At 71.7% G+C, this 55,456-nt stretch carries 51 protein-coding genes, 1 pseudogene and 1 riboswitch (2 of these 53 only partly in view); of the genes and pseudogenes, 25 read left to right on the top strand and 27 right to left on the bottom strand.

Features of this window, described 5'->3' with window-relative positions:
* Window positions 1-743 carry the 5' portion of a TauD/TfdA dioxygenase family protein gene (locus ACYVD5_RS14905; protein ID WP_461001631.1) on the bottom strand. Its footprint begins 226 nt before the window's first position, so only the first 743 of its 969 coding nucleotides appear in the window; the start codon lies at window positions 741-743; the stop codon falls past the left edge of the window.
* Between the two features lie 913 nt (window positions 744-1,656).
* Between ACYVD5_RS14905 and ACYVD5_RS14900 the strand changes: the two genes are divergently transcribed.
* Complete coding sequence (locus tag ACYVD5_RS14900; protein WP_461001630.1) at window positions 1,657-2,535, top strand: Bax inhibitor-1/YccA family protein; 879 nt, start codon at window positions 1,657-1,659, stop codon at window positions 2,533-2,535.
* Between the two features lie 126 nt (window positions 2,536-2,661).
* Here the strand turns inward: ACYVD5_RS14900 and ACYVD5_RS14895 are convergent, their stop codons facing one another.
* The 3 genes from ACYVD5_RS14895 to ACYVD5_RS14885 all read right to left on the bottom strand — a co-directional run bounded on the left by ACYVD5_RS14895 (window position 2,662) and on the right by ACYVD5_RS14885 (window position 5,627).
* Complete coding sequence (locus ACYVD5_RS14895) at window positions 2,662-2,907, bottom strand: DUF4287 domain-containing protein (protein ID WP_461001629.1); 246 nt, start codon at window positions 2,905-2,907, stop codon at window positions 2,662-2,664.
* A 280-nt stretch (window positions 2,908-3,187) separates the two neighbouring features.
* The gene (locus ACYVD5_RS14890; RefSeq protein WP_461001628.1) at window positions 3,188-4,411 is read right to left on the bottom strand and encodes an acetyl-CoA C-acetyltransferase; all 1,224 of its coding nucleotides are present in this window, start codon (window positions 4,409-4,411) and stop codon (window positions 3,188-3,190) included.
* A 61-nt stretch (window positions 4,412-4,472) separates the two neighbouring features.
* Entirely contained in the window at window positions 4,473-5,627 is a 1,155-nt protein-coding gene (locus ACYVD5_RS14885; protein WP_461001663.1) for an SGNH/GDSL hydrolase family protein, read from the bottom strand.
* Between the two features lie 409 nt (window positions 5,628-6,036).
* Here ACYVD5_RS14885 and ACYVD5_RS14880 point away from each other — a divergent pair, with 409 nt between their 5' ends.
* Both ACYVD5_RS14880 and ACYVD5_RS14875 read left to right on the top strand, forming a co-directional pair.
* Complete coding sequence (locus ACYVD5_RS14880; protein ID WP_461001627.1) at window positions 6,037-7,404, top strand: cystathionine beta-synthase; 1,368 nt, start codon at window positions 6,037-6,039, stop codon at window positions 7,402-7,404.
* A gap of 86 nt (window positions 7,405-7,490) precedes the next feature.
* Window positions 7,491-8,241, top strand: a pseudogene (locus ACYVD5_RS14875) (acyltransferase); the annotation flags it as partial.
* A 20-nt stretch (window positions 8,242-8,261) separates the two neighbouring features.
* Here the strand turns inward: ACYVD5_RS14875 and ACYVD5_RS14870 are convergent.
* A complete protein-coding gene (locus tag ACYVD5_RS14870; RefSeq protein ID WP_461001626.1) occupies window positions 8,262-9,296 on the bottom strand; it encodes a lysylphosphatidylglycerol synthase domain-containing protein in 1,035 nt (344 codons plus the stop codon).
* Window positions 9,297-9,357: 61 nt separating this feature from the next.
* Window positions 9,358-10,305, bottom strand: coding sequence for an alpha/beta fold hydrolase (locus ACYVD5_RS14865; RefSeq protein WP_461001625.1), 948 nt, complete (start codon window positions 10,303-10,305; stop codon window positions 9,358-9,360).
* A gap of 186 nt (window positions 10,306-10,491) precedes the next feature.
* Here ACYVD5_RS14865 and ACYVD5_RS14860 point away from each other — a divergent pair, with 186 nt between their 5' ends.
* The 4 genes from ACYVD5_RS14860 (at window position 10,492) to ACYVD5_RS14845 (ending at window position 15,913) form a co-directional block, all read left to right on the top strand.
* Window positions 10,492-11,217 carry a class I SAM-dependent methyltransferase gene (locus ACYVD5_RS14860; protein ID WP_461001662.1) on the top strand — a complete coding sequence of 242 codons (726 nt, stop codon included), beginning with the start codon at window positions 10,492-10,494 and terminating at the stop codon, window positions 11,215-11,217.
* Between the two features lie 104 nt (window positions 11,218-11,321).
* On the top strand, window positions 11,322-13,949 hold the full coding sequence (locus ACYVD5_RS14855; protein WP_461001624.1) for a bifunctional FO biosynthesis protein CofGH: 2,628 nt from the start codon (window positions 11,322-11,324) through the stop codon (window positions 13,947-13,949).
* 449 nt (window positions 13,950-14,398) lie between these two features.
* Window positions 14,399-15,028: an RNA polymerase sigma factor gene (locus ACYVD5_RS14850; RefSeq protein WP_461001623.1), complete on the top strand. Its 630-nt coding sequence runs from the start codon at window positions 14,399-14,401 to the stop codon at window positions 15,026-15,028.
* A gap of 18 nt (window positions 15,029-15,046) precedes the next feature.
* The gene (locus tag ACYVD5_RS14845) at window positions 15,047-15,913 is read left to right on the top strand and encodes a hypothetical protein (RefSeq protein WP_461001622.1); all 867 of its coding nucleotides are present in this window, start codon (window positions 15,047-15,049) and stop codon (window positions 15,911-15,913) included.
* A 317-nt stretch (window positions 15,914-16,230) separates the two neighbouring features.
* On the opposite strand, the gene ACYVD5_RS14840 is transcribed toward ACYVD5_RS14845, so the two are convergent.
* Window positions 16,231-17,196 (bottom strand): chitinase, encoded by a 966-nt coding sequence (locus ACYVD5_RS14840; protein WP_461001661.1) that lies wholly within the window; start codon window positions 17,194-17,196, stop codon window positions 16,231-16,233.
* Between the two features lie 697 nt (window positions 17,197-17,893).
* Between ACYVD5_RS14840 and ACYVD5_RS14835 the strand changes: the two genes are divergently transcribed.
* Entirely contained in the window at window positions 17,894-19,102 is a 1,209-nt protein-coding gene (locus tag ACYVD5_RS14835; protein ID WP_461001621.1) for an erythromycin esterase family protein, read from the top strand.
* A gap of 33 nt (window positions 19,103-19,135) precedes the next feature.
* Here ACYVD5_RS14835 and ACYVD5_RS14830 read toward each other — a convergent pair whose 3' ends face one another.
* Window positions 19,136-19,894 carry a DUF1266 domain-containing protein gene (locus ACYVD5_RS14830; protein WP_461001620.1) on the bottom strand — a complete coding sequence of 253 codons (759 nt, stop codon included), beginning with the start codon at window positions 19,892-19,894 and terminating at the stop codon, window positions 19,136-19,138.
* A 287-nt stretch (window positions 19,895-20,181) separates the two neighbouring features.
* Here ACYVD5_RS14830 and ACYVD5_RS14825 point away from each other — a divergent pair, with 287 nt between their 5' ends.
* Window positions 20,182-20,433 (top strand): type II toxin-antitoxin system Phd/YefM family antitoxin, encoded by a 252-nt coding sequence (locus tag ACYVD5_RS14825; RefSeq protein WP_461001619.1) that lies wholly within the window; start codon window positions 20,182-20,184, stop codon window positions 20,431-20,433.
* Window positions 20,426-20,686, top strand: coding sequence for a type II toxin-antitoxin system RelE family toxin (locus tag ACYVD5_RS14820; RefSeq protein ID WP_461001618.1), 261 nt, complete (start codon window positions 20,426-20,428; stop codon window positions 20,684-20,686). The genes ACYVD5_RS14825 and ACYVD5_RS14820 overlap by 8 nt, the downstream gene beginning before the upstream one ends.
* An 89-nt stretch (window positions 20,687-20,775) precedes the next feature.
* Here the strand turns inward: ACYVD5_RS14820 and ACYVD5_RS14815 are convergent, their stop codons facing one another.
* The 5 genes from ACYVD5_RS14815 to ACYVD5_RS14795 all read right to left on the bottom strand — a co-directional run bounded on the left by ACYVD5_RS14815 (window position 20,776) and on the right by ACYVD5_RS14795 (window position 27,035).
* Complete coding sequence (locus ACYVD5_RS14815; protein WP_461001617.1) at window positions 20,776-22,185, bottom strand: L-serine ammonia-lyase; 1,410 nt, start codon at window positions 22,183-22,185, stop codon at window positions 20,776-20,778.
* 104 nt (window positions 22,186-22,289) lie between these two features.
* Window positions 22,290-23,561, bottom strand: coding sequence for a serine hydroxymethyltransferase (locus ACYVD5_RS14810; RefSeq protein ID WP_461001616.1), 1,272 nt, complete (start codon window positions 23,559-23,561; stop codon window positions 22,290-22,292).
* Between the two features lie 4 nt (window positions 23,562-23,565).
* Window positions 23,566-23,946, bottom strand: a complete 381-nt coding sequence (gene gcvH, locus ACYVD5_RS14805; RefSeq protein ID WP_461001615.1) for a glycine cleavage system protein GcvH — start codon at window positions 23,944-23,946, stop codon at window positions 23,566-23,568.
* Window positions 23,947-24,110: 164 nt separating this feature from the next.
* Entirely contained in the window at window positions 24,111-25,232 is a 1,122-nt protein-coding gene (gcvT, locus tag ACYVD5_RS14800) for a glycine cleavage system aminomethyltransferase GcvT (protein WP_461001614.1), read from the bottom strand.
* A 144-nt stretch (window positions 25,233-25,376) separates the two neighbouring features.
* A riboswitch (glycine riboswitch) is annotated at window positions 25,377-25,476 on the bottom strand.
* Window positions 25,477-25,979: 503 nt separating this feature from the next.
* A complete protein-coding gene (locus tag ACYVD5_RS14795; protein ID WP_461001613.1) occupies window positions 25,980-27,035 on the bottom strand; it encodes a 3-deoxy-7-phosphoheptulonate synthase in 1,056 nt (351 codons plus the stop codon).
* Window positions 27,036-27,522: 487 nt separating this feature from the next.
* Here ACYVD5_RS14795 and pip point away from each other — a divergent pair, with 487 nt between their 5' ends.
* On the top strand, window positions 27,523-28,482 hold the full coding sequence (pip, locus tag ACYVD5_RS14790) for a prolyl aminopeptidase (RefSeq protein WP_461001612.1): 960 nt from the start codon (window positions 27,523-27,525) through the stop codon (window positions 28,480-28,482).
* 223 nt (window positions 28,483-28,705) lie between these two features.
* On the top strand, window positions 28,706-28,897 hold the full coding sequence (locus ACYVD5_RS14785) for a ferredoxin (RefSeq protein WP_461001611.1): 192 nt from the start codon (window positions 28,706-28,708) through the stop codon (window positions 28,895-28,897).
* Here ACYVD5_RS14785 and ACYVD5_RS14780 read toward each other — a convergent pair.
* Together ACYVD5_RS14780 and ACYVD5_RS14775 are read right to left on the bottom strand one after the other, a co-directional pair.
* The gene (locus tag ACYVD5_RS14780) at window positions 28,881-30,098 is read right to left on the bottom strand and encodes an NAD(P)/FAD-dependent oxidoreductase (protein WP_461001610.1); all 1,218 of its coding nucleotides are present in this window, start codon (window positions 30,096-30,098) and stop codon (window positions 28,881-28,883) included. The two genes, ACYVD5_RS14785 and ACYVD5_RS14780, sit on opposite strands and share 17 nt — an antisense overlap.
* 199 nt (window positions 30,099-30,297) lie before the next feature.
* Window positions 30,298-31,272 (bottom strand): asparaginase, encoded by a 975-nt coding sequence (locus ACYVD5_RS14775; protein ID WP_461001609.1) that lies wholly within the window; start codon window positions 31,270-31,272, stop codon window positions 30,298-30,300.
* A 142-nt stretch (window positions 31,273-31,414) separates the two neighbouring features.
* Between ACYVD5_RS14775 and ACYVD5_RS14770 the strand changes: the two genes are divergently transcribed.
* A complete protein-coding gene (locus ACYVD5_RS14770) occupies window positions 31,415-32,392 on the top strand; it encodes a 3'-5' exonuclease (protein ID WP_461001608.1) in 978 nt (325 codons plus the stop codon).
* A gap of 25 nt (window positions 32,393-32,417) precedes the next feature.
* On the opposite strand, the gene ACYVD5_RS14765 is transcribed toward ACYVD5_RS14770, so the two are convergent.
* From ACYVD5_RS14765 to ACYVD5_RS14755, 3 genes are all read right to left on the bottom strand, one after another.
* Complete coding sequence (locus tag ACYVD5_RS14765; RefSeq protein WP_461001607.1) at window positions 32,418-32,600, bottom strand: hypothetical protein; 183 nt, start codon at window positions 32,598-32,600, stop codon at window positions 32,418-32,420.
* A 131-nt stretch (window positions 32,601-32,731) separates the two neighbouring features.
* Window positions 32,732-33,400, bottom strand: a complete 669-nt coding sequence (locus ACYVD5_RS14760; protein WP_461001606.1) for a TetR/AcrR family transcriptional regulator — start codon at window positions 33,398-33,400, stop codon at window positions 32,732-32,734.
* Window positions 33,401-33,545: 145 nt separating this feature from the next.
* Window positions 33,546-34,172 (bottom strand): biliverdin-producing heme oxygenase, encoded by a 627-nt coding sequence (locus tag ACYVD5_RS14755; RefSeq protein WP_461001660.1) that lies wholly within the window; start codon window positions 34,170-34,172, stop codon window positions 33,546-33,548.
* Between the two features lie 527 nt (window positions 34,173-34,699).
* Between ACYVD5_RS14755 and ACYVD5_RS14750 the strand changes: the two genes are divergently transcribed.
* From ACYVD5_RS14750 to ACYVD5_RS14735, 4 genes are all read left to right on the top strand, one after another.
* Entirely contained in the window at window positions 34,700-35,932 is a 1,233-nt protein-coding gene (locus ACYVD5_RS14750) for a PP2C family protein-serine/threonine phosphatase (RefSeq protein ID WP_461001605.1), read from the top strand.
* Window positions 35,929-37,635: a sensor histidine kinase gene (locus tag ACYVD5_RS14745; protein WP_461001604.1), complete on the top strand. Its 1,707-nt coding sequence runs from the start codon at window positions 35,929-35,931 to the stop codon at window positions 37,633-37,635. Before ACYVD5_RS14750 ends, ACYVD5_RS14745 begins: the two co-directional genes overlap by 4 nt.
* Window positions 37,636-37,637: 2 nt before the next feature.
* Window positions 37,638-38,084 (top strand): response regulator, encoded by a 447-nt coding sequence (locus tag ACYVD5_RS14740; protein WP_461001603.1) that lies wholly within the window; start codon window positions 37,638-37,640, stop codon window positions 38,082-38,084.
* An 81-nt stretch (window positions 38,085-38,165) separates the two neighbouring features.
* Window positions 38,166-38,699, top strand: a complete 534-nt coding sequence (locus tag ACYVD5_RS14735; protein WP_461001602.1) for a low molecular weight protein-tyrosine-phosphatase — start codon at window positions 38,166-38,168, stop codon at window positions 38,697-38,699.
* 46 nt (window positions 38,700-38,745) lie between these two features.
* On the opposite strand, the gene ACYVD5_RS14730 is transcribed toward ACYVD5_RS14735, so the two are convergent.
* From ACYVD5_RS14730 to ACYVD5_RS14720, 3 genes are all read right to left on the bottom strand, one after another.
* On the bottom strand, window positions 38,746-39,435 hold the full coding sequence (locus tag ACYVD5_RS14730; RefSeq protein WP_461001601.1) for a methylated-DNA--[protein]-cysteine S-methyltransferase: 690 nt from the start codon (window positions 39,433-39,435) through the stop codon (window positions 38,746-38,748).
* Between the two features lie 277 nt (window positions 39,436-39,712).
* Window positions 39,713-40,264, bottom strand: a complete 552-nt coding sequence (locus ACYVD5_RS14725) for a hypothetical protein (RefSeq protein ID WP_461001600.1) — start codon at window positions 40,262-40,264, stop codon at window positions 39,713-39,715.
* Window positions 40,261-40,617 carry an SHOCT domain-containing protein gene (locus tag ACYVD5_RS14720; RefSeq protein ID WP_461001599.1) on the bottom strand — a complete coding sequence of 119 codons (357 nt, stop codon included), beginning with the start codon at window positions 40,615-40,617 and terminating at the stop codon, window positions 40,261-40,263. Before ACYVD5_RS14720 ends, ACYVD5_RS14725 begins: the two co-directional genes overlap by 4 nt.
* A gap of 132 nt (window positions 40,618-40,749) precedes the next feature.
* On the opposite strand from ACYVD5_RS14720, the gene ACYVD5_RS14715 reads away from it, so the two are divergent.
* The 3 genes from ACYVD5_RS14715 (at window position 40,750) to lon (ending at window position 45,286) form a co-directional block, all read left to right on the top strand.
* Entirely contained in the window at window positions 40,750-42,099 is a 1,350-nt protein-coding gene (locus ACYVD5_RS14715; protein ID WP_461001598.1) for a sensor histidine kinase, read from the top strand.
* Complete coding sequence (locus ACYVD5_RS14710; protein WP_461001597.1) at window positions 42,096-42,752, top strand: response regulator; 657 nt, start codon at window positions 42,096-42,098, stop codon at window positions 42,750-42,752. The genes ACYVD5_RS14715 and ACYVD5_RS14710 overlap by 4 nt, the downstream gene beginning before the upstream one ends.
* A 122-nt stretch (window positions 42,753-42,874) precedes the next feature.
* On the top strand, window positions 42,875-45,286 hold the full coding sequence (lon, locus tag ACYVD5_RS14705; protein WP_461001596.1) for an endopeptidase La: 2,412 nt from the start codon (window positions 42,875-42,877) through the stop codon (window positions 45,284-45,286).
* A 61-nt stretch (window positions 45,287-45,347) separates the two neighbouring features.
* On the opposite strand, the gene ACYVD5_RS14700 is transcribed toward lon, so the two are convergent.
* Together ACYVD5_RS14700 and ACYVD5_RS14695 are read right to left on the bottom strand one after the other, a co-directional pair.
* The gene (locus ACYVD5_RS14700; RefSeq protein WP_461001595.1) at window positions 45,348-45,650 is read right to left on the bottom strand and encodes a hypothetical protein; all 303 of its coding nucleotides are present in this window, start codon (window positions 45,648-45,650) and stop codon (window positions 45,348-45,350) included.
* A complete protein-coding gene (locus tag ACYVD5_RS14695; RefSeq protein WP_461001594.1) occupies window positions 45,647-45,892 on the bottom strand; it encodes a hypothetical protein in 246 nt (81 codons plus the stop codon). The genes ACYVD5_RS14700 and ACYVD5_RS14695 overlap by 4 nt, the downstream gene beginning before the upstream one ends.
* A 240-nt stretch (window positions 45,893-46,132) precedes the next feature.
* Between ACYVD5_RS14695 and ACYVD5_RS14690 the strand changes: the two genes are divergently transcribed.
* A complete protein-coding gene (locus ACYVD5_RS14690) occupies window positions 46,133-47,209 on the top strand; it encodes a Gfo/Idh/MocA family oxidoreductase (RefSeq protein ID WP_461001593.1) in 1,077 nt (358 codons plus the stop codon).
* Window positions 47,210-47,277: 68 nt separating this feature from the next.
* On the opposite strand, the gene ACYVD5_RS14685 is transcribed toward ACYVD5_RS14690, so the two are convergent.
* Window positions 47,278-47,907, bottom strand: coding sequence for a TetR/AcrR family transcriptional regulator (locus tag ACYVD5_RS14685; protein WP_461001592.1), 630 nt, complete (start codon window positions 47,905-47,907; stop codon window positions 47,278-47,280).
* 53 nt (window positions 47,908-47,960) lie between these two features.
* Between ACYVD5_RS14685 and ACYVD5_RS14680 the strand changes: the two genes are divergently transcribed.
* From ACYVD5_RS14680 to ACYVD5_RS14665, 4 genes are all read left to right on the top strand, one after another.
* A complete protein-coding gene (locus tag ACYVD5_RS14680) occupies window positions 47,961-49,181 on the top strand; it encodes an MFS transporter (protein WP_461001591.1) in 1,221 nt (406 codons plus the stop codon).
* Window positions 49,182-49,250: 69 nt separating this feature from the next.
* A complete protein-coding gene (locus ACYVD5_RS14675) occupies window positions 49,251-50,468 on the top strand; it encodes an MFS transporter (RefSeq protein WP_461001590.1) in 1,218 nt (405 codons plus the stop codon).
* A 147-nt stretch (window positions 50,469-50,615) separates the two neighbouring features.
* Window positions 50,616-51,989 (top strand): four-carbon acid sugar kinase family protein, encoded by a 1,374-nt coding sequence (locus tag ACYVD5_RS14670; RefSeq protein WP_461001589.1) that lies wholly within the window; start codon window positions 50,616-50,618, stop codon window positions 51,987-51,989.
* Between the two features lie 222 nt (window positions 51,990-52,211).
* Window positions 52,212-53,333, top strand: a complete 1,122-nt coding sequence (locus tag ACYVD5_RS14665; protein WP_461001588.1) for an adenosine deaminase — start codon at window positions 52,212-52,214, stop codon at window positions 53,331-53,333.
* Between the two features lie 34 nt (window positions 53,334-53,367).
* On the opposite strand, the gene ACYVD5_RS14660 is transcribed toward ACYVD5_RS14665, so the two are convergent.
* From ACYVD5_RS14660 to ACYVD5_RS14650, 3 genes are all read right to left on the bottom strand, one after another.
* The gene (locus ACYVD5_RS14660) at window positions 53,368-53,682 is read right to left on the bottom strand and encodes a DUF4873 domain-containing protein (protein ID WP_461001587.1); all 315 of its coding nucleotides are present in this window, start codon (window positions 53,680-53,682) and stop codon (window positions 53,368-53,370) included.
* 5 nt (window positions 53,683-53,687) lie between these two features.
* Window positions 53,688-55,355, bottom strand: a complete 1,668-nt coding sequence (locus ACYVD5_RS14655) for a flavin-containing monooxygenase (RefSeq protein ID WP_461001586.1) — start codon at window positions 55,353-55,355, stop codon at window positions 53,688-53,690.
* 95 nt (window positions 55,356-55,450) lie between these two features.
* Window positions 55,451-55,456 carry the 3' end of an AurF N-oxygenase family protein gene (locus tag ACYVD5_RS14650; RefSeq protein WP_461001585.1) on the bottom strand. 969 nt of this gene lie beyond the right edge of the window, so only the last 6 of its 975 coding nucleotides appear in the window; its start codon lies off the right edge, out of view; it ends in the stop codon at window positions 55,451-55,453.

Raw genomic sequence — 55,456 nt, 5'->3', positions numbered from 1 at the left:
GAGACGTTGACGAACAGCGTCTTGCGGCCGGTCTCGGGGTGGGTGCGCACAACGGGGTGGTGCACCGGCGGGAACCGGTCCTGCCACTCGCGCAGCCGGTCCTCGCCCAGGAAACGGGAGAAGCCGGGGATCACGTCGTGCTCGGCAACGGCGCCGTCGATGCGCGACTTGATGTCGTCGGGCAGGTTGTCGTAGGCGGCGGCCATGTCGGCCCACATCGTGTCGCCGCCCTGCGGGGGAACCTCCACCAGCCGCAGGATGGCGCCCAGCGCCGGTTCCTTGCGCCAGGTCACGTCGGTGTGCCACACGTTCTCGTAGCTCGGCGGCATCTTGCCCTTGGCGAACCGCGCAACGTGCGCGTCCTCGCCCTGGTCGATGAACGGGTTGGTCTCCAGGTCGCCCCACATGCGGGCGATCTCGGCCTGGCGCTCGGCGGTGATGGGCTGGTCGCGGAAGAACACGACCTTGTACTCCAGTAGCGCGCGGTGGATCTCGCTGCGCACGTCCTCGCTGATGGGCTCGCGCAGGTCGACACCGTGGATCTCGGCGCCGATGACTCGGCCCAGCGGGCGGACCTCGAAGGCAGTGTAGGGCTGCTCGCCAACGCCCTCGGGCAGTCGGCGCAGTACGCGCGGGCCCTCGACGATGGCTTCGTCGACGGTGCGGACTTCGCGCAGCCCTTCGGCCGCGGCGGCCGTGTTGGCCGTAGCGGCCGCGTCGGTCGCATTGGTCATGACGGACATGGATGCACTCTCCTTTTCGGGTGTGCTCGTTCCTGCAGGTCACCGCCCGTCGCGCACGTTAGCGGGCACGCAGGGCGGGGTCGGTGCGCCCGGCCGCACACGGCGCGCCGCGGTCATGCGGCGGCCCTGTGTGCCAGGGCGGGAGCTGGGCGGGCCCGGGCGTGCCGGCGGCATGCCGACACGGCTCGGGGGTGGAACGGCGGATAACGGGGGTTGTTCGGCGGCGCTTGTCCGGACGGGTCGAATACCGCGGTGGTCGGTTGGTGCGGCGGGTCGGCCAGGGGGCTCGGTCGTGTCGAGAGCGGCGGACAGGGCGGCGTGCGGCGGTCAGCGGCCCGGTGTGCGGGCGGAGCGGAACGCGGACAGTGCCGGGGCGGGAACAGTGCGGGACCGGGGCCTACAGCGCGGATCGGAGCCGAACAGGGGCGGCCGGGCCCGGCGGTTACCGGTGGCGGCGGGGCTCGGGCCGAACAGGGGGCCGGCACAGGGGCGGGTTCGGGCGCAGACCGGGACCTGGTCACCAGGTTCGTGACACACGTGCGGTGAAATCCGGAAAGCGGCAAGAACGCGGATCGGCCGGTTCGGCGAGTCGGCGGGCGCACGCGCAGGGCGGCGCCGGCCACCGGTGGTCAGCGGCGCGGCGGGGAACCCAGCCGGCCGCGAAGGCAGAGGATACCGGCGGTGCCGCGGCGCACTCCGACAGTGGTCTGGGGCCGACGCGAGGTCGGACGGAACCGGGGCCGCAAGAACATGTTTTCGAGCATGGGCTTCGCGGTCGCGGATTGTCAACCCTGCCCGGCGGCCGGCGGTACCCCGGAGATTCCGACCTGTGATAGGGAGCGGGAACCGCTGAGCGCCGCGGTGCGTTACGTTAACGGCACACCCGTCACGCCCTGGAAAGGCTTGCGCAGACATGCGGATGAGGAGTTCGAACCCCGTTCTCAAACGGGCTATGCGGTCCGGCCAGGCCGGCTACGGCCAACAGCCGTACGGCCAGGGCGCGCCGTATCAGGGATACCAGCAGCCGTACCCGCAAACGGGCCACGGCTACCCCCAGCCCGGATACGGCCCCCAGCCCCCCTCCCCGGCGGAGCGGCTGACCATCGACGACGTCGTTGTGCGCACCGCGATGACCCTGGGCATGGTCGTACTGACCGCCGTACCCACCTACTTCCTGGCCGTCGCCGGCAACCCGCTGGCGATGGGCCTGGCACTGATCGGCGCCATCAGCGCGCTGGTCCTCGGACTGGTGATCGCCTTCCGCCAGTCCACCAACCCGGTGCTGATCCTGCTCTACGGCGCCCTTGAGGGCCTGCTTGTCGGCGGCATCAGCGGCATCTTCGAGATGTCGCTGATGGCGCAGAACGGCTCCGCGATGGGCTCGCTGGTCACCCAGGCGGTGTTCGGCACCCTGATCACCGCCGGCGCGGTGCTGGCGGTCTACCGCTTCCGGATCATCCGGGTCACCAACACCTTCGTGAAGGTGGTCACCGCCGCGGCGGTGGGCCTGCTGGTCCTGCTGATGGTGAACTTCCTGGCGTCGATGTTCATCCCGGGCGGTTTCGGGCTGCGCGAGCCCTCGCTACTGGGCCTGGGTATCTCGGCACTGGCGGTCACCCTGGCCGCGGCCATGCTGATGATCGAGTTCCGCCAGGTCGAGGACGCCATGAACATGGGCCTGCCGCGCAAGTTCGCCTGGCAGCTCGCGTTCGGTATGACCGTGACCCTGGTATGGCTCTACATCGAGATCCTGCGGATGCTGTGGATCCTGAAGTCGCTCTTCAGCGAGTAGCGCCCGACCCCCGCCCGTGCGGCCGCGCCGCACGGGCACTCAAGACAACAGCGCCCCGCCCGGTCGATCCGGGCGGGGCGCTGCCGTGCTGTGGCGCGCCGCGCGGGCGGTGGGTCGCGGCTGACATCAGCTACGCGGGTTCGGGACGGGCGTGCGGTTGCGGCGCCGCCGGTCGTACTCCTGGACGATCGCCTGGGCGTAGCCGTGGCTGAGGTTGTACTCGTCGGCCAGCCAGTTGGAGCGTTCCAGGCAGCGGGTGAGGCCGGGGCCCTGTTCCAGAGTGTCGAACCACTCGCTGAGTTCGCGGCCGGTGACGGTCGGGATCCGGGCGATAAGCTGCGCGTGCGTCTCCGGCGAGTGGGTTACCGACATTGGCACCTCCGTTGGGTGGGTGGCACTTACCTGCGAGACTGCATCAGGATCACGGTTTGGACAAGACCTGGAACTGGTCTTTTACGGCCCGTTTTGTCGGTCGTCCGTCCCGGTTTCGTCACGCGCAGTTCGCTTCGGTGCCACCCGCGGCGCGCAATTGCGTCCGTGCCGCGGTTGTATGCCGCGGGTGGCGTGTGCAGGAGGTACACCGGTGCGGTACGCCGCACGGACGCTCGCCCCGCCCCGCAGTCTCGCCGCCGCTTCCGCGCGGCGATGGGAATCAGCTCAGCCGCTCGAACACCGCGGCCATGCCCTGCCCGCCGCCCACGCACATGGCCTCCAGGCCGAAGGTCTTGTCGTGGAAGTCGAGGCCGTTGAGCAGGGTGGTGGTGATCCGGGCGCCGGTCATGCCGAAGGGGTGGCCGACCGCGATCGCGCCGCCGTTGACGTTGAGTTGGCCGTCGATGTCGATGCCCAGGTCGTCGGCCGACGGCAGCACCTGCGCCGCGAAGGCCTCGTTGATCTCGACCAGGTCGATATCGCTCATGCCCATGTTCGCCCGGGCCAGCGCCTGGCGCGACGCCGCGACCGGTCCCAGCCCCATGACCTCCGGCGACAGCGCACTGACCCCGGTCGAGACGATGCGCGCGATAGGGGTCAGCCCCAGCTGGGCGGCCTTGGTGTCGCTCATCACGACCACGGCGGCGGCGCCATCGTTGAGCGGGCAGCAGTTGCCCGCGGTGACCGTGCCGTCGGGGCGGAAGACCGGCTGCAGCTCGGAGACCTTCTCATAGGTGGTGCCGCGGCGCGGGCCGTCGTCGGTATCGGCGACGCCGCCGTCGGGCAGGGTCACCGGCGAGATCTCCCGGGCGAAGAACCCGTTGTCGATGGAGCGTTCGGCCCGGTTCTGCGAGCGCACGCTGAATTCGTCTTGGCGCCGGCGCGAGACGCCGCGGACCTGGGCGACGTTCTCGGCGGTCTGGCCCATGGCGATGTAGACGTCGGGCAGTTGGCCGTCCTCGCGCGGGTCGCGCCAGGTCGGGGCGCCGCCCTCGGCGCGTTTGGCGGTGCGTTCCTCGGCGTCGGCGAACGCGGGGTTCTGGGTTTCGGGCAGGGAGTCGCTGTTGCCCTTGGTGAACCGGCTGACCATTTCCACGCCGGCCGAGACGAACACGTCGCCCTCGCCGGCCTTGATGGCGTGGTAGGCCATGCGGGTGGTCTGCAGCGATGAGGAGCAGTAGCGGGTCACCGTTGTGCCGGGGACGGTGTCGAGGCCGAGCTGTACCGCGACGACGCGGGCCAGGTTGAAGCCCTGTTCGCCGCCGGGCAGCCCGCAGCCCAGCATGAGGTCGTCGATCGTCGCCGGGTCGAGCTGGGGGACCTTGGCCAGCGCGGCCGAGATGATCTGCGCGGTGATGTCGTCGGGGCGGATGTCCTTGAGGGAGCCTTTGAAGGCGCGTCCGATGGGGGATCGCGCGGTCGCGACGATGACGGCTTCGGGCATGTCCGCGGCCTTTCTGGTACGAGGCGGTTACCGACCAGTAGGTCGGCTGCGATACCCGACGTTAACCTGTCGCGGAGCTTCCGCTCACCTCCGGGGCCGTATCGGCGGGCGGTTCGCCGGGTTCACCCGGTTCGGCGGGTGTATTCCGGCTGCTACCCGCCGCCGCGGTGGTGCTACCGCCGCCCGCCGACTCAGCGGCCGGCTCGGCGGCCGGCTCAGCGGCCGGTTCTGCGGCGGTCTGCTCGCGCGAGTCGGCACCCCACGGCCGCCGGATGAGCGCGGCCCAGCGGCCCCGCGAACCGCGTTCGCGCCCGCCCACGCGGGCCCGGCTGACCTCGCTGCCTTCGGTCTCGGCCGCTTGGGCGGCGGCGCGGTGCACCGGCAGCACACCCTCGTCGGGATCGGGCTCGGGGTCTTCGGCGGCCGGCGGCAGCAGGCCCAGCGCCGAGCACGCCGAAGGCAGTACCGCGGCGGCGGCGTAGGCGTAGCCCTCGGCGGAGGGGTGGAAGCGGTCGGGGCCGAACAACTCGTCGGGCCGGGCCAGAAAGTCGGCGGCGAGCAGGTTGCCGAGCGATACCGTCCGGCCGCCCTCTTCGACGACCGCGATGGTCTGCGCAGCGGCGAGCTGGCGCGAGGCGCGGCGGGCGATGGCACGCAGCGGCTGGCCGATCGGCTGGATGGTGCCCAGGTCGGGGCAGGTGCCTACGACCACGGCGCTGCCTGCACCGACCAGTTCGCGAACGACCTCGCGCAGGTGGCGCACTGACTCGGCCGGGCGCAACCGGTGGATGACGTCGTTGGCGCCGATGAAGATGACCGCCAGGTCCGGCGGGCGCTTGCGCAGTTTCTCCAACTGCGTGTGCAGGCCGGCCGAGGTGGCGCCGACCCGGGCGACCCTGCGCAGCCGCACCGGCCGGTCGGCGACCGCGGCGATGCCCGAGGCGAGCATGCTGCCCGGTGTGTGGGCGGCATCGGCGACGGCGAAACCCACCGCGGTGGAATCGCCCAGCATTGCGACCGAGACCGGATCGCCCTCGCCGTGGCCGTATACGCCGTTGACCCGGGGCGCCTTCCACTCGGTGAATCCGACCGCTTTCACCGCCAATCGCGCTTGCAGGTACAGCAGGCCGACCGTGGTGGCTCCCACCAGGGTCAACCCGCCGCCACCGAACGCCGTGGCCGTGGCGATCCTTCTGGCGCTTGCCGCGCGCAGCACCATCTCCGCCTCCCTGAATCCAGCGGTGGTCATCGCGACCCGCCGGTCCGGCACTGGGCCGGCCCCGGCCGGTGCGGATCGGCCGGCGCCGCGGCAGTGCTGCCTCGCGACCGCAGCGGGCGTCTTGCGGGTACCCGCTGGAGGAACGGCGGCCCTGCCGATGAATGTTCCCGTTTGCGGAGCCGTTCACATGCTGTGCCTCACAGCGCTTCCGGTGTGTCATCGGGCCTTCAGCCGGTCGGCGGGGGCTACCCGGCGGGGTATGTACCGCATGGCGCACCGCCGGTTTGTCCCGATCGCCGCGGGCGCATTGCGGGTGCGGCCGGTTACAGTCGGGGCAGCGGCCGCCTGCCCCGGTAATGCGGGCGCGGCGGCCGGGCGACGGTGCTGCGGCGAGAGGGGCTCGGCAATGCGGGTGCACAACACGTTGATCGATCTGGTCGGAGACACCCCGCTGCTGCGGCTGAACAAGGTCACCAGCGGGCTCGCGCCCGCGGTCCTGGCCAAGGTCGAGTACTTCAACCCCGGCGGGTCGGTCAAGGACCGGATCGCCCTGCGGATGGTCGAAAACGCCGAGAAGAGCGGCGAGCTGCGCCCGGGCGGCACGATCGTCGAGCCCACTTCCGGCAACACCGGTGTGGGGCTGGCCATCGTGGCCGCCGAGAAAGGCTACCGCTGCGTGTTCGTCTGCCCCGACAAGGTCGGCAACGACAAGCTCGCGGTGCTGCGCGCCTACGGTGCCGAGGTCGTGGTCTGCCCCACCACGGTCGCCCCCGACCACCCCGACTCCTACTATTCGGTCTCCGACCGCATGGCCCAGAGCATTCCCGGCGCTTGGAAGCCCGACCAGTACGCCAACAGCGCCAACCCGGAGTCCCACTACCGCACCACAGGGCCGGAGATCTGGGAGCAGACCGAAGGGCGGGTCACCCATTTCGTCGCCGGTATCGGCACCGGCGGCACGATCACCGGCGCCGGGCGCTACCTCAAGGAGGCGTCGGAGGGCCGGGTCAAGATCATCGGCGCCGACCCCGAGGGCTCGGTGTACTCAGGGGGCAGCGGACGGCCCTATCTCGTCGAAGGCGTGGGCGAGGACATCTGGCCCGAGACCTACGACCCAGCGGTCTGCGACGAGGTCATCGCGGTCAGCGACAAGGAGTCGTTCCTGATGACCCGCCGCCTGGCCCGCGACGAGACCCTGCTGGTCGGCGGCTCCTGCGGGCTGGCGGTGGTCGCGGCGCTGCGCGTGGCGGAGCGGGCCGGGCCCGACGACGTCATCGTCGTGCTGCTGCCCGACGGCGGCCGCGGCTACCTGGGCAAGATCTTCAACGACGAGTGGATGGCCGACTTCGGGTTCCTCGCCGAGGAGACCGAGGAACCCACCGCCGGCGACGTGCTCGCCGCCAAGGGCCGCGCCCTGCCCGAGTTCGTGCACATCCACCCGCACGAGACCGTCGGCACGGCGGTGGCGATCATGCGCGAGTACGGCGTATCGCAGCTTCCGGTGATGAAGGAGGAACCGCCGGTCATGGCCGCCGAGGTGGTGGGCGCCATCGCCGAGCGCGACGTGCTCGACGCGCTGTTCCACCAGCGGGCGCGGATGGAGGAGCCGGTCGAGCAGCACATGGGCGCCGCGCTGCCGGTGGCCGGATCCGGTGAGCCCGTCAGCCGGTGCGTGGAGCTGCTGCAGCAGGCGGGTGCCGTGGTGGTGCTGATGGACGGCAAGCCCTCGGGCGTGCTGACCCGGCAGGACGTGCTGGCCCACCTCTCCGGCTGAGGGGTGCGGCGCGGGCGCGGCGCGCGCGGAAAAGTGGATATTCTGGGGCATCTCCCGATTACCGGCCAGTAGATTTGGGGATGCGGGTGTCACGACTGCTGTCCTGGGTGCTGCGCGGGCTGTGGTCATGGGCGCGGCGCCACGCCGATATCCGCTCCGGCACACGCGCCGCGCGCCGGTTCGCCGCCTACGGCCCGGGGACCTCGATCGCGTTCCCGCCCGCGACCATCTTCGGCGAAGGCTGGATCGCGCTGGGCGCGCACACGCTGCTGGGCGCCGACATCACGCTGACCGCCGGCATGGTGCCCGGCCAGGCCCTGGAATCGGCCGGCCCCCTGGTGCGCATCGGCGACGGCTGCACCATCGGGCGCGGTTCGCACGTGGTGGCCCACCGCTCCATCGAGTTGGGCGACGACGTGTTCACCGGGCCCTACGTCTACATCACCGACCAGAACCACGTCTACGCCGACGTCGAGGTCCCGGTCGGCCGCCAGTGGCCCGCCGACGCCCCGGTACGTATCGAAGACGGCACCTGGATCGGCGCCAACGCCATCGTGCTGCCCGGCGTGCACCTGGGCCGCAACTGCGTGGTCGCCGCCGGCACGGTGGTGCGGCCCGGCGACTACCCCGACCACAGCGTGGTGGCCGGAATCCCCGGCCGGGTGGTGCGCCGCTACGACCCCGAAACCGGCTGGGTGCCGCCGCTGCGCGCGGCCGAGCACGCGCCCGCGGGCGCCGACCAGCCGGCCGGGCTGGACGGCGGCTGGATGGCGGCGCCGCCCGAGGTGTGAGCACACGCCGGCGGCGCCAGGCTCACGCGGGCGGTTCGCGCACCAGCGCGCCGGGAACGGTCCCGCTCATCCTGCAGCGCGGCCGGTGCCGCCGCCGGTGCCCGGGCCGTCGGGTGCAGGCGGGCCGGGCCGCGGTGCCGCCGCCGAGCGTGTCGCCACCAGCGCACCGCCCGCCCACAGCAGGTCGGCGGCCGTCATGATCAGCCGCGAGAGAGCAGCGACGACCAGCGCCGAACCGGGGTCGAGCACCGGCGCCAGGCCCACCAGCAGCACCAACTCGCGCACACCCAGCCCCGCAGGGGCGAAGACCACCAGGATGCCCAGCGTCCAGGCCAGCGCGTAGGCCCCGGCGGCGGCCGGCAGCGCCCTGGGGTCCTGGCCGGCGCCCGCGGCGGCCGCGAGCAGCCACACGTGCAGCGACATCGGCACCCAGGCCAGCAAGGACCAGCCCAGTGCGGCGGCCATGCCGCGGCCCGAAACGTGCTCCAGTTCGGTATCCCGGACCGGCCGCCCGTCTGCACCGCCGCCCGCGGCGCCCCGTATGCGGCGTGCGCGGCGGGCCAGGCGCAGAGTCGCGTGGATGAGCGCGGTCACCACCCGCGGATGCAGCGCCGCCAGCAGCACCGGCGCGAGCACCAGCACCCACCACCACCGCCGCGCGGCATCGGCGCTGGCGAACGGCAGGGTGGCCGCGGCCACCGCCAGGTTCACGGTCAGGGTGACCGCCACCGCGAGCACGGTCGCGGCGATGCCCCGCTGCCGGGGCACCCGGTGGTCGCGGGCCAGCTCCACCTGCGCCACGAACGCCCACACCGAGCCCGGCAGATACTTGCCCAGCTGGCCGAGGAACATCACCCGCGCCGCTGTGCCCACCGGCAGCCGCGAACCGAGATCGGCCAGGACCGCGCGCCAGGCCATCAGCTGCGCACCCAGCCCGGCCAGCGCAGCCAGGGCGGATACGGCCAGGGCCCACGGCGACAGCGCCACCAGCGCGTCGCGCGCCTCGCCCCACCTGCTGTACAGCGCAGCCCCGGCGCAGGCCAGCACGACCGCGACGACGGCCAGGCGCACCCACCGGTTGGCACGAAGGCGGTTCAGCACCCCGCCAGCGTAGCCGCCGCACCGCCCGCCGGCTGCGCTCGCCGCCGCCAGTGGGCCTCACTCATCCGGGTGCGAGACCGCTGAGGAAGGCCTCGACCGCTTCGGCAACGGCCTCGGGGCGGGCGATGTGGGCGGGGCGCGCGGAGTCCAGGCCCCGGCAGGTGCGGTCCCCGGCTCCGGTGGACAGTTCGTGGGCCGCCTGCGCGGCCAGGAACTCGCTGAAGCGGGCGGGGGCGCCCGGGATCTGCGGCAGCGGGCGGCGTGCCACCAGGCTCAGCAGCGGCGCCCGGAGGCCGGCGGTGAGCGTTTCGGTGTCGTAGGCGATCAGGTCGGCGTAAAGCGCCCGCAGCACGCGCGGCTCCGGGCGCAGCGAGACCAGGCCCTGCGTACACACGGCCGAGCGCAGCGCTCCGGATTCCAGCACCCCGCCGGGCAGCCCGAAAGCGCCGAACCGGTAGCTCGCCAGCAACCGGTCGAATACCTCGGGCGGCATCGGCGAGGCCGCCGCCGCCATCTGGTCGACGATGAAGGTGTGGCAGGCCGCGGCACCGGCGGCCGCCGCAGCGGCACCGAGCCCGAGGCGCTCGGTGAGGACCGCGGCCCGCGGCGAGCCGTAGGCGTCGATGCCCACTGCCGCGGTCAGGCCGGTGCGCCGGGTCGCGAACAGCGCGGCCACGGCCCCGCCCAGGTCGTGGCCCACCACCACCGGGGCGCGCAGCTCGAAGTGCTCCACCACGCGCTCCAGGTCGGCCAGGTGGCCTTCGACCGTCGCAGGCCCGTCGCCGGAGCGGCCGTGACCGCGCTGGTCGAAGGCATAGACCGCGCGGTGCGGCGCGAGGAGCGCGGCCACCGGCTCCCACTCCTCCACGCTGCCGCCCAGTCCGTGCAGCAGCACCAGCGGTGCCCGGGGCTGCGCAGCACCGCCGCCGCGTCCGCGCACTGCGAGGGGCGGGGAGCCGCCGCCGCCCTCGATCACGGCGTCCCAGGGCGGCGCTGTCGCCGTTTCCATCGGCTTCCTCCTGCATCGCCCGCAGTACGGGGCGCCGCGCCGCCTGCTCGTCGGCGGCGATTAGCCGTGACGCTAACCAGCGCCGCTGGCGCGCCGCTGACAGATCGCTGATGCCGCGCCACGCGCTGCTGTCGCACCGCCCGGCGGCTGCTCGGGTGCACTCGGCGTAGGCTGTGGCGCGTGGGTATGCCCGATCTCGTCGCCTTCGCCGGTCACCAAGTCCATGTCTGCCGCTACCGCGAGGCCAATGCGCTACTGCGGTGGCTGGGTCCCGATCTGCGCGGGCAGACCGTGCTGGACGTCGCGGGAGGCGACGGCTACTGGGCGGCCCAGGCCCGGCGGCGCGGCGCCAACGCCGTCTCCGTCGACCTCGCGCGCACCAAGATGCTGCGCGGTGCCCAGCTGCGCCACGCCCCCGCGCTCGTCGAGGGCGACGCGCTGCGGCTGCCGCTGCGCGGAGCCTCGGTCGACCGGGTGCTGTCCATCTGCGCCATCGAGCACTTCGACGACGGCCCGGCCGCCTTGGGCGAGATGGCGCGGGTGCTCAAGCCCGGCGGCGAACTGGTGATGTCGGCCGACTGCCTGTCCCGGCGCGAGCGCTGGCCGCACCTGTTCGCCGAGCACAGCCGCCGCTACCACGTGAAACGCACCTACACCCACGAATCGCTGACCGGCCTGCTCGGCGCAGCAGGCCTGGAGGTGCTCGAACACAGCTACCAGTTCCGCGGTGCCCTGGCCGAACGCACCTACCTGTCGGTCTCGGCCCGCGGCGGCCGGGTCGGCTTCAACGCCGCCGCCCCGCTGGTGCCGCTCATCGCGCTGGGCGATTCTCGCAGCCCCAACACCCGCGGCAGCATCGTGCTCATCCGCGCCCGCAAAACGGCCGCCGATCCGGGCCGAGAACAGAGCTGAGGGCAGGCCGAGCATCCGGGCCGCAGCGGTTCCCGACACACCACCCGGCCTATCGGGCGGGGCGGGCTGGGACGGTGCGCGGGTACCGCCGTATCGTGCGGCACATGACTCGTGCTGGAGATGCCGGTAACCGGAGCACCGAACCCGCCCCCGCACCCTCGGCCATGCGCCGCGCGTTGGCCCGTGCCCGCGATGGCAAGACGCTGGACCCGGCCGAAGCCGAGGTCCTGCTGCACGCCCGCGGCGACGACCTGGAAAAGCTGTGCGGCCACGCCTCCCGGGTACGTGACGCCGGCCTGGAAGCCGCCGGGCGCCCCGGCGTCATCACCTACAGCCGGAAGGTGTTCATCCCGCTCACCCGGCTGTGCCGCGACCGCTGCCACTACTGCACCTTCGCCACCGCGCCCGGCCACCTCGACTCGCCCTACCTTTCGCCCGACGAGGTGCTGGAGATCGCCCGCCAAGGCGCCGCAATGGGCTGCAAGGAGGCGCTGTTCACCCTCGGGGACCGGCCCGAGGACCGCTGGCGCCAGGCCGGCCAGTGGTTGGACGAACGGGGCTACGAGGACACGCTCTCCTACGTCCGCGCCATGGCGATCATGGTCCTGGAGGAGACCGGGCTGCTGCCCCACCTCAACCCCGGCGTGCTGAGCTGGTCGGACTTCCAGCGGCTCAAGCCGGTCGCGCCCTCCATGGGCATGATGCTGGAGACCACCTCCGAACGGTTGTTCACCGAGCGCGGCCAACCGCACTACGGCAGTCCCGACAAGGACCCCGCGGTGCGGGTGCGCGTCCTTGAGGACGCCGGCCGCTGCACCGTGCCGTTCACCACCGGGATCCTCATCGGCATCGGCGAAACGATGGCCGAGCGCGCCGACTCCGTCTTCGCCATGCGCCGGGCCGCACGCGAGTACGGCGCGGTCCAAGAGGTCATCGTGCAGAACTTCCGGGCCAAGCCCGACACAGCGATGATGCACCGCCCCGATGCCGAACTGGCCGAGCTGGCCGCCACCGTCGCCGTCACCCGGCTGGTCATGGGTGCAAAAGCGCGCGTGCAGGCACCGCCCAACCTCATCGGCGACCAGTACGCGCTCATGCTGCGCGCCGGGATCGACGACTGGGGCGGGGTGTCCCCGCTAACCCCCGACCACGTCAACCCGGAGCGCCCCTGGCCGCAGATCGATGAGCTCGCTGAGCGCACCTCCGAATCCGGGTTCCGGCTGCGCGAACGGCTGACCGTCTACCCCGAGTACGTGCTCCAGGGCGAGCCGTGGCTGGACCCGCGGGTGGCGGGCCACGTCGCCGCGCTCGCAGAGCCCGGTACCGGCCTGGCCCGCGAGGACGCCGAGGTTGTCGGCCGCCCTTGGCAGGAGCCCGAACCCGGGCAGGTGGCCGGCGGGCGCACCGACCTGCACACCGCCATCGACACAGAAGGCCGCACCACCGAGCGCCGCGGCGACTTCGACGCCGTCTACGGCGACTGGGAGCAGCTGCGCGAGCGCCTGCCCCGCCCGGCGCTGGGCGCCGGTGCGCCGCGCCGTTTCGACCCCGAGATCCGCGCCGCTCTGTCCCACGCCGAGCGCGACCCTGCAGGGCTGACCGACGAGGAGTCGCTGGCGCTGCTGCACGCCCACGGCGAGGAGTTGGAGGAACTGGCGGGCCTGGCCGACGCCGTACGCCGCGACACGGTCGGCGACGCGGTGACCTTCGTCGTCACCCGCAACATCAACTTCACCAACGTCTGCTACACCGGTTGCCGGTTCTGCGCCTTTGCGCAGCGCCGCAGCGACGCCGACGCCTACACGCTCTCCCTGGACCAGGTGGCCGACCGCGCCGCCGAAGCCTGGGAGGCCGGTGCCAGCGAGGTGTGCATGCAGGGCGGCATCCACCCCGACCTGCCCGGCACCGCCTACTTCGACCTCGCCCGAGCGGTCAAGGAGCGCACGCCCGGCATGCACGTGCACGCCTTCAGCCCGATGGAGGTCGTCAACGGCGCCGCGCGCACCGACACTTCCGTGCGCGCGTGGCTGGAGCGGGCGCACGAGGCGGGGGTCGACTCGCTGCCGGGCACCGCCGCCGAGATCCTGGACGACGACGTCCGCTGGGTGCTGACCAAGGGCAAGCTGCCCGCCTCGGCCTGGGTGGACGTGGTCACCACTGCCCACGACCTGGGCATCCCCACAACCTCGACGATGATGTACGGCCACGTGGACACCCCCGAGCACTGGGTCGCCCACATCAAGCTGCTGCGTTCGCTCCAGCAGCGCTCGCTGGAGCGCAACGGGCGGCCTGGCTTCACCGAGTTCGTACCGCTGCCGTTCGTGCACACCAGCGCGCCGATCTACCTGGCGGGGCTGGCGCGCACCGGGCCGACCGTGCGCGAGAACCGGGCGGTGCATGCGCTGGCGCGGCTGCTGCTGCACGGCAGCATCGACAACATCCAGTGCTCCTGGGTGAAACTGGCCGAGGAAACCTGCAGGCAGCTGCTCACCGGCGGGGTCAACGACATGGGCGGGACACTGATGGAGGAGACCATCAGCCGCATGGCCGGCTCTGACAACGGATCGTTCAAGACGATCGGTGACATCCGCGCCCTGGTCGAGCCGACCGGCCGCCCGCTGCGCCAGCGCACCACGCTGTACGGGGAGGTCCCGCCCGAGCGCCGCGAGATCGCCGAGGCCAACGACGGTGTGGCCGCGAGCATCCGCGGGGTGCAGCTGCCCGTCGTCTGATCTGCCTGGTGCCTGGTGCCTGGTGCCTGGTGCCTGGTGCCTGGTGCCTGGTGCCTGGAGGCCGTCAGCCGTCGGCCGCCGCATGCCCGCGGCGGTCGGCGGCCTCCGCCGGGCCGGGTGCCGAGCAGCCGCCCGCTCGGCACCCGCTCCGCAGGGGTCGCGCCCCTGGCCGCCTGCATCCGCGGCCCCGGCCACGGCCCTGTCCCCGGGCGATCCCGCGCGCCCGGTTCGCCGGCTCACACCCGCGCCGCGTCGTGCTGCGCACTCCCGCGAACGCCCGCGCGCCCGCCTGCGCGGCGGTTGTGTACGTCCCGCTGTCCGCGCCGCCGCAACTGCCACACTCGCCTGACCAGGGCCGGTAACGCTTTTTCCCCTTGCCGCCAAGTACCAGAGAACGCAGGGACCGATAAGCAACCGGAAGGCGGCGAGCATGCTGAAAGAGGAGCCAAGTGGCAGGTGACAACACCAAGCGCGCAGGCCCTCGTGAGGCGGCGCGCGACCCCGAGAAATTCGAGGAGTTCTACCGGCGGCACATCGACGCGGTCACGCGGTTCGTTGCGCGGCGGGTCGACAACCCGCATACCGCAGCCGATCTCACCGCCGACGTGTTTCTAGCGGTCATCGACTCCGCGCACACCTTCCGTCCTGAACGGGGCAACGAGTCCGCATGGCTGTTCGGGATCGCGCGCAACGTGGTCTCGGCCGAATACAGGCGGGCCGCGCGCGAGGCCGATACCGGCAGCCGGATCGCAGGGCGCCGGCTGCTGGAGCCCGACGACATCGCCCGCTTGGAGGACCGCATCCTCGCCGAGGACCATGCGAGCCGGCTCCTGCGGTCGATGGCCGATCTACCCGAGGGCGAACGGCAGGTAATCGAGCTGGTCGCGGTCGATGGGCTCACCGTCACCGAGGCCGCCGCAGCGTTGGGCATCCGCAAGGTCACCGCGCGCGTGCGGCTGTACCGGGCGCGCAAGGTACTGAGCGAGCGCGCCCGCCAAACCGCGCAATCCCCGCAGCCCGCGGCACCCCAGCAGATGGCAGCAACCCGCGCGACCGGGGATACGCCGGTCCGGATTTAGGCAGTAGGGGAGAACACCATGCAGGACAAAAAGGCCCGGTTCGAGGACCGGCTGCTCAGCGAACTGAAGAGGGAGGTCGCACTCAACGCGGCCCAGGAGCACCACGCGGCGCGCAGCCAGGACCGATCAGCGCTGGGGCGCCTGGTGACCATGCCGCGCGTTGGCATGGCACTGGCGGGTTGCGCAGCCGTGGCGGCGGGTTTCGTGCTCGTGCCGGGCGGGGGCGCCTCGCCGGCCTACGCGGTCGAGGAGAAACCCGACGGCACGGTGCGGGTAGAGCTGCAGGAACTCTCGCTCGACAAGAGCGAACAGCAGAAACTCGCCGCTGACCTGCGGGACCATGGGGTTGTCGTTGAGATCCGCAACCCCGAAACCGGCACCCGCTGCAACCCTGCGCAGCAGGAGGGCGGCATCACGTTCCTGCGCGGCACCGGGCAGGAAGTCCCGCCGGAGGACACCGCCAATGCCGAGGCCATGAAGGTCGACAAGGCGGAACTTGCCGATAACCCCGAAAAGGGCAAGCCCTTCGGCGGCAAGGACGGCCCTTGGAACATCCTGCTGAAGGGCGATAACTCGCTGGTCATGGAGAACATCGTGCGGGCCGAGGGCGAGCCGCACATTTCCTCCTTCTATGTCGTCAACGGCGCTCCGGAACCCTGCGTCCCGCTGTCCGTCGACGAGGTCAACCCCCTCGGTGCCGAACCCGGCAAGCCGGCAGCGGACCAGCCCGAGTCCGGCGGGTCGCAGGCGGGAGAGACGGACCCGCAGGACACCGAGTCCCTCGACCCGTCGGACCCGGCTGATTTCAAGCCCGGCAGCCCGGCGGAGGAACTGCCGGAGTCCAGCAAGGCGACGGCCGGCGACCCGGATCAGTCCGACCGGTAGGAGCGGGCCGCTAGGAGAGCGCCGGCAGGCGAGAGGGTGCGGCGGCGGGGGATAACCGGATCCGCCGCACCCTCAACGGGGGCCCGGTCCAGGCAGGGCGCCGGGGTACCGGCGGGACCGGGCGGGGCGGTGCATGGTGGGAGGCGGGTGGATTGAGCGGGCAGCCGGTTGGGGCGGGCCGGTGGTGGCGGGCCCGACAGTGGCCGGTCCCGGCGCGGGGGATGCCGGGACCGGCCACCTACTCCGGCAGGGTCAGGGCCGGACACCTCGGCTGCAGTTTGCGCGGCGCGGCGGCTGCGGCCGACCCGCTAGCTGGTTCAGCCGGTCCCGAGCCGGCCGCTGATCGCGTTGGCGAATGCGTAGCCGTTCGTGGCGTCCCAGTTGATCGACCACGTCATCACACCGCCGATCGGCCCGTAGGGCTCGCTCGGGGCGAAGGAACCGCAGTTCTGCCCCTGTTCGAGGCAGTCCAGGGCACGGATCACATTGTCGGGCGACTGGTAGCCGCTGCCTGCCGCGGCAGGGGTGGCGGGCAGACCCAGGCCCACCTGGTCGGGGCGCAGCCCGAGCTCGACCTGGATACAGGCTTGGGCGGTCAGGAAGTCGACCGTGCCGCTGTTGTAGACCTGGTCGTCGCAGCCCAGCATCGAGCCGGAGTTGTAGTACTGCATGTTGACGATGGTCAGGATGTCGCCGATGTTCTGGGCGAGCTGGTAGTACGAGTGGCTCGGGCCCTGCATGTCGAGGGTCTGGGGCGCCATGGTGATGATCAGGTCCGATCCGGCCTTCTCATGCAGCGAGCGCAGCGCCTCTTCCATGTACTGGGCGTTCAGCCCGTGTTCGAGGTCGACATCGATGCCGTCGAACCCGAACTCCTGCATCAGCGCGTAGGCGGAGTCGGCGAAGTTGGCCGCCTGGGTGGAGTTGGTGATATCCACGTGGCCGTTCTGGCCGCCGATCGACAGCACCACCTTGCGGCCTTCGGCCTGGGCCGCTGCCACATCGTCCTTGAACTGCTGGTTGGTGTAGCCGCCCAGCTCGCCGCTTGCGACATCGAAGGTGATGCCGCCGGGGGTGTTCGCCTGGTTGCCGGCGAATGCCACCGCGATCATGTTGTACGAGGACGGCACCTCGCTGATCGGCATGGTGGTCGAGCCGTTGCTGAAATTGTGCCAGTAACCGGTGAGCCACTGGCCCTCTGCTGCGGTCTCGCTCTGGGCGACGGGTTCGACCGATTCGCCCCGCGATCCGGCGAGCATGCCAGGGGCGTACGCCGCCGCCATGCCGAGGGTGGACAGCACGGCTGCGCCGGCCAGCGCGGCCGAGAGCCGCGGGAATCGCGCGAAGGGGCCGGCAAGCCGGCCGCGGCGCGTGTGTCGGGTGTGTCGGGGAGCGTTCACGAAAGGGGGCTCCTTCCAGGTGTCCTGCGTCCGTGAGCGGGGGTAAGGGACGCAAACCCGGTGCATGCGGGCCGGGCTCGCTCTCAGTGTTCGGATCCGCACCTGAAGTGTTAAGAAACCTAAGAGTTCTGCCGTGGCCCGTCAACCCGATCTGGAAGCATTATTTCCAAAAGCGTTGGGTTTTATCCCGGCCGCCGAACGGCTCGCCGGAGCCCGCCCTGGACACGGCCGGGCCTACGGGCGCGACGGCTGTGGTCGGAGTGATGCGGGATAAGCGGCGGGGGCGGCCGCACCCATTGCAGACCGTGACCGGTGGCCGTGAGCCTGCCGGTGCGGGTTTCGCAGAACGGACCGGGAAGCGGGGGGCCGGAATCCGCCGGGGCGCGCGGCAAGCTGGGTGTCGGTTCGGGTGATAGTGCAGAAATGCCCAGATTCAATGCTGGATTTGGGCATTACTGCACTATCGCCGCCCACTGGTCGATCCGAGGCGAGGTCGATAATCGTTTTGAAGCTTCGCTCGCACATGCCTGCCGATACCACGACAAAGTCTCAACCGTTGTTTCAACGATAGCTTGAGGGTATGAAACTTGGTATCGCAGACGCCGCCCATGCCGTCGACCCAGCCACCGTGATGGGGCTGCTCCCGCTCCGGCCGCGGTTGCTCGCCCTCGGCGAGCCCACCCACGGCGCAGACGCTCTACTCGAACTGCGCAACGATCTCTTCCGGAAACTTGTCGAGCAGGAGGGCTACCGGACGATCGCCCTGGAAAGCGACTGCATGATGGGTCTGGCCGTGGACGACTACGTCACCTCCGGCACCGGCACCCTCGACGGCGCCATGGAGCACGGCATCAGCCACGAGTGGGGCGCCTTCGCGGGCAACCGCGAACTCGTGCGCTGGATGCGGGCGTACAACGACGGCCGGCCCGCGTCGCAGCAGGTCCGCTTCGCCGGGTTCGACGGCCCTCTGGAGATCACCGGCGCTGCAAGCCCTCGCCAGGCCCTCACCGCGCTCCGCGCCTACCTCGCAGCCCGGGTCGACTCCGGCCTGCTGCCCTGCACCGCCGAGACACTCGACCGCCTGCTCGGCGCCGACGACCAGTGGACCGACCCCGCCGCGATGCTGGACCCCGCCCAATCGGCCGGGCGGAGCCCCGAAGCCAACGGGCTGCGGTTGCTCGCCGACGACCTGGTGGCCCTGCTGGAAACGCAGGCGCCGCACCTGGCCGCAACATCCGCACCCGAGGACTTGGCCCGGGCGCGGCTGTACGGGCGCACCGCCACCGGGCTGCTGCGCTACCACTACTGGATGGCCGACACGTCGCCGAGCCGCATGGCGCAGCTGCTGGGCGTGCGGGATTCGATGATGGCCGCCAACCTGCTCGCCCTCGCCGACGAACGGGGCCCGACCCTGGTGAACGCCCACAACGCCCATCTGCAGCGAAACAAGAGCTCGATGCGGATGGGCGGCGAGACTCCGGTTGACTGGTGGAGCGCCGGCGCGATCGTGAGCGCCCGCCTGGGCGAGGATTACGCCTTCCTGGCCACCGCCCTGGGCACGTTCCACGACCAGGGGGTCGAGGCCCCGCCCCCGGACACCGTCGAGGGGCTGCTGTACGCGCTGGGGCAGGAGCACTGCCTGGTCGATGCGCGCAGCCTGTCCGCCGCACTCGCCGATGCGGCACCGGCCCCGCGTGTGTCCCCGTGGTTCGGTTATGCGCCCCTGGACCCGGCGTGCCTGGCCGGCAACGACGGGATCGTATTCGTCAAGGACGCCGGGCGGAGCTAGCGCCTTGGCGGGCAGCCCGCAGCGGAACCCGGGTCAGAAATGGAAGGGCACGTTCCGCCACGGGCTCTGCGGGTGGGACATCATCAGGTGGTGCACTTCCAGCGGTGTCGTGTACCAGTGGCCGAACTCGCCGTCGTCGAAGTGCAGGCACCGACCGAGGATGTAGCCCGCCGAGAAGTCCGACCACGTGGCGTAGTACCGGCGCGCCTGCTCACCGGCCCGGACCGCGTACCACTGCGACGTCTGCATGTCGGTGTAGCCGCACTGCACACCCCAACGCGCCATGTTGGCGCCGCGGCCGAAGTCCCAGGCCTTGATCGCGGGGACGAAACCGCCGGGCGCCAGCAGGCCGTCGGCGGTGAACCGTTTCTCGTAGTGCAGGATCATCCCGGCCAGCCCCACGAGCTTCTCGTAGACCGCGTGTTCGATCCCGCGCTGTTGGCACATCCGCGCAATGGCGCCGCGCCAGGTCCCGGGGTCGACCTGCCGCCCGATGGACTCGGAGGCGACCCTGCGCAGGTCCAGCAGCACCCCGGCAGGGCTGTTGCTGTCCTGGTCGTCGATCAGCGAGTCCTGCTGGCGGCGCCAGTCGGCGGGGGACCCGATCCCCCAGTCCTCTTTCATCCCGGCGCGCTTCTGCTCCGGCGTGCAGCAGGAGCACCCCGCCGGATTGTTCCAAGCCGCGTTGTTCGCGACCTGGATGTGCACCGCGCACGCATAGGCGTGGGCGAGGGGACCGTGGAAGGGGCCGTAGGGGTCCGCGTTCAGTCCCAGAGTGCTGCCTTGCCACACCGTTGATGGCCCCCTTTGCGGATGGGCCGTCGCGGGGCAGGGCGGCGGCGCCCGAGTCAGCTTGCGGGGACGAGGTATACCACTCCCGCCGACCGCCCCGCAGCCCGCGATCGGCTCACCGACCGGAGGCGCCATCGGCTCCGGCGGCGACCCGGCACCCGGTCGGCACCCGGCATGGCGAACATACGCTCCCAGCGGTTCCGCCGCCGGGAGCGGTTGATCATACAATCCAGCACATACTGTTAATGTACCTTGTGTACACAATCATTATTAGGTACGCTGTGTACATGACTCAGACGATCTCTGCTCGCGAGTTCCGCATGCACCTGGCCGATGTCATCGATCGTGCGAAAGCCGGCGACCCCACGGTCGTGACCCGCAATGGCAAGGCCGTTGGTGCCTTTGTTCCCATGGAAGTCCTTGAACAGGCCAGACAGAGCGACGAGGAGGAGCTGCGGCGGATCGTTGAGGAACGCCGGGACTCTGCGACAGTGCCCATGGCTGATGTGATGGCCGAGACACTGGCGCGCGATGAGTAAGTACCGCACGAGCTTCACAGTCGAGGCTCGGGCTGATCTGCGGAAAATCGCCCGTGACCAAGCCATCGCCATCCTGCGAAAGCTCACCGAGTTGGAATCGGATCCCTTCGCCTTTGGGACCACGGCCCTGGTGGGAATTCCAGGTCATAGGAGGCTCCGTGTCGGCGACTACCGTGTGATCTACCGAGTCGACCGCGGGCACCTGGTGGTTGTGGTCGTGCACGTCGACCATCGGTCAACCGTTTATGAGTGATAGGCGGCCCGCAGACGTCGGTGCGAGATCCTGTCACGCGCTTCACGCAGGTGGCGGCTGCCGTGGTCCGGAAAGCCGCCACCCCGCCCTCAGCACTCGATGACGTTGACCGCGAGCCCGCCCCGGCTGGTCTCCTTGTACTTGTCCATCATGTCGCGGCCGGTGTCGCGCATGGTGCGGATGACCTTGTCGAGTGAGACGAAGTGGCTGCCGTCGCCGCGGACCGCTATGCGGGCGGCGCTGATGGCCTTGACCGCGGCCAGGGCATTGCGTTCGATGCAGGGCACCTGCACCAGGCCGCCGATGGGGTCGCAGGTCAGGCCCAGGTTGTGTTCCATCGCGATCTCGGCGGCGTTCTCGACCTGGGCCGGGGTGGCTCCCCACGCCTCGGCAAGGCCCGCGGCGGCCATCGAGGACGCCGATCCGACCTCGCCCTGGCAGCCGACCTCGGCGCCCGAGATCGAGGCGTTCTCCTTGTAGAGGATGCCGACCGCCCCGGCGGTCAGCAGGAAACGCACCGCCCCTTCGTCGCCGGCGCCCTGGGTGAAGTGGGCGTAGTAGTGCAGCACAGCGGGGATGATCCCGGCCGCGCCGTTGGTGGGCGCGGTGACCACGCGGCCCCCGGCCGCGTTCTCCTCGTTGACCGCCAGCGCGTACAGCGTGATCCAGTCGGTGCCGCGCATCGGATCGTCGGGGTCGCCGCGGGCCGGGCCGACCAGGCCGTCGGAGTCGCAGTGGCCGCCGAGTTGGCGGTAGAGCCGGTGCGCCCGGCGGGGGACCTTCAGCCCGCCCGGCAGCGTGCCCTCGGTGTTCACGCCCCGGCGCACGCACGCGCGCATTGCCCGCCAGATCGCCAGCAGCCCGTCGCGGATCTCGGTGTCGGTGCGGCCGAACGCCCGTTCGTTGGCGAGCATGACCGCGCTGATGGACATGCCGGTTTCGCGGCAGATCTCCAGCAGTTCCGCGGCGGTGGCGAACGGATAGGGCTGGGCGGTTTCGTCGGAGGTGATCCGGTCGGCGCCCACCGCCTCCTCGTCGACGACGAAACCCCCGCCCACCGAGAAGTAGGTGCGCGAGCGCAGTTCGGTGCCGTCGGCGTCGAACGCGGTGAACCGCATCCCGTTGGGGTGACCGGGCAGGGACTCCTTGCGGCGGAAGTCGAGCTGCTCGGCGGGGTCGAACCCGATCTCGTGTTCGCCGCCGAGCAGCAGCCTGCCCTGCGCACGGACCTGCTCCAGCATGCCCGGTGCGGCGTCGATGTCGACGCCCTCAGGGGTTTCGCCGAGTAGGCCGAGGATGACCGCGCGGTCGCTGCCGTGCCCCTTGCCGGTCAGGGCGAGCGAGCCGTACAGGTCGGCGCGCACGGTGGCGGTCTTTTCCGCCAGCCCGGATTCGGCCAGCCCGGTTGCGAACGTTCGGGCGGCCCGCATCGGACCGACGGTGTGCGAGCTCGATGGGCCGATGCCGATCGTGAACAGGTCGAAGACGCTGATGGCCATGGTCCTGCCCTCCTTCGCGGGAACAGGAGTGCTGATGGTTGCGGTGCGGCCGGACCGGCAGGCGGCGCGCGGCCCGGCCGCACCAGGAGGGCAGGCAGCCCTCGCTACAGCTCCGGGTAGAGCGGGTGCTTGCGTACGAGCGCCTCGACGCGCGTACGCAGTTGTTCGGCCTTGTATTCGGGTTTGAGCGCTTCGGCGATGATGTCGGCGACCTCGGCGAAGTCCTCGTCGCCGAACCCGCGGGTGGCCAGCGCCGGGGTGCCGATACGCAGCCCTGATGTCACCATAGGCGGCCGCGGGTCGTTCGGTACGGCGTTTCGATTAACCGTGATGCCGATATCGTGCAGCCGGTCCTCGGCCTCGCGGCCGTTGAGTTGGCAGTTCACGAGGTCGACCAGCAGCAGGTGGACATCGGTGCCGCCGCTGAGCACGCTCACACCCGCCTGCACAGCGTCCTCGCGCATCAGCCGCTCGGCGACGATCTTGGCGCCGGAGACGGTGCGACGCTGGCGGTCGGCGAACTCGTCGCCCGCCGCGACCTTCAGCGAGACCGCCTTGCCCGCGATCACGTGCTCCAGCGGACCGCCCTGCATGCCCGGGAACACCGCGGAGTTGATCTTCTTGCCGAACTCTTCCTTGCTGAGGATGAGCCCGCCCCGGGGACCGCCCAGAGTCTTGTGCGTCGTGGTGGTCACCACGTCGGCGTAGGGCACCGGGCTGGGGTGCAGGCCCGCGGCCACCAGGCCGGCGAAGTGCGCCATGTCCACCATGAGCAGCGCGTCGACCTCGTCGGCGATCTTGCGGAAGCGCGCGAAGTCGAGCTGGCGCGGGTAGGCCGACCAGCCGGCGACGATCATCCGCGGCCGGTGCTCCTTGGCCAGCGCCTCGACCTCGTCGTAGTCGACCGTGCCGTCCTCGGGACGCACATGGTAGGCGACCGCGTTGAGGATCTTGCCGGAGTAGTTCAGCTTCATGCCGTGGGTCAGGTGCCCGCCGTGGGCCAGGTCCAGACCCAGGATGGTGTCGCCCGGCTTGAGCAGCGAGAAGTACACCGCGGTGTTGGCCTGGGCGCCGGAGTGCGGCTGCACGTTGGCGTGCTCGGCGCCGAACAGCTCCTTGGCCCGGTCGATCGCGAGCTGCTCGACCACGTCGACGTGCTCGCAGCCCCCGTAGTAGCGCTTGCCGGGGTAGCCCTCGGCGTACTTGTTGGTGAGGACGGTGCCCTGGGCCTCCAGCACCGCCTGCGGAGCGAAGTTCTCCGAGGCGATCATTTCCAGGGTGTCGCGCTGCCGGTTCAGCTCCGCGCCGACGGCGGCTGCGACCTCGGGGTCGAGTTGGTCGAGGGTCTGGTCGAGCAGATTGCGCTGAGACGCCATGTGATTAGCCTTCGCCTTCGGTCAACTGCGTGTACTGCTCCGGGGAGAGCAGTTCGGACGGTTCCTCGGTGACCTCCACCTTGAAGAGCCACCCTTGGCCGTAGGGGTCGGTTCCGATGACCTCGGGGTTGTCCACCGCGGTCTGGTTGATGTCGACGACCTCGCCGTTGACGGGCGCGTAGAGGTCGCTGACGGACTTGGTCGACTCCACCTCCCCGCAGGTGTCGCCCGAGGTCAAGCTCGCGCCGGTCTCGGGCGGTTCGACGTAGACGATGTCGCCGAGCGCTTCGGCGGCGAAGGCGGTGATGCCGACCGTGGCGACACCGTCGGCGATCGCAACCCACTCGTGCTCGCTCGTGTAGTTCAACTCCGCGGGAACGCTCAATTCAACTCTCCAGGAGGTCGTCGTTGTCCGGGTACCGCGCGGCCCTCCGCGCACGGCCGGGCGGCCCGTTCGGCGTGTGGACCGCTACCGGTTCCACCCCGCTCGATTCTGCCGGTAAGGCCGGTGCGCCCGCACGCGGTGTGCGCGGTTTCGTGCCGCGGAAGTCAGTGCTCCCGCCGGTAGAAGGGCAGGTCGACGACGTCGACGGCCTCGTGGCGGCCGCGGACGTCGACGGCGGTCTCGCCCGCGGCCGGGTCGGCCCCGCTATCGATATAAGCCATGGCGATGGGCTTGCCGAGGGTGGGGGAGGGCGCCCCGCTGGTGACCGCGCCGACCGGCCGGCCGTCGAGCAGGACGGGGTTGCCGTGGCGCAGCGGCCGGCGTCCGCGGCCCGCCAGCCCGACCAGGCGGTGGCGCGGCCCGGAGTCGGCGACGCGCTGCAGCGCCGCGCGGCCGACGAAATCGCCGGGCTTGTCCAGCTTGACGACGCGGCCCAGGTTGGCGTCGAAGGGCGTGGTGGCCGAGTCGAGTTCGTTGCCGTAGAGCGGCATGCCGGCTTCGAGGCGCAACGTGTCGCGGGCGGACAGCCCGGCGGGTACCAGCCCGTGCGGTTCGCCGGCCTTCAGCAGCGCGTCCCAGACCTCGGGCGCGGAGTCGCCCGGCGCGAGGAAGATCTCGAAGCCGTCCTCGCCGGTGTAGCCGGTGCGCGCCAGCAGCACGGGGTGCCCGGCAACGTGCTGGTGGTAGCCCGCGAAGTACCGGATGGAGCCGAGGTCGGCATCGGTGAGCGGGGCGAGGATCGCGGCGGCGGCCGGGCCCTGCACCGCGATCAGCGCGTAGTCGGGGGAGCGGTCCTCAACGAGGACGTCGAAGCCTGCAGCGCGTTCGCTCAGCGCCGCCATGACGGTGTCGGAGTTGGCGGCGTTGGCCACCACCAGGTAGTCGTCATCGGCCAGCCGGTAGACGATGAGGTCGTCGAGGACACCGCCGTCGGCGGCGGTGATCATGGTGTAGCGGGCGCGCCCCGGCGTGACCTTGGACAGGTGGCCGACCAGGGCGTAGTCGAGCATGTCGGCGGACTGCGGGCCGGTGATGTGGATCTCGCCCATGTGGGAGAGGTCGAACAGGCCCGCTGTCTCGCGTACCGCGGTGTGCTCGGCGCGTTCGCCGCCGTAGCGCAGCGGCATTTCCCAGCCGGCGAAGTCGACGAGGGTGGCCCCGGCGCGCTCATGGAGACCGTGCAGCGGTGTTGTGCGCGGTACAGATCCCTGATCCGGCGCAGTCATGACTCACTCCCGAGAGGATGGACGTCGTTTCGTCACTGGCGTTGCCATCCTCCCCCTCTGTCATCGGTGCCTGAGAGCTTCGCCGCGCGGACGCGGCTTGCACCTTCGGCGAGGGGCGCAAGCGCCCCTGCTTTCCAGAGTGGTCTCGACCGTACGGTCCGGCGCGCCTGAGAGGTTTTCTGGGGAGGAATTGCTCCTTCGGCGGCCCGTGCCGGCTGCACGGACTCTCTCCCGTACGGAATCAGCGACCGATTCCAGGTTAGCAGCGCAGCCCTTCCGCGAACAGAACAGGGCGGGCCAATCACCACCGAGAACGCGCTGACCAGGGGTGGGGCAGAGGCGGAGGCGGGACGGGCCCCGATCACCCCTGAAGAAGCCGACCCGCACGCAGGCACCGGTGGGTGGCCGACCAGCGCGTTCGGGAACCGCGTCGGACACGGGTCCGCTCGGCGGCCTTGCCCGCGGCCGACTACAGGTGGCCCGGGCTGAAAGCAGCGGCAACGGCCGCGGGCGGCGGGGGCGGGCGGTCACCGGTCCCACCGCAGGCGGCCGGGGCGGGCGGCGCACCGACCCTGCGGAAATGCCCGGATTTCAAAGCTGAGACAGGCACTTCAACATGATCATCGCCGGAAACCCGGCATAACGGGCGCACGACCACCCCTGGAATCCGACATAACGGACACACGCGCGCCCACCCGGGCCGACCGCCGCCCTCGGTGCCGCTAACACACGCTTCTTATACGGGGATCAGGCCGAACGGCGCTTGCGTACCGCCTCGGCAAGGCCGGCCAGCACACCCTCGGTCGTGGACCAGTCCATGCACTTGTCGGTGATGGAGCGCCCGTAGACCAGGCTCGCCGGGTCGTCGAGCTCTTGGGCGCCCGCCTCGATGAAGCTCTCCAGCATCACGCCGATCACGCCCTGCTGGCCGTCGGCGACCTGCGCGGCGATGGACTCGGCCACCGCGGGCTGGCGGGTGTGGTCCTTGCCGCTGTTGGCGTGGCTGGCGTCGATCATCAGCCGCCGCGGCAGCCCCGAGCCCTCGATCACATCCAGCGCCGAGCCGACGCTCTGCGCAGCGAAGTTGGGTCCGCCGCGGCCCCCGCGCAGGATGACATGGCAGTCCGGGTTGCCCGCGGTGACCACCACCGAACCCGAGCCCGCCGGGTCGATCCCGAAGAACGTGTGCGAGGCGGCCGAAGCGCCGCAGGCGTCGACGGCCACCTGGACGTCGCCGTCGGTACCGTTCTTGAAGCCGACCGGCATGCTCAGCCCGCTGCCGAGTTGGCGGTGCACCTGGCTTTCGGTGGTGCGGGCGCCGATAGCGCCCCAGGCGACGGCGTCGGCGATGTACTGCGGCGTGATGGGGTCGAGGAACTCCGTGCCGGCGGGCACGCCGATCGAGCCGATGTCCAACAGCAGCTTGCGGGCGGTGCGCAGCCCGCGGTGCACGTCGTAGCTCTCGTCCAGGCCGGGGTCGTTGATCAAGCCCTTCCAGCCCAGCGTTGTGCGCGGTTTCTCAAAGTAGACCCGCATCACCAGGCACAGGTCCTCGTTCACCGAGGGTGCCAGCGCCTTGAGCCGTTCGGCGTAGTCGAGTGCCGCCTCGGGATCGTGCACCGAGCAGGGACCCACAATGACCAGCAGGCGGTCGTCGGTGCCGTCGAGAACGCGCTTGACCTCGTTGCGGGCGTCCTCGACCAGCCCGGTACGCTCCGGTCCCATCGGGAGTTCGGCCAGCAGGTCGCGCGGCGCGATCAGCGGCTGGTAGCTGGCGACGCGTGTGTCGTTGGTGTTGGCCATGCCTTCTGTGCCCCTTTTCCGTCTCCCCTGCAGACCCACCTAGAACACTAACGCGCGCGTACTTCGGGCACTGCCGCCGGAGGCGCCGCGGCGTGCGGGAAGCCGGGCTGTGTGGGCCGGTACGGACGCGGATCGGGCCGCGGCAGGTGCCCGCGGCCGTACGCGGTGTGATCGGACTACAGCAGTTCGTGTGACCCTGGACACATTCGTGCCGCGAATGCGGGCCAGGGAGGCGCCGCGCGGGACCGGATGCGGCGCTCGCCACACCGCTGTGCTCCGGGGAAACATGGTCCGGCGCCATCGTGCGCTGGAATGATCTTGCGCACCGGGCTCGGCGCGGACCGGGCGGCGGTGGCGCCGGCACCGGCGCGGCCCGCCGCCGCAACTCCGGCCGTTGCCGCTCAGTGATCGCATCGCGTCACCGGCGCGCCCCATGCCAGTTCTAGGATTGGCCACGGCCACATCTGCGACGAAGGACGCCTTACCCATGCGCACGCTGTATCCGTCCATCGAACCCTACGACTCCGGCATGCTCGACGTGGGCGATGGACACCGGATCTACTGGGAGTTGTGCGGGAACCCGGCGGGCAAGCCGGCGGTGTTCCTGCACGGAGGCCCCGGGGGCGGCTGCACCCCTGACCACCGCCGCCTGTTCGACCCCCAGCGCTACCGGGTGCTGCTGTTCGACCAGCGCAACTGCGGCCGCAGCACCCCCCACGCCAGCGGCATGGACGTCGACCTGAAGACCAACACCACCTGGGGTCTGCTGGAGGACATCGAACGCCTGCGTGTGCTGGTCGGGGTGGACCGCTGGCAGGTCTTCGGCGGGTCGTGGGGCAGCGCGCTCGCGCTGGCCTACGCCCAGGAGTACCCCCGCCGGGTCAGCGAGCTGATCGTGCGCGGCATCTTCACCTTGCGCAATGAGGAGGTGCGCTGGTTCTACCAGAGCGGCGCGTCGTTCCTCTTCCCCGACCTGTGGGAGCAGTACCTGGCCCCCATCCCCGAGGACGAGCGCGACGACCTCATCGGTGCCTACGCGCGCCGGCTGGCCTCGCCCGACCCCGAAATCAGGCTGGAGGCCGCACGCGCGTGGAGCACCTGGGAGGGCTCCACCATCACCCTGCTGCCCAACGAGGACCTGCGCACCCAGCATGCCGAGGCCGACTACGCGCTGGCCTTCGCCCGCATCGAGAACCACTACTTCGAGCACGGCGGCTTTTTCACACCGGGCCAGCTCATCGCCAACGCCGACCGGCTGCACGACATCCCCGGCGTCATCGTGCAGGGGCGCTACGACGTGTGCACTCCGGCCAAGACGGCGTTCGACCTGCACCGTGCCTGGCCGCAGGCCGAGTTCCACCTGGTCGACGACGCCGGCCACGCATTCAGCGAGCCCGGCATCCTGGACCGCCTGATCGAGGCCACCGACTCATTCGCCCGCTCCTGAGCCCGGCCGGGGTGCGGGCCGCGGCCTGCCCCGGCCGGATCCCCGGGGCGGTGGGGCGCCCGGCTGATCTGATCCGCGGGCCCGAGCGAATCGGGGAGTTCGCGGGCATCCGGCGCGCCCGAAGGCTGGGCTCGGATCCTCCGGCGCACTAGGCTCGGACGCGGATTTCGCGGTGGAACAGCGGAACGGTGAACAGCGCCGAGCAAGCCGAGCGAGGAGTGCCATGCGGGTCAACGTCGATTTCGACCTGTGCGAGAGCAACGCGGTGTGCATGGGGGTTGTGCCGGAGGTCTTCGAGGTGCGCGAGGACGATTTCCTTTACGTACTGCAGGACGAACCGCCGGAGGACCTGCGGGCCGAGGTCGAGGAGGCCGCCCGCATGTGCCCCAAGCAGGCCATCAAGATCGAGGGCTGACCGCGGCCAGCGCATCGGCCCAGGTGGTGCGTTCGCTGAGCAGCCGCCGGTAGCGCATCACCTTGGGTGTCGAACGCAGGCCCAGGACACCCACCAGCATTCCGGCCCGGCCGAAGAACGCCACGAACTTGCGGTCTTCGGCCGAGCCGTGCACGATTTCGGCGGTGTCGGCAGGCGCGGCCTGCCCCAGCAGTTGGATCTTCATGCCGTACTGGTCGGACCAGAAGTAGGGAACCGGCGTGTAGGGAGTGCGGGCGCCGCCGCCGGCCAGCAGGTTGCGCACCGCTGCGGCGGCCTGTTCGCCGGAGTTGGTCCAGTGCTCCAGGCGCATGCGGCCGCCGTAGTGCGGATGCGGCCAGGCCGCGATGTCGCCGGCCGCGTACACCCCGGGCAGCGCGGTCCGGCAGTACTGGTCGCAGAGCACCCCGCCGGTGCCCTCGGCGAGTTCGACCCCCGAACCCTCCAGCCAGCCGGTGTTGGGCAGCGCGCCCAGCCCGGCCACCACGAGCGAGGTCTCGACCGCGCTGCCGTCGCTGAGCCGGACGCGTTCGACGTGGCCGGCGCCTTCGAAACCGGTGACTCCTGCACCCAGCCGGACGTCGACCCCGTGGTCGCGGTGCAGCCGTGTGAACACATCGCCGATACGGGGATCGATGACCCGGGTGAGCGGTGTGGAGGCGGCCTCGATGAGGGTGACATCGAGCCCGGCGGCGCGGGCGCTGGCGGCGACCTCGGCACCGACGAACCCGGCACCCACGACCACCATGTGCGCTTCGGTCTTGAAGGCGTCGCGCACGGCCTCGGCGTCCTCGATCGTGCGCAGCACGTGCACCCCGGCCAGATCGGTGCCGGGCCGGCGGGCGCGGGCGCCGGTGGCGATGACGACGTTGTCGGCCGTGACCGCCGTGCCGTCGTCGAGTTCGATCGCGCGCTCGCTCGCCCGCAGGCGTGCGGCTCGCCGGCCCAGGCGCAGGTCGAGCCCGAGGGCCTCGAACTCGGAATCGTCGCGGAGGTCGACGCTGACCGGCGCGCCCTTGCCGGTTAGGAACTCCTTGGACAGCGGCGGGCGGGAGTAGGGGCGGTGCGGTTCGTCGCCGATCATCGTGATGCGGTCCTCGAAACCGGCCTGGCGCAGCGATTCGGCCGCGTGCAGCCCGGCCATACCGGCACCGGCGATCGCGATGTGGCGGATGTCGGCCATGTGCCGCCCCTCCTCAGTGCGCAGTGTTCAGTGATCGCGCGCCGCGCGCCGCGCACCGCGGGTGCGATCCCCTCTTGCTCGGCAACATAGCCGAATCCGGCCTGATTCCGCCCGCGCCGTCCACAACCGCGCGGCCGCTGCCGGGCAGGCCGGCTGCGGACCTCGCGGCCTGTCTGCCCGGCTCACCCCTCAACCGGCCTCAGCCGGCCGCGCCGAGCGGCCGCAGCATGCCCACCGGGACCCCGCCGCCGCGAACCTCGGCCGCACCCACATCGCCCGCCGGAGCCACGTCGACACCAAGCGCCTCCAGCGCGGTGAGCGCGGCCATGGTGCGCGCCCGGAACAGCGGGTCGCCGTCGCTCATTTTCACCGCGGCGACCTCGCCGCCCGGCGCGGCCACGACCAGCACACCCTCGGCGCCCATCTTCGCCACCGCCCCGGGCAGCCGCCGCATCAGCAGCGTGTCGGTACGGCCTTCGCCGGCGACGTACTCGGGGAAGTCGCGCATGGCCTCCAGTACCGCCCACTCCGGCGAGGACTCCGCGGCGGCGGCCATCCGCCGCAGCCCGCGGGCCAGCCCCAGCAGGGAGACCGCCATCTGCGGCGCGCCGCATCCGTCGACGGTGGTGTGGGCGACCTCCTCGCCGCACATCTCCTCCAGTTCGCTGCGGACCAGGGCCTGCAGCGGGTGTCCGGGATCGAGGTAGCCGTCGGTGCTCCACCCCTGCGCGACGCAGGCGGCGAGCATGGCCGCGTGCTTGCCCGAGCAGTTCATCAGCAGCGGGGTGGGTGCACCGCCCGCTTTCAGCAGGCGTTCGCGCTCGCCGCGGTCCAGCGGCCAGTCGGCAGGGCAGCCCAGCGCCTCGGGCCCGAGCCCGGAGCGGGTGAGCATGTCGACCACCGCGTCGACGTGGCAGGGCTCACCGCTGTGGCTTCCGGCGGCGAGTGCGATATGCGCGGGGATCAGGTCGGCGCCGCCGCGCAGCGACGCCGCCGCCTGGAACGGCTTGGCGGACGAGCGCGGCAGCATCGGCACGGTGGCGTCGCCGCGCTGGTAGCCGATCGCGCCGTCCGGGGTGAGCCCGACGACCGTGCCGAAATGCATCCCTTCGCGGAATCCGGACCGGATCACTTCGACGAGCGGGACATACTGCGGTTGCGGGCTTTCGGGCATGGGATCTCCTAAATGAGGGGTTTCTTCGATTGGTTTCTCGTGCGGCCGGGGCGGCCTCGGGGTAGAGCCAGTGCGTCAACGCGGCTCGCGGCGCGGGTCTTCCCCGGCGTGGCATAGGGTCGGCCCCGCGGGAGGTACCGCGATGAGGATCGGACAGGGGATGGACGACGTGCTGGACGCCGAACCTGAGGTGGGGCGGGCGGTCCGTATGGGGACCCTTACCCGCCACCGCGGGTCGGTCCGCAGCGCGCGCGACCTCGAATACGCCGCCGTGGACGTCGCCACCACCCGGCCCGTGGCAACGGGCGAGCCCCGGGCCGAGGGCGCCCGGATCTGCGAGATCGCCGTGGTGCGGATGCGCGGCAACGGCACGTTGCTGCGGGAGTTCAGCACCCTGGTCGACCCGGGTGTGCCGGTCACCGGGTCGGAGTTCCACGGAATCGGCACCAGCGACGTCGTCGGCGCGCCCAAGGCCGCCGAGCTGGCCGGAGTGCTCAACGGGCTGTTCTCCGGTGCGGTGCTGGCCGGCCACCGGCTCGATTCCGCGAGCCGCTTCCTGGGTGCGGAGCTGGTGCCGGCGGGACTGGCCGGCGGGTTGCCGGGGCTGTGCACGCTGCGGGCGCTGCGCTCCCAACTGGACCTGCCCGGCTACTCGCTGCCGCGGGCGAGCCACACGCTTGCGGGCCACTGGCCCACCGGTCAGCACACGGCCCTGGGCGGCGCCCGCGCGTGCGCGCAGCTGCTGGCCGAACTGCTCGCCAACGCGCCGGGCACGCTGCGCTACAGCGGCCCCGACCCGGTCGAACCCGAATTCACCGAACGGGATTTCGCTCCGCTGAAATCCCGCACCGGTTACGCCGCCACGCCGACCGCGGCGGCCCTGCGCGGCCACCCCGCACGTCCGCTCGCCGAGTGGCCGCGGCGCTGGCGCCGGTTGGAGCTCGACCCGCGCGACTGCGGCGGCGGTTTCTCCGCTGAGCAGCGCGCGACCGCCGAACGCGACGCGGAGTACCGCAGCGCTGCCCGCGAAGCGGCGGCCGCCTCGTTGGCCCTGACCACGGCCTTGGCCGCCACCAGCGCGGCCCGCCTGCTGGTCCGCCGACTGCGCACCGGTGGCTAACCGGGCACCGGAGCGGGGTCCGGCTTCACAGGGCGAGGAAGAACGCGATGATCAGCGCGCTGCCGCCGATCGCGGTGAGGGTTGCCCTGCCGGCTTCGGTCAGCCGCGCCCGGGCGAACAGCGGGGCGCCCGCCTGGAACCGCGGGATGCGGTTGAACATCGCGACGGTGACCAGGACGGCACCGGCCAGGATCAGTAGCAGGGACACCGGGGGGCTCCTGTAGGGGCGGGCGGGGCTGGGCGGTGCCCGATTCTGCCCCACAGCGCCCAGGAATGCGCAGCCGCCGCAAGGCCGGCGCCCGGTTCCGGACGCGCCGGTATCACGTGCCGTGACCGTGGCTACGCAGTGTTGCCGGGTGTGCCGGGTGTGCCGGCGGCGCCGGTGCCGTGGTCGCCGCCCGCGGCCTGCGGTGCGTCGGCGCCCAGCGCGCGCAGGGTGAACGCGGCCACCAGCCGGCCGGCGTCCTCGGCCGTGGTCTCGCCGCGCAGCAAGGGCACCCGCTGTGCACCGAGCATCGCCATCACCAGGCGCGAAACCGGCTCGGGGGTAAGCGCGGCGAATTCCCCGGTGTCGACCCCCTGCTGCAGGAGCCCGGTGAGCAGCCCGTGCATCGGCGCGACGTGCTCGGCGAGGGCCTGGTAGGCGTCGGGGCCCAGGCTGGCGCCCAGTTCGGCGGCTGCCGGATGGGGGTGCTCGGCAAGCGCTTCGACCTGGAGGCGGATGAAGGTCTCCAGCCGCTCGGCCGCTGCGGCATCGGCGGGGAGTTCGCGGTGGTAGCGGTCGACGAAACCGGCGGTGGCCTGCTCGGTGAAGGCGAGCAGCAGCGCCGGTTTGTCGGGAAAGTAGTTGTACAGCGCCGTGCGCGTGATGCCGGCCTCGGCCGCCACTTCGGTCATGGAGATCTCGTCGATGCCCTGGACGCGCGTGAGCGCCGCGACCGCTTCGAGAATGCGTTCGCGGGTCTGGGCGCGGTGCGCCGCGATGGTCGGCGCCGAGATCTTGGGCATGGCTCCCATGGTGGCACGGGGGCACGCCGTGCCGCGGCCCGCCGCGGTCCCGGGTGCGGGCCGCGGGAAGGCGGACGGGCTGCGCGTACCGAGAGGGCGGGCCCGGTCGGCGGAGCGGGCCGCGGTGCGGCCGGGGCGTCCGGTGTCAGGCCGCCGGTTCGCAGGCGAAGGCGTGGCCGAGTTCGGCCAGTACCTCGACGTTGAGCTGGTATGCCAGCTTGGTTTCGCGCACGACGCGTTCGCGTCCGGCGGTGTCCAGTTCCAGGGCGTCGAGCTGCGCCCGGTAGCCGGCCTTGAACCGCGGCAGGCTGCCCAGCGCGGAGAAGTCGTAGAACGCGGTTCCGCCGGATTCGTCCAGGCCGTAGGCGCGGGCGGCGGCGGTGCGGATGAACTGCCCGCCGGAGACATCGCCGAGGTAGCGGGTGTAGTGGTGGGCCACGTAGCCGGCGGGGTCGGCCGCCATCTGCTCGATGCGGGCCGTGTAGGTGCGCGTGGGCAGGGAGGGGGAGATGCGCTCGTACCAGTTCTCGCCGTAGAGCGCGGCGAGGTCGTACTGCAGTGCGGGAATGCGGAACAGTGCGGGGTTGACGACGCTGCCGGCGACGGGGTGGTCGGCCAGGGAACGGCCCACCTGCTCCAGGGCGGCGTAGGCGAAGTAGTGCTGGGCGACCATGGCGGCATAGCCCTCGCGGGGCAGCCTGCCATCCAGCAAGGCGCGGGTGAAGCCGTGCTGCTCGGCGTTCTCGTGCGCCGACCAGGTGGCCTGCTTCAGCTGTTCGGAGAAGAGGCTCGGGGCAGTCTCGCCGTTGTGCGGAGCGCGGCCGCCGGTACTGCCGGTGTCAACACGGCTGTCCGAATTGCCGGGGTTACCGGAGCTGCTCGAGCTACCGGAGCCGGCGGTTCCTGTGGTGCCGGCGGAGGTGGGAGTACCGGGGGAGAAGTCGCGATCGGCTGCGGGCACAGTGGGCACACGCCCTCCTTCGTCACCTTTTGTCCCGATCAGGATACTGACATCATGTCAGCATGCCGGTGCGTGGTACAAGGTTAAGTGACGCAGTGTCGAGAAATCAGGTCTGCTGAGGGCGGGTAACCTTGAGGTGCACGCCGGTGCGCCGTGCGCACCGAAAGCGCGGGGTTCCCAGCCACCGTTTGAACGTCCCCTCGTGCAATCCCGCTAGCGACAAAACGTGCCGGGCGATTATCGTTTGACAGCCGCAACGGCTGACGACGTGCACCGCGCACCGGTCGACGTAGAGGCGATGTGTGGATATCAGAGAACCAGGACACGAGCCCGTAACCATGACCGATACCGAATCAACGCGGCCGGCCGACCCCGGCCGCGCCGCTGAGGCTGTCATGGACCGGCATGCCGCCTCGACCGCCGAGGCGGTCGACGTCCTCCTGATCGAGGACGACACCCAGGACGCGTTCCTGGTCGAAGAACTGCTCGCCGATACCGCGCTGGACACCCGCATCACCTGGGTCAGCAGCCTCGCCGAGGCCCGCGAGCACTTCCACACCTTCCGCGGTTGCGTGCTTCTCGACCTCAACCTCCCCGACGCCAGCGGCATGGGCCTGCTGCGCGAAGTACTGACCACCGCGCCTTCAGCGGCCGTCGTGGTCCTCACCGGATTCGACGACGAGCACGAAGGCGTCGCCGCCGTTGCCGCAGGCGCCCAGGACTACCTGGTCAAAGGCCAGGTCGACGGCTCGCTGCTGGCCCGCAGCCTGCGCTACTCCGTCGAGCGCCAGCGCGCCGACGAGAACGCCCGGCAACTGCGCGAGGCCGAACTCTACGCCCGCGAGAACATGCGCCTGGAGCGCGGCCTGCTCCCCCAGGTGCTGCTGGACAGCTCGCCGCTGAGCCACCGCTCCTTCTACCGGCCCGGCCGCAAACGCGCCCTGGTCGGTGGCGACTTCTTCGACGCGGTGCAGAAGGACGGCACCACCCACGTCATCGTCGGCGATGTCAGCGGCCACGGGCCCGACGAAGCCGCGCTGGGCGTGAGCCTGCGCATCGCCTGGCGCGCCCTGGTCATGGGCGGTGTGGCAGAGGCCGACGTGCTGCCGGCGCTGGAGGAGATCCTCATCAGCGAGCGCGCTCAGGAGGAGATGTACGCCACGCTGTGCCAGACCAGCCTGGACACCGGCAGCGAACAGGCCCGGATCCGGCTGTTCGGCCACCCGCCGCCCCTGGTGCTGCACAACGGTGCGGTCGAAGAGGTCGCCGTGGTGCCCCGGCCCCCGCTGGGGGTCTTCCCCGAAGGCGAGACCGAGGTCGAAGGGTTCCGGCTGCCCCGCGGCGCCACGCTCATGCTCTACACCGACGGCCTGGTCGACGCCTACGACAGCCAGCCGCCGGCCCGCCTTGAGGTCAGCGGGCTGCGCCGCATGGTCGGCGACGTGCTGGGCCGCGGCACCTCCATCGTCGACCTGCCCGAGCACCTCGTCGACGAGGCCGAGCACTACAACGGCGGCCCGCTGCAGGACGACGTCGCCATGCTGCTGATCACGCACGAGGACCGGCAGTGAGAAGGTGGCCGCTGCGCCGCCGGGTCACCGTTCTGCTCGCCTCGGTGGCTGTCGTGCTGGTCGCTTCCGTCTCGACGATCACCCTCTCCGCTTTCAACGCCCGCGAGGCCCTGGACCGGCAGGTGGACGAACTGACACCGGCCCAGAGCGCCGTGCGCCAGACCATGTCGGCCTACCTCAACATGGACAACGGCATCCGCGGGTTCGCGCTCACCGACGACCCCAACTTCCTGTCGCCGTACCAGCAGGGCAAGCAGGACCTCAACGAGAGCCTGCCCCAGCTCCGCAACATCGCCCACCAGAACGGCGATGTCGACCGCTACATCGACCGGCTCATCGAAGCGGGCCAGGACTGGCAGGAGGACTACGCCGAACCCACCCTGGAGAGGGCGCGGGCCGACGAGGAGATCACCTCCGGCGACTACCAGCTCGGCCGCGACCGGTTCGACGACCTGCGGGCAGCGGGCGCGCGCGCCGAACAGCACATCGACCAGGAGCTGACCCAGGCCCGCGACGGGCTGACCCTGGCCACCCAGCAGGTCGTGGCGCTGCTGGGGCTGGTCGGTCTGGTCGTGGTCGTGCTGTGCTGCTTCCTGTGGGTGATGCTGCAGAACTGGGTGCTGCGCCCGCTGGACGAGCTCGGCAGCCACCTGATGCAGGTCTCCGAGGGCTATTACACCCACCGCATCGAGCTGCACGGCCCGCCCGAGATAGAACAGGTCGGCCGCGACGTCGAGGCCATGCGCGAACGGATCGTGCGCGACCTGGACGAGGTCGGCACAGCGCGCCGTACCCTGCAGGAACAGTCGGAGCTGCTGGAACGCCAGACCGACGAGCTGCGCCGCTCCAACCTGGAGCTGGAGCAGTTCGCCTACGTCGCCTCACACGACCTGCAGGAACCGCTGCGCAAGGTCGCCAGCTTCTGCCAATTGCTGCAGCGCCGCTACCAGGGCCGGCTCGACGACCGCGCCGACTCCTACATCGACTACGCGGTCGAGGGCGCCAAGCGGATGCAGACCCTCATCAACGACCTGCTGGCGTTCTCCCGCGTGGGCCGCACCAAAGACAACGCGCCCGTCGACCTCGGCGCCGCCCTCTCCGACGCGCTGTCCAGCCTGGAGACCCGCCTGGACGAAGCCGGCGCGGTCGTCACCGCCGACCCCATGCCCACCGTCCAGGGCGACCGCACCCTGCTCACCCAGGTCTACTTCAACCTCATCGGCAACGCCGTCAAGTTCCGCGGCGACGACCCGCCCCGCGTGCACATCAGCGCCGAGCGCAGCGGTGACGAGTGGGTGTTCTGCTGCTCCGACAACGGGATCGGCATCGAACCCCAGTACGCCGAACGGGTGTTCGTGATCTTCCAGCGGCTGCACACCCGCGACCAGTACGGCGGCACCGGCATCGGCCTGGCCATGTGCAAGAAGATCGTGGACTTCCACGGCGGCCGCATCTGGCTGGACACATCGTCCGTCCAGCCCGCCGGAGCCGGCGGCGAACGGCAGGGGACCCGCATATGCTGGTCGCTGCCTGTCGGCGACGGCGGCGCGGCCGACTCGGACACGAGCACCGACCAGGACACCGCAGCCCAACAGGCCCCACCGGCGGGCGGCGGGCCTGCAGAGGGCGGCACCGGGTCCCGACCCGATGACCACGAGGATCCTCCCGGCACGGCCGGGGCCGATTCGGAACAGGTCGGATGAACATGAGCGAGGTCAACTTGGTGCAAGCCATAGAGGTGCTGCTGGTCGAGGACGACCCCGGCGATGTCCTGATGACCAAAGAGGCGTTCCAGGAGCACAAGGTGGGCAACCGCCTGCATGTGGTCTCCGACGGTGTGGAGGCCCTGCGCTTCCTGCGCCGCGAGGACGAGTACGCCGACGCGCCCGCGCCGCACCTGATCCTGCTCGACCTCAACCTGCCCCGCAAGGACGGGCGCGAGGTGCTGGAGGAGGTCAAGAAGGACGACTCGCTGTCACACATCCCCATTGTGGTGCTGACCACATCCGAGGCGGAGGAGGACATCCTGCGCAGCTACCGGCTGCACGCCAACGCCTACGTCGCCAAGCCCGTCGACTTCGAGCAGTTCATCCAGGTCGTCCGGCAGATCGACGACTTTTTCGTCACCGTGGTGCGGCTGCCCGCGAACTGATACCCGGCCGCACCGCGCCGGGTGCGGCAAGCTCGCGCGGCCCGCAGCTCCACGGGAGCGCCTCCCACTAGGCTTGTCCCCATGAGTCTGCCTGAACCCCTCGACCCCGCCGGGCCCTACCGCATTTCGCTGGTGTGCCTCGGCAATATCTGCCGGTCGCCGATGGCCGAGAAGGTCGTCACCGCCGGCCTCGGACGCGCCGGGCTGACCGGTGCGGTGGTCGTGGACAGCTCCGGCACCGGCAGTTGGCACATCGGCTCGGGCATGGACCCGCGGGCGGCCGCCGCGCTGCGGGTGCACGGCTACCCCACCGACCACAGCGCCCGCCGGTTCGACCCCGCCCGGTTCGCCGACCGCGACCTGATCCTGGCAATGGACCTGGACAACCTGGACGAGCTGGTGCAACTGGCCCCCGACCCGGCTGCTGCGGGCGACCGGCTGCGACTGTTCCGCAGCTTCGCGCCCGGAAGCGGCGGCGGGCCCAACCCCGAGGTTCCCGACCCCTACTACGGCGGCGACGACGGCTTCAGCACGGTGCTGAGCATGATCGAGACGGCCGGCAAGGGCCTCACCGCCGAGCTCGCCGACCTCCTCGGCGGCCCGGTGGTGCGGTAGCGCCCGGCAGCGCAGGGGTAGGACCCGCTCCCCGCCGGCGCCGGCCTCAGGCGGGCTTGTTGGCCGCTTCCAGCGCCAGCAGGCTGCGCTTGGCCGCCACCCCGCCCGAGTAGGGGCCCACATCGTCGGGATAGTCGTCGGCGACCACCCGGTGGCAGGGCAGGAACAGGCACAGCGGGTTTTCGGCGAGTGTGCTGGCGATCGCGCGGCGCGCATTGGGTCGGCCGATCCGCCGGGCCAAATCGCCCAGCGCGACCGTGCCGCCATAGGGCACGTCCAGCAGCGAACGCAGCACCACGCGGCCGAAGTCGCCGGTGAGCCGCAGGTCCAGCGGAACGCCGAAGCTGGTCAACCGCCCTCCGAAGTAGGCGTTGAGTTCGCGGCGCACCGGCTCCAGGTGGGCGTCGTGCGGGCCGATGTTCGGTGAAACCGCGCGTTCGAGCCGCTCGACCACCGCCTCCTCGGGCGCGAACGAACACGCCGCCAGCCCGGCCTCGGTCATCGCGCAGAACACGAAGCCGACCGGGGTTTCGGCGACGCCGGTGACCACGTCGTAGGGGACGGTGCGCGCCGCCGGTGCGCCGGGCGGATGGGGGCGCCCGGCGGTCCCGCCGCCGGCACCCGGGCCGCCGCCCGCCGGCGAGGTCGCGCGGATGAGGGCGTCGATGTCGTCCGCGCCGCCTTGGTCGGTGCCTTCGAAGTCGGCGTAAAGGTCGCCGTGCCACATGCCGGCCATGATCCTCCCGCGTCTCGCTTGCCCGGTTTGAGGATGCCACGCGATCGGTCGGCTGTCGCTGCGGCGGGCGGGCGAGCCCCGGGAATTCGGCGCGGCGCGTTCCGGCGGCGCGGTCGGGCGGTTCACCGGTTCGGCAGTTCAGCAGTTCGGGCAGTTCAGTCGGAAGGGTCAGTGCGGTCAGTGCGGTCAGTGCGGTCAGTGCGGTCAGGGTCACAGCGGTCGGTGCGGAGCGGCCCGGCCGGGCGGGCGGTGCGGTCGGGCCGGCACCGGAGCGGAGTCAGCGCGGCCCGGGCGGCGCACCGGCGGAGGCGCGCGCCGGGGTGCGCGTGTCCGCCGCCCGGCGGCGGCTGCGGATCCGGCCGAACGGCTTGACCGTGGACAGCAGGGTGGCCGCCAGCAGAAACGCGAGTGCCACCGAAAGCGCGACCACCATGCTCAGCCGGTCGGCGTAGGCGGGCAGAACCGTTCCGCCCTCGGTCGCCCGGGCCAGGTCGGCCACCCCGGGCACCAGCCGCAGGTTGCTGCCTGCCACCAGTACCGCGGTCAGCGCCAACTTGGCCGCCACCCAGTAGTGGCGGAACAGCCCCCACGGTGTGCCCAGCGCCGCGGCCAGGCCCGAGACCAGCGCCAGCAGGCTCAGCGGGAGCACCAGCAGCCCCGCCAGCTCGGCTGCGGCTCCGTAGAGCACACCGGCCCGGGCGGCGCCATCGGCGGCCAGGCCGGCGGCCAGCAGCGCCAGGACGCTGCCGTGCACGCCGACCCAGCCGACCGACGCGATGACATGCACGCTCAGCAGCGCCTTGCGCGGTCCGCCCGGCGGGATGCTCACCTGGTGCCGCCCTTGCGGCCGCCCCCGCTCGTTCCCGGCGTCCAGTTCAGCACGCTGGCGCGCTCGTGGAACTCGTCGGCGGTTATGTCGCCGCGCGCGAAACGTTCGGCGAGCAGCTTGCGTGCGTCGTACTCCGGCGGCTCCGAGACGCCACCCGCCCACGGCGGGCGGTGGCCCCTGGCACGCGAGAACAGCAGGTAGGCGAGTGCCCCCAGCAGCAGGAGCAGGAAAAGCAGCATTGCGGCTCCGATCAGCGGTGGGAACGGCGGTCCGTGGTGGAAGCGGTCAGGAGGGCCGGCGAACATCGCGAGTTCGGCGGCTTGGGCCCCTGCCGCGGTCAGTGCGGTATTCATGCCTCCAGAGTGGGCGGCACAGGCCCGCCGCGCGTCGCCCGTGGGGCGGCACTCGGGCTACGCACCCGGCACCAGTGCGAATACGCCCTGGAACCGATGCCCTGCAGCGCTGGGCGGACTAGTGTCGTTGGGGTGATCCGCGAGAAACGCACCGCCCGCGTCCTCGCCCTGGACATCCCCATCGCGCTCGGCATCGGCGCGGCGGCGATGGCCGGTGCCCACTTCGGCGGCGGCCCGCCCGCCGGCGGACCCGGCGACACCCCGCAGTGGGGCCCGGGCGGCACCCACGCCCGGGGCGGCCCGCCCTGGGCCGACGGCGGCGGCGACCCCGGCGCCATTGCCGCGCTGCCGCCCGCCGCCTATGCCTGCATCGCCGCGGTGGTGGTATGCCTCGCGGTGCGCCGCTTCCACCCGCTGGCCGCGTTCGCCTGCGCGATGGCCGCCGTCACCGTGTTCCTCGCCTTGGGCCAGGACAGTGCGCCGCTGCGGCTGGGGCTTGCCGTGCTGGCCTACACCGCGGCGTCGCTGCTGCCGCTGCGGCAGTGGACACCCTGGCTGGTGCTGGCGGTGCCGATGTTCCTCGCCGGCCGCGCGGAGCTGCCCTACTTCGGGTTGCTCGACCCCTCCACCGCCACCGCCGTGTTCCTCTTCGCACCGCTGCTGCTGCTCCCGGCGGCGCTGGGTGTGATCGTGCGCTCCCGCCGCGAGACCGCCCGCCGCGAACGCGACCAGGAGCTGCGCCGCTCGGCCTATGAGGAACGGCTGCGCATCGCCCGCGAAGTGCACGACGTCGTGGGGCACAGCCTCTCGGTCATCAACATGCAGGCCGGGGTCGCCCTGCACGTGCTGGGCAAGCGGCCGGAACAGGCCGAACCCGCGCTGCAGGCGATCCGCCAGACCAGCAAGGACGCGCTGGTGGAGCTGCGCGGCACTCTCGCGGTATTCCGCGCACCCGAGGACGGTGCGGACGGCGGTCCGGCCGGTGGCGCCGGCGCGGCTCCGGCGGCCACCGGAGCCGGTTCCGGCTCCGGCAGCGTGCCCGGCAGCGGCGCGGCGGCGGCCGGCCCCGGAACCGAACGCGAGCCCGTTCCCGGACTGGGCCGACTCGATGAGCTCACAGCGGGTATCGGATCCGCAGGGCACAGTGTCGACGTGCGTATCGAAGGCGAGCGCACCGCGCTGCCCGCGGCGCTCGACCACGCCGCCTACCGGATCGTCCAAGAGGCGCTGACCAACGCGGTCCGGCACAGCGGCGGCACCGGCTCGACCGTCGTCATCGGCTACCGTCCCCAGTCCCATCCCGAGGAGTTGACCGTGGAGATCACCGACAACGGACCCGCCCGCCGCGGCGGCCATCAGGAAGGCAGCGGCATCGCCGGGATGCGCGAGCGGGCCCGGGCTGTCGGCGGGCGGCTCGAAGCCGGACCGCGTGCCGAGGGCGGGTTCCGGGTGCGCGCCGAGCTGCCGCTGGGGGAGCGTTGAGCACGATCCGGGTGGCCCTCGCCGACGACCAGGAACTGGTGCGCATGGGCCTGCGGGTGCTCATCGACGCCGAGGACGACATGGCCGCCGCCGGCGAAGCCGCCGACGGGCGCCAAGCGGTCGAGGTCGTGCGCCGCGAGCGCCCCGACGTCATCCTGATGGACGTGCGGATGCCCGGCATGGACGGCATCGCCGCGCTGCGCGAGATCGCCGCCGACGACACCCTGTCCGGTACCCGGGTCGTGGTGCTGACCACCTTCGAGCTGGACGAGTACGTCTTCGACGCGCTGCGCGCCGGAGCGGCCGGATTCCTGATCAAGGACAGCGACCCCGGCGAGCTGCTGCGCGCGATCCGGTTGGCGGCGGCGGGCGAATCGCTGCTGTCGCCGTCGGTCACCCGCAGCGTCATCGCCTCCTTCACCGCCCGCGCGCCCTCCAGCGGGCCGCGGCCCCAGCTGGGCGAGCTGACCGAACGCGAACGCGAGGTGCTGGCCCTGGTCGGCGAGGGACTGTCCAACGCCGAGATCGCCGAGCGCCTCGTGGTCAGCCCGGCCACCGCGCGCACCCACGTCAGCCGGGCCATGGTCAAGCTGCACGCCCGCGACCGCGCCCAGCTCGTGGTGATCGCCTACCGCGCCGGTCTGGTGAACTGAACCGCAGGCCTGTATGCAGCAGCGTTCCCGCCCGACGGCCGATCGCTGACGGCGAACACAGCAGGGGGAACAAAACCCGACTCTCGTTTATTGAGTGATAGTGACTCAACAAGGAGGGTCTGATGACTGAAGCGCAGTCCAACGCGACATTCCCCGTGCTTCCCCTCGACGACGAGGTCGTGCTGCCCGGCATGGTCGTGCCGGTCGACATCTCCGACTCCGAGGTCCGCGCCGCGGTCGACGCCGCCCGCGCCGGGAGCGAGGGCGCAGCAAAGGTGCCCGGCATCCGCGCGGCCGGCAAGCCGCAAGTGCTGATCGTCCCCCGCATCGACGGCAACTACGCGGCGGTCGGCACCCTCGCCGTCATCGAACAGGTCGGCCGCACCCCCGAGGGCGAACCGGCCGCGGTCCTGCGCGGCGCCGCGCGGGCGCGTGTCGGCAGCGGCACCACCGGCCCCGGCGCCGCCCTGTGGGTCTCGGCCGAGGTCCACGACGAGGAACCGCCCGAGGCCGGCTACCCCGGCAAGGTCCAGGAGCAGGCCCGCGAGTTCAAGTCGCTGCTGACCACATACCTGCAGAAGCGCGGCGCCTGGCAGATCCTGGACGGCATCCAGCAGCTCGACGACCCCGGCCGCCTCGCCGACCGCGGCGGCTACTCGCCCTTCCTCAAGACCGGGCAGAAGCTGCAGCTGCTTGAGACCTACGACGTCGCCGAGCGGCTGCGGCTCCTCAACGAGTGGACCCGCGAGTACCTGGCCGAACTCGACGTCGCCGAGACCATCGACCAGGACGTCACCGAGGGCGTCGAAAAGCAGCAGCGCGAGTTCCTGCTGCGCCGCCAGATGGAAGCCATCCGCAAGGAGCTCAACGAGCTCGGCGGCAAGCCCGGCAGCGAAGAGGACGACTACCGCGAACGCGTCGAGTCCGCCGAGCTCCCCGACCACGTGCGCAAGGCCGCGCTGGCCGAGGTCGACAAGCTGGAGCGGGCCGGCGACTCCTCGCCGGAGTCCGGGTGGATCCGCACCTGGCTCGACACCATCCTCGACATGCCGTGGAACACCCGCACCGGCGACACCTACGACATTGCCGGGGCCCGCGAGATCCTCGACACCGACCACGCCGGCCTCGACGACGTCAAGGAGCGCATCGTCGAGTACCTCGCGGTGCGCAAGCGGCGCGAGGACCGCGGCCAAGGCGTGATCGGCGGGCGCCGCAGCGGGGCCGTGCTCGCCCTGGTCGGCCCGCCCGGTGTCGGCAAGACCTCGCTGGGCGAATCCGTGGCGCGCTCCATGGGCCGCGAGTTCACCCGCGTGGCCCTGGGCGGGGTGCGCGACGAAGCCGAGATCCGCGGACACCGGCGCACCTACGTCGGCGCGCTGCCCGGGCGCATCGTCCGCGCCATCAAGGAATCCGGCTCGATGAACCCGGTCGTGCTGCTCGACGAGATCGACAAGGTCGGCAGCGACTTCCGCGGCGACCCCACCTCGGCACTGCTCGAGGTGCTCGACCCCGCGCAGAACCACACGTTCCGCGACCACTACCTGGAGGTCGACCTCGACCTGTCCGACGTCGTCTTCCTCGCCACCGCCAACGCGCTGGAGACCATCCCGGGTCCGCTGCTGGACCGCATGGAACTGGTGCAGCTCGACGGTTACACCGAGGACGAGAAGGTGACCATCGGCCGCGACCACCTGCTCCCGCGCCAGCTGGAGCGGGCCGGCCTGGAATCCGGCGAGGCCGAGTTCGGCGACGACGCCCTGCGCAGGATCGCCGCCGAGTACACCCGCGAGGCCGGCGTCCGCGAATTGGAACGCACGATCGCGCGGGTGCTGCGCAAGGTGGCGGCCGGTGTGGCGCTGGGCGACCGCGAGCTTCCGGTGCGGGTCGGCGCCGACGACCTTACCGGCTTTGTCGGGCGGCCCAAGCACACCCCGGAAACCGCCGAACGCACCTCCGTGCCGGGGGTGGCCACCGGCCTGGCGGTCACCGGTACCGGCGGGGACGTCCTGTTCGTCGAGGCGTCCCTGGCCGACGCCGAGTCCGGCGCCAGCGGGCTGACCCTGACCGGCCAGCTCGGCGACGTGATGAAGGAGTCCGCCCAGATCGCGCTGTCGTACCTGCGCTCGCGGGGCGCCGAACTCGAGCTGCCGGTGGCCGACCTCAAGGAGCGCGGCGTCCACCTGCACGTCCCTGCGGGCGCGATCCCCAAGGACGGGCCCAGCGCCGGTGTCACCATGACCACCGCCCTGGCCTCGCTGCTATCGGGCCGCCCGGCCCGCTCGGACGTGGCCATGACCGGCGAGGTCTCGCTCACCGGCCGGGTGCTGCCGATCGGCGGAGTCAAGCAGAAACTCCTGGCTGCGCACCGGGCGGGCATCACCACCGTGCTGATCCCGGCACGCAACGAGCCCGACCTGGACGACGTGCCCGACGACATCCGCGAACAGCTCACGGTGCACGCCGTCAGCGACGTCCGCGAGGTCCTGGACCTGGCCCTGAGCCCCGCCGAACTGCGGGAGCCGGTGGCGGTCTAGCGGCCATCGGAGCCGGACAACACCACCGCGGGCCGCCCTGCCGGGGCGGCCCGCACGTGTGTCAGGGGTCCTTGTAGATGGATTGGTCGCCGATGCGGCGCCAGACGAGGACGGTGTCGCCTTCGTCGTCTTTCTCGAAATGGAAGGTGGCATGCGCGTACCGCGAATCGGGGGACCAGGTGATCGAGTAGACGTGCACGGATCGGAGCCGGAAGTTCAACGAGGCCGGCCACTGAGCGTCCGCCGAATGCGCTCCTGCGGTCGCCGGGATGCCCTGCCTAATCGCGGCGATCAAGCCGTGCCGCTGGTGCCGGGATAGTCGGGCGAAGTCGAAGTCGAACGCGTCAGTCGCAGTGAACTTCACAAACCTTCCTCCGGATTGCAGTGGCTAAGCCGTTCCAGACGGTCGAGGAACTCCTCCGCTGTCATGCCCGGCCCCACTCCGGACGCGGCGATCTCCGCATCAACTTCTCGTTCCGCCTGTTGCCGGCCCTCCTCCCAGAACCACGCGTCGTCGGGGTGCACGGCGACGCGCGGGAGCAGGATGATGCAGCCTTCCCGCGCAACCACCTCGACGATCGCATTCGGGGTGTGCAGGCCCAGCATTTCCCGCACCTCTTTCGGAAGGGTGCATCCTTCCCCCGACTGGACCGGCCAGCCGTATCCGAGGTGCTCAACCGACGTGGCGGGTTCGGTCCAAGGGCCCAGTGGTATTTCCATCCGCCACCTTCAGATCGCTGTGTGCATGTGCATGAGGACGGTAGCGAACCGTCACCCGGTGTGTCCGGGTTTTCGAGGGGCATCCCGTCAGTGCAGCAAGGGCTGGGGGATTACTACCGTGGACGTATGACCTCTGCGAACGACGCTGAACGAGAACTGCACGTCGCCGTCATCGGCTACGGCAAGGGTGGCGAGGTGTTCCATGCGCCGCTGATCGACACGACTCCGGGGCTGCGGCTTTCGGCGGTGGTGACCGGTAACCCCGAGCGGCAGGCGGCGGTGCGGGGGCGCTACCCCGGGGCCGAGGTGATCGCGACGGCCGAGGAGCTGTGGGAGCGTACCGGCGACATCGACATCGCGGTGGTCACCACCCCCAACGAGACCCACGTGCCGCTGGCGCGGGCCGCGCTGAAGTCCGGGTTCGGTGTGGTGGTCGACAAGCCGTTTGCGTTGGGCTCGGGCGAGGCGCGTGAGCTGGCCGAGGAGGCGCGGCGGCTGGAGCAGGTGCTGACCGTCTACCAGAACCGGCGCTGGGACTCCGATTTCCTCACGTTGTGGAAGCTGATCGACGAGGGCGCGCTCGGGCGGGTGCACCGCTTCGAGTCGCGTTTCGAGCGGTGGCGGCCCGCGGCCAAGGGCACCTGGCGCGACAGCGGCGCCCCCGAAGCCGGTGCCGGGATCCTCTACGACCTCGGTCCGCACCTGATCGACCAGGCCGTGAACCTGTTCGGGCCGGTGGAGTCGGTCTATGCCGAACTGGAGGCGCGGCGCGGCGCCGCCGCCGACGACGACTCCTTCCTTGCGCTGACCCACGCCGGCGGCGTGCGTTCGCACCTGTGGATGAGTGCCGTGGCCGCCCAGTTCGGGCCGCGGTTCCGGGCGCTGGGCGACCGCGCCGCCTTCACCATCAGCGGGCTGGACTCCCAGGAGGACCGCTTGGGCGAGGGCGAGCGGCCCGACGCCGCCGACTGGGGCGTGGAGCCGCAGTCGGCCTGGGGGCGGTTGGGCACCGACGAGGAGTCGCACGAGGTCCGCAGCGAGCGCGGGTGCTACCCGGCGTTCTACGCGGCGGTGCGCGACGCGGTCGGCGAGGGCGAGCCGCTGCCGGTTGAGCTGCACGAGGTAATCCACGGCCTGGAGGTAATCGAGGCCGCCCGGCGCAGCGCCCGCAGCGGGCGGGTGGCGGCGGTCGAAGCGGGCTGAGCGGTCCGCCCGCCCCGGCGCCGATAACCAACCGAACCGTTGGATGACCGGGCCGTTGGCTCACCGGCTCACTCGGCGCCGCCGGGGTCCGCGGCGGGCCCCGGCGCCGGAGTGTGTTCGACGCCGCGCACCGCGGCGTTGGCCATGGCCACGATGTGCTCGCGCAGGTCGGCGCGGCCCGGTGCCGTGCCGACGCGCGGGCCCACCACCAGCCGGGTCACCTGCGGCATCGCGCTCGGCCACGCACCCAGGGCGAGCAGGGACAGCAGTGTCATGGCGGCGGTGCTGTCGGGTTCGATGCCCATGGTCCGGGCCAGGGCCAGCACTTTGGCGGAGTAGATGTCGGAGCGGGCGCTGTCGTCGGGCAGCGGCCGCTCCTCGAAGTACAGCGCCTCCCACATGAGCAGGCGCATCATCGTGCGGTTGGCGGCGTGGGCGTCGAAGAGCCGCCCCACCCACTCGCCGACGTCCTCGCCGGGCGCGGGCAGTGTCGCGGCATGCTCGGTCTTCACCGCCTCCAGTACGGCCTGGAACAGCTTCTCCTTGCTGCCGAAGTGCCCGTAGACGCGCTCCTTGTTCACACCCGCCGCGGTGGCGATGCGGTCGATGCGCCCTCCGGCGATGCCGTGTTCGGCGAATTCGGCGCGTGCGGCCTCCAATAGTTTGCGGCGGGTGGCCGCGCTGTCCCTAGAACCCATGTCACAAGCATACCGAATTGACAGCCAACCATTTGGTTGGTTTTCATGGGGTCATGCCCAACCAGGACTCCATCCTCGCCGAGCCGACCGCCGCCGCGGGCTTGTCGCGGGCCCAACCGCGGGTGGCTCCCCAGATCCTCACCATGGCCCTGGCCGGGCTGATGATCACCGGCCAGCTTTACCTCGCGCTACCGCTGCTGTCCCCGATCGCGCAGTCCACCGGGTCCACCGTCGGCGCCGCCAGTTGGACACTCACGGCCTACGGCGCCGCCTACGCCCTGGGATTCCTCGTCATCGGCCCGCTCGTGCCGCGCATCGGCCACCGGCGGCTCATCGTCGCCGGGCTGGCCGCCACCGCCGCGTTCGCCGCGGTCACCGCCTACATGCCCACCATCGGCAGCGTCATCGCGGCCCGAGCGCTCCAGGGGTGCGCGGCCGCGGCCTTCGCGCCCACCGCCATTGCCTACCTCACGCACCACATCCCCGAGCGGCGCCGCCCCCTGGCTTTCACCGCGCTCACCTGCTCGTTCCTTGCATCGGCGGTTGTGGCCCAGGTCGGCGGCCGACTCGTCGCCGACCAATGGGACTGGTCGGCGGCCTTCCTCGCCTCGGCCGCCGTCACCGGCGCCGTCGCCGTGCTCGCCGGCCTGGTGCTGCGCCCGGCCGTCCCGGACCGCTCCACCCCGGTGGCGACGGCGTACCGGGGCATGCTCACCGCGGCGGTGCTGCCCCGGTTGATCCCCCTCTACATTGCGGCGGCGACCCTGCTCTTCGGGTTTGTGGGCGTCTACGCGGCGGTGCGCCTCACCGACCCGCTGGGCGTGGCCGGCGACTCAGACGCCCTGCTCACGCTGCGGGCGAGCGGGCTGCCCGCGATCCTGGCCGCACCGCTGCTGACGCCGGCGATGGCGCGGTTGGCGCCGCTGCAGCGGCTGGCGATGAGCACCGCCGCCGCGGCCGTGCTCATCGCCGCGGCAGCGATCTCCGTACCGCTGACCGGCTCGGTCGCCGTGTTCACGGTGCTGCTGGCCGGCTACGTGCTCGCCACGGCCGTCGCCCTGCCCACCGCGATGCAGGCCACCACCGCCGCGGCCGGTGCGCACCTGGCCGGTGCCAGCGCCCTGTACGGGTTCTGGCTCTATGTGGGGTCCAGTGCAGCGGCACCCCTGGTCGCCGCCGTCGCCGGAGCCGGATTCCTCGGCGTGGGCGGGGTGTTCGGCGGCGTGCTGCTGGCCGGCAGCGCGGCAGCGCTTGCCGCCTCCCGGATGCGTTGAGCAGGCGCACGGGCACAACCGGCAACCCGCGTGCACGTGGCCGGGGATGCCGCCGCTAACGTCGGATGTGTGGATGAGGGGACCGCGGTAAGCAGCAGCCACACCGGCCACCGCGCCGGAAGTACCGGGTACCGGCGCATCGTCGTGGCCATGACAGCGGCCGGGATCGCCACGTTCGCCCAGTTGTACGCGGTGCAGGCGGTGCTGCCCGGTCTCGCCGACAGTTTCTCGGCGTCCGCGTCCCAAGTGGCGTTGAGCGTCTCTTTCGCCACCGCCGGGCTGGCCGCGTTCGTGCTGGTGTGGAGCGGTATCGCCGACCGATTCGGCCGCGTCCGGGTGATGGCCGTAGCACTGTCGGTCTCCACCGCGCTGGGCCTGGCCGCGCCGTTCGCACCGGACATGTGGACGCTGCTCGCACTGCGCGGCCTGCAGGGCGCGGCGCTGGGCGGCGTCCCGGCCGTGGCAATGGCCTACCTCGCCGAGGAGATCGACCACGGCCACCTCTCCCGCGTCGCCGGCGTCTACATCGCGGGCAACACGGTCGGCGGCATGAGCGGGCGGCTGGTGGCCGGTGCTGTCGCCGACCTCGGCGGATGGCGGTGGGGTGTCGCCGCGGACTCGCTGCTCGCCCTGGCCGCACTGGTCGTGTTCGCCGTTGCCGTGCCGCGCAGCCGCGGGTTCACCGCCAAACGCCGCGGATCGGCCGGCCCCGGACTGGTGCGGCGGGTACGTTCGGCCGTCAGCGACCCCGGCCTGCTCGCGCTCTACTGCCAGGCGCTGTTCCTGATGGGCGCGTTCGTCACGGTCTACAACTACCTCGGCTTCCGGATGACCGGCCCGCCCTTCGGACTCTCCCAGACCCTGGTGGCCTTCCTGTTCGTCGCCTACCTCGCCGGCACCGCCGGATCGGCGGCCGCCGGGCGGGTGGTCGAGCGGCTGGGGCGGCGCGCCGTGCTGCTCACCGGGGTCGCGGCGATGGCGGCCGGAGCCGCTGTGCTGCTCGCCCCCTCGCTCACGGCGGTGATCGGCGGGCTGCTGCTGTTCACGTTCAGCTTCTTCGTCGCCCACACCACCGCCTCGGCGTGGGTGGGTCGGCGGGCCACGGTCGCGCGCGCTCAGGCCGCGGCCCTTTACACGCTGGCCTACTATCTGGGCTCCAGCACTTTCGGCTGGCTCGGCGGCATCTGCTACGAAGCCGTCGGCTGGACCGGTGTGGTGGTCTACGTCCTCGCGCTCCTCGCCGCTGCGGCCCTGGCCGGAACCGCCCTGCGCGACAGGCGGGGATGAGAGGCTCGTAACGCGGCCGCGCGCGGGTGGTGCTGCGGCCGCTGCGGACACCGCGGCCCGCGACCGCCCGGCCGCCGCCTGCGCATTGCGCCGGTGCGGCGGAGCCGGCGCGGTGCGGGCACCGCGCAGCAGGAAGGAAAGGAAGCCGTGGCCCAGGTTCTTGTCGTCGCCGACGACCTCACCGGCGCCAACGCCACCGGCGCCCGGTTCGCGCGCGCCGGTATGCGGGTCGCCACCGTCACCCCCGAGCACGTCACCGCCGTCGCCGCGGAGTACGACGCGGTGGTCGCCAACCTCGACAGCAGGCACGCCTCTGCCGAGCAGGCCGCCGACCTGGTGGCCGACGTCATCGAAGCGATCTGGCCGGTGGGCCTGGTCGTCAAGCGGATCGACAGCACCCTGCGCGGCAACGTCGGTGCTGAACTGGAGGCCGCCTGGCGCGCGGTGCGCGAGCGCGTACCGGCCCGCACCGCCGTGCGCGCGCTGGTGGTGCCCGCCTTCCCCACCGGCGGCCGCACCACCGTCGACGGCGTCCAACTGCTCGGCGGCCTGCCACTGGAGCAGACCGAGCTGGCCCGCGACCCGTACTGCCCGATGGACACCGGCGACATCGCGGCGATCCTCGCCCGCCAGAGCGGCCTGGCCGTGCGCAGGGTGGCGGTCCGCCAGGTCACCCAGAACATGCTCACCGCCGAACTTCGCTCCGGCGACGAACCCGTGCTGGTCTGCGACGCCGCCGACGAACAGCGCATCGAGGCCCTCGCCGGGGCGGCCGCCGAAGTGCACCGCGAGGACGGCACCGTCTGGGTGGCGGCCGACCCCGGGCCCAGCGGGGCACTGCTTGCCTATGCAATGCGGCTGCGCGGCCAGGCGCGCGCGCCGGGACCCGTGCTGGCCGTCGCGGGCAGCACCACCGACCTGACCCGGCGCCAGGTGGCCGCCCTCGCTCGCTCCGGTCCCGTACGCTTCGTCGACGCCGAAGCCGACCGCCTCGGCGGCGGCGACCGCGATCACGCCGCCGATGTCGCCCGGCAGCTCACCGAACGGATCGGTTCCGCGGTCTTTCCCGACGTCGTCGTGCTGCGCCTGGTCGGGCCCGGCCCGGCGGCGGAGCCCCGCACGGCCGTGCGGGCCCTGCCCGCGCGCCTGGCCGAGCTGCTGGCCGAGGTGGTCGGGGCGGTCGAGGAGCAGGCCGGCAGCCACGCGCTGCCCAGCGGCCTCTACCTCACCGGCGGCGATGTCACCTCCTGCGTGTTCGACGCGCTGGATGTGCACGGCTTCGCGGTCGGCGGCGAGGTGCTGCCGCTTGCGGTGCACGGCACCATCAGCGGCGGCTCGCTCGACGGCGTACCGGCGGTGGTCAAGGGCGGCCTGGTCGGCGACGAATCGGCGGCGGTGGAGTGCCTGGGCCGCCTGCGCCGCGCCGCGCGGGCCCGGCTGCAGCAGGTGCACTCGGAGGTCTCCGAACATGTCCTGCCCCCCGCCGGCCGCCCCGCCCGCAACCCGGCCGGGCCCGCCTGAGCGGTCATCAAGGGCTGACGCGGCGCGAGCCGGTTACCCGCTGCGGTGCGTCGCCGCATCCCGCAAGCCGCGCCGGCAGGAGCGGGCCGCCCGATGCTGCCCGCCACCTGTGAGCACCGCAACACCCCCGCCCCAGCGCAGCGGGCACCCCGTCAACTAGACTGCCCGGCAATTTACCCACTGGAGGCTCCGCAGCTCACAACACACAACCAGAGGAGGAGAATGACGCCACTCCGCTACGAAACCATCCGGCGCCTGCCCAAGGTGCTGCTGCACGACCACCTCACCGGCGGCCTGCGCCCGGGCACCGTGCTCGACCTCGCCGCCCGCACCGGATCCCCGCCCCTGCCCGCCGAAGACCCCGGCCGGCTGCGCGCCTGGTTCGCCGCCGCGGCGCCCACACCCGAGGACCGCGCCCAGCGGCTGGACACCGTCCTCGGCCTGCTGCAGGACTCCGAGTCGCTGAAGCGGGCGGCGGCCGAATGCGCCCAGGACCTCTCCGCCGACGGCGTCGTCTACGCCGAGGTGAAACTCGCCCCCGAACAGCACACCGAGGGCGGACTCACCCGGGAGCAGGTGGTCGACGCGGTCCTGGAAGGCCTGCAGGTCGGCCGGGCCAAGGCGCGCCTGTTCGGCGCAGCCGCCGACGTGCGGCTGCTGCTGACGGCCATGCGCCAGGCGGCCGATTCGCTGGAGATCGCCGACCTGGCGGTGCGCTACCGCCACCGCGGGGCGGTCGGCTTCGACATCGCCGGTCCCGAGGCCGGCTACCCGCCCACCCGGCACATCTCCGCCTGCGAGCACGTCAAGCGGGCCAACTTCCACCTGAGCCTGCACGCCGGCGAAGGGTTCGGGCTGTCGTCCATCTGGGAGGCCATCCAGTGGTGCGGCGCCGACCGGCTCGGCCAGGGCGTGCGCATCTTCGACGACATCGCCGTTGCCGACGACGGTTCGGCCAAACTGGGCGAACTCGCCGCCTACATCCGCGACAAGCGCATCCCGTTGGAGCTGTGCCCCACCTCCAACGTCAACGCCGGCGTGGTGCCGTCGCGGGCCGCGCACCCGGTCGACACGCTGCGCAGGCTGCGGTTCCGTGTGACCGTCAACACCGACAACCGGCTGCTCGACAGCACCACCCTCAGCGAGGAGCTGGCCCTGCTCGCCGCGGAGTTCGGCTACACGGCCGAAACGCTGCGGTGGTTCGCGGTCAACGCCATGAAGTCGGCGTTCATCGGCCACGACGAACGGTTGGCCCTGATCGACCAGGTCATCAAGCCGGGCTACGCCGCCGAGCAGACCCACCGGGCCGGCGCGGCGTTCTTCCGCCAGGAAGACCCCTGGTAACAGGCGCGGCGGGCGCTGCGGGCACTGCCGGATGTCAATCCGCCTCGGGCGCAACCTTGGGGACCGCGAACGGCGGCGTGCCGGTGCCCACCACCCGGTAGCCGCCCCAGACATTGGCCTCGGTGAGCCTGCCCGCTCCCTCGTGCCCGTCGGGAGTGCGCAGCCGCACCGCGGTGTCGCCGGCGGCGAAGGCCGCGTCGGCGGCCGGGTCCGGCGAGATCCGCCCCACCCACCGGTAGGCGCCCGCCAAGGGGTCGAAGTGCCCGGCCAGGTGGGCCTCCACAGCGGCCTCGGTGCCGCCGGCCACCAGGGTGGCGGGTCCGTGGTATTCCTCCTCGGCATCGCCCATAACGCTCACGGTGTCCCGGCCCCCTCGGCTCCCTTGCCCGGCTTTTCCCTCTTGTCCCGCGGCACCGCGCCGGTGTCCCTGGCTGCGTCGGCCCCCGCATCCGCCGGTGCCGCGCGCACACCCGGCGGCGTACAGGGGCGCCCGCGCCCGCGGTCCCGCCCGCGCGGGGCCGCCCGCGCAGTGCGCACGTGGTAGGAGTCCGGGTCGAACCGGCGGGTGCGCAAGGCGAACTCCCAGGTGAAACCCGGCCACAAGGTGGTGTTGCGGCCCTGGTCGTTCAGGTACCAGCTGTCGCAGCCGCCAGAGACCCACACTGTGCCGCGCATCTTCCGCTGCACCCGGCGGGTGTAGGCCTCCTGGGCGTCGGCGCGCGGTTCGAGCCGGTCGGCGCCGTTGTCGTGCGCGTAGCGCAGCGCCGCCATCGTGTAGGCGATCTGGGCTTCGAGCATGAACACCTGGGAGGAGTGGCCCAACCCGGTGTTGGGCCCGGCCAGCACGAACAGGTTGGGATATCCGGCCACGGTGGTGCCGCGCAGCGCTTGGATGTCCTGTCCCCAGTGGTCGGCGAGCAGCACCCCGTCGGCGCTGCGCAGCCGCGCGGCGATCGGCGGCTCGGTGACCTGGAACCCGGTGCCGAAGATGATGGTGTCCACCTCGTGGCGGGTGCCGCCGCGGGTGACGACCGCATCGGGCCGTACCTCGGCGATGGGGTCGGTGACGACGTCGACGTTGGGCCGGGCCAGCGCAGGATAGTAGTCGTTGGACAGCAGGATGCGCTTGCAGCCGATGGTGTAGTCGGGTGTGAGCCGCCGGCGCAGCCCGGGGTCCTTGATGCCGCGGCGCAGGTTCAGCCGCGCCAGCTGCTCGGCCACCGCGAGCAGCTTCGGGTTCTGCACGAACCCGAGCACGAAGTTCTCCCTACCCCAGTAGATGCAGGTGCGGGCGATGCGCTGGGTCAGCGGCAGTCTGCGGAACAGCAGGCTCTCCGCCCGGGTGATATCGCGGTCGTGGCGGGGGATCACCCACGGCGGCGTGCGCTGGAACAGCTTCAGCTCGGCCACGGCCGGCTGGATCTCGGGGACGAACTGGATCGCCGAGGCGCCCGTGCCGACCACCGCCACCCGGCGCCCGGCGAGGTCGCGGCCGTGGTCCCAGGCAGCCGAGTGGAAGACCGCCCCGGCGAACGAGCCGAGACCGGGGATGTCGGGATAGGCGGGATCGGCGAGCGGGCCGCACCCGGTCACCAGGAACTGGGCGGTGACCGTGCCGCCGGTGGTCTCCACCCGCCAGTGGTTGGGGCCGGGCTCCCACCGCGCCTCGGTGACGTCGTGGCCGAACCGGGCGTGGCGCACCACGTCGTGGTCCTTGGCGACCCGGCGCAGGTAGTCCCAGATCTCGGGCTGCGGCGAGAAGCTGCGGCTCCAGTCGGGGTTGGGCGCGAACGAGAAGGAGTACAGGTGGGAGGGGACGTCGCAGGCGGCGCCCGGGTAGGTGTTGTCGCGCCAGGTACCGCCCACCTCGTCGGCGCGCTCCAGCAGCACGATGTCGTCGAGCCCGGCCTGTTTGAGCCGCACCGCCATGCCGATCCCGGCGAACCCGGTGCCGACGATGGCGACCCGGTAGTGCGGCGGTGCCGCCGCGCGGGGGGTGGTCGCGTCCTGGTCCTCGGTCACGTCAGCCGTTCCTTTCGACCGGTGGGATGGACGGCGCCCCGGAGCCGGCGGAGGGGTTCCGGTCCCGGGGCGCCGGCTGGAGCCGGCCCGCAGGCTCAGGC

The sequence above is a fragment of the Streptomonospora sediminis genome, assembly GCF_054778995.1.
This window is presented reverse-complemented; position numbering and strand designations above follow the sequence as displayed.

Excerpts from the sequence above, each read along its gene's own strand:
- ACYVD5_RS14900 (WP_461001630.1), top strand. The coding sequence starts at position 1,657 with ATGCGGATGAGGAGTTCGAACCCCGTTCTCAAACGGGCTATGCGGTCC.
- ACYVD5_RS14895 (WP_461001629.1), bottom strand. The coding sequence starts at position 2,907 with ATGTCGGTAACCCACTCGCCGGAGACGCACGCGCAGCTTATCGCCCGG.
- ACYVD5_RS14890 (WP_461001628.1), bottom strand. The coding sequence starts at position 4,411 with ATGCCCGAAGCCGTCATCGTCGCGACCGCGCGATCCCCCATCGGACGC.
- ACYVD5_RS14880 (WP_461001627.1), top strand. The coding sequence starts at position 6,037 with ATGCGGGTGCACAACACGTTGATCGATCTGGTCGGAGACACCCCGCTG.
- ACYVD5_RS14865 (WP_461001625.1), bottom strand. The coding sequence starts at position 10,305 with ATGGAAACGGCGACAGCGCCGCCCTGGGACGCCGTGATCGAGGGCGGC.
- ACYVD5_RS14860 (WP_461001662.1), top strand. The coding sequence starts at position 10,492 with ATGCCCGATCTCGTCGCCTTCGCCGGTCACCAAGTCCATGTCTGCCGC.
- ACYVD5_RS14855 (WP_461001624.1), top strand. The coding sequence starts at position 11,322 with ATGACTCGTGCTGGAGATGCCGGTAACCGGAGCACCGAACCCGCCCCC.
- ACYVD5_RS14845 (WP_461001622.1), top strand. The coding sequence starts at position 15,047 with ATGCAGGACAAAAAGGCCCGGTTCGAGGACCGGCTGCTCAGCGAACTG.
- ACYVD5_RS14840 (WP_461001661.1), bottom strand. The coding sequence starts at position 17,196 with ATGGCGGCGGCGTACGCCCCTGGCATGCTCGCCGGATCGCGGGGCGAA.
- ACYVD5_RS14835 (WP_461001621.1), top strand. The coding sequence starts at position 17,894 with ATGAAACTTGGTATCGCAGACGCCGCCCATGCCGTCGACCCAGCCACC.
- ACYVD5_RS14825 (WP_461001619.1), top strand. The coding sequence starts at position 20,182 with ATGACTCAGACGATCTCTGCTCGCGAGTTCCGCATGCACCTGGCCGAT.
- ACYVD5_RS14820 (WP_461001618.1), top strand. The coding sequence starts at position 20,426 with ATGAGTAAGTACCGCACGAGCTTCACAGTCGAGGCTCGGGCTGATCTG.
- ACYVD5_RS14815 (WP_461001617.1), bottom strand. The coding sequence starts at position 22,185 with ATGGCCATCAGCGTCTTCGACCTGTTCACGATCGGCATCGGCCCATCG.
- ACYVD5_RS14810 (WP_461001616.1), bottom strand. The coding sequence starts at position 23,561 with ATGGCGTCTCAGCGCAATCTGCTCGACCAGACCCTCGACCAACTCGAC.
- gcvT (WP_461001614.1), bottom strand. The coding sequence starts at position 25,232 with ATGACTGCGCCGGATCAGGGATCTGTACCGCGCACAACACCGCTGCAC.
- ACYVD5_RS14795 (WP_461001613.1), bottom strand. The coding sequence starts at position 27,035 with ATGGCCAACACCAACGACACACGCGTCGCCAGCTACCAGCCGCTGATC.
- pip (WP_461001612.1), top strand. The coding sequence starts at position 27,523 with ATGCGCACGCTGTATCCGTCCATCGAACCCTACGACTCCGGCATGCTC.
- ACYVD5_RS14785 (WP_461001611.1), top strand. The coding sequence starts at position 28,706 with ATGCGGGTCAACGTCGATTTCGACCTGTGCGAGAGCAACGCGGTGTGC.
- ACYVD5_RS14780 (WP_461001610.1), bottom strand. The coding sequence starts at position 30,098 with ATGGCCGACATCCGCCACATCGCGATCGCCGGTGCCGGTATGGCCGGG.
- ACYVD5_RS14775 (WP_461001609.1), bottom strand. The coding sequence starts at position 31,272 with ATGCCCGAAAGCCCGCAACCGCAGTATGTCCCGCTCGTCGAAGTGATC.
- ACYVD5_RS14770 (WP_461001608.1), top strand. The coding sequence starts at position 31,415 with ATGAGGATCGGACAGGGGATGGACGACGTGCTGGACGCCGAACCTGAG.
- ACYVD5_RS14760 (WP_461001606.1), bottom strand. The coding sequence starts at position 33,400 with ATGCCCAAGATCTCGGCGCCGACCATCGCGGCGCACCGCGCCCAGACC.
- ACYVD5_RS14750 (WP_461001605.1), top strand. The coding sequence starts at position 34,700 with ATGACCGATACCGAATCAACGCGGCCGGCCGACCCCGGCCGCGCCGCT.
- ACYVD5_RS14740 (WP_461001603.1), top strand. The coding sequence starts at position 37,638 with ATGAGCGAGGTCAACTTGGTGCAAGCCATAGAGGTGCTGCTGGTCGAG.
- ACYVD5_RS14735 (WP_461001602.1), top strand. The coding sequence starts at position 38,166 with ATGAGTCTGCCTGAACCCCTCGACCCCGCCGGGCCCTACCGCATTTCG.
- ACYVD5_RS14730 (WP_461001601.1), bottom strand. The coding sequence starts at position 39,435 with ATGGCCGGCATGTGGCACGGCGACCTTTACGCCGACTTCGAAGGCACC.
- ACYVD5_RS14720 (WP_461001599.1), bottom strand. The coding sequence starts at position 40,617 with ATGAATACCGCACTGACCGCGGCAGGGGCCCAAGCCGCCGAACTCGCG.
- lon (WP_461001596.1), top strand. The coding sequence starts at position 42,875 with ATGACTGAAGCGCAGTCCAACGCGACATTCCCCGTGCTTCCCCTCGAC.
- ACYVD5_RS14695 (WP_461001594.1), bottom strand. The coding sequence starts at position 45,892 with ATGCTGGGCCTGCACACCCCGAATGCGATCGTCGAGGTGGTTGCGCGG.
- ACYVD5_RS14690 (WP_461001593.1), top strand. The coding sequence starts at position 46,133 with ATGACCTCTGCGAACGACGCTGAACGAGAACTGCACGTCGCCGTCATC.
- ACYVD5_RS14685 (WP_461001592.1), bottom strand. The coding sequence starts at position 47,907 with ATGGGTTCTAGGGACAGCGCGGCCACCCGCCGCAAACTATTGGAGGCC.
- ACYVD5_RS14680 (WP_461001591.1), top strand. The coding sequence starts at position 47,961 with ATGCCCAACCAGGACTCCATCCTCGCCGAGCCGACCGCCGCCGCGGGC.
- ACYVD5_RS14665 (WP_461001588.1), top strand. The coding sequence starts at position 52,212 with ATGACGCCACTCCGCTACGAAACCATCCGGCGCCTGCCCAAGGTGCTG.
- ACYVD5_RS14660 (WP_461001587.1), bottom strand. The coding sequence starts at position 53,682 with ATGGGCGATGCCGAGGAGGAATACCACGGACCCGCCACCCTGGTGGCC.